Consider the following 52847-nt stretch of genomic DNA (forward strand, 5'->3'; position numbering starts at 1 on the left):
TTTTACGTGGAATGAGGTTGTAGTTTTTTCAGCCTGTTAGGTCACTAATGCTATTATTAAAGCTAATTCTGCTGTCTTAGGGTTAATTTATTCATAAAAATCAATATAAATGACAGCAACAGTAAGTAAACTAAGGGAATGAATGATTATGTTCTGTGAAGACACAGACCATGGAGCAGCTTAGATTTTAGATGTTTAAAACATCTTTCATATTGCGTCAATGGTAGGATTTCAAATCCGTCTGAAATTATAGCTAAGCTTAAGACATAAAGAGGTATTAAGTTTAAAAAGCCAACCCTTTTTTTGAATAAACCTGATTGCACGAAAATACTTTTTGTTTCTCTAACGTTAAAAATTCAGCACTAACAATTACAAAAAGATTGCAGGAAAAGCAGGACTGAAATTGCCGATTATTACTGAAATTGCTTTTCTAATTATTTAAGAGAAAGGCCTAATTTAAATAGAATTCAGTTTTTCTATTAAAAACTTAGAAACCTCGTTAAAATAGCGTTTTCTACCATAACCCATCACCCATTGAATGCCTTGAGTGGCATTTGTAATAAAAACTTCTTCTGCCTCTTTTAATATTTCTGGATTAATCTGCGCTTCAATTAACTCCATATCATTCATTTTGGCGAGCTGCATAATCGCTGTACGCATCACCCCACTCACGCATCCTTCGGTTAATGCAGGTGTATAAATCTGATTTTTGTAAACTACAAATACATTTGCACTGATACTTTCGCATAAAAAACCATGCTGATTTAAAATCATGGCTTCATCTAAACGGTTTTGGCTTTTAAAAATACCAGCCATTACATAAAGCAAGGCGTTAGCTGTTTTAAAATTAGCTAATTTGTTTACAGATTTAGTCATTTCATCGAAAACATCGATAATTAAACCCTTGGTATTTAATTCGTATTGATTAGTTTTTAAAGGAATTCCTTCTAAAACATAACCTGCTTTATTAATTTCCGGAGTATAAACGCCAGCTCCTTCACGATATACAGAAAGACGTAAACGGGCATTGCCATTCCATTTGTTGCGTTTGGCAAGTTCTGCAACTTTTTGGCGCAGAAAGTAATCATCCATTAAAGCATAACCTTCCATTTTTAAGGCTTTCATACCAGCTAATAGTCTATCGGCGTGTAAATCGGCAAACTGAAGTTTGCCATTCATTAAACGCATGCTTTCGAAAAGACCATCGCCAAATTTAAAACCGCGATTAGATGCCGTTAAAACCGGAGCATCAACAGCATGAAATTCATCATTAAATAAAAGGTATTGTTGAGACATATTTTAAGATGCAACGATATAATTTTCCCACTTAGTAAGTGCAGCTTTAAAATCTGGCGGCAATGGGGATTCGAAATGCATAAATTCTTTTGTTGTTGGATGTATAAAACCTAAACTTTGAGCGTGTAAAGCCTGACGTGGTAACAATTCAAAACAGTTATCTACAAACTGCTTGTACTTGTTAAACGTAGTTCCTTTTAAAATCTTATCGCCTCCATACATTGCATCATTAAATAATGGATGACCAATATGTTGCATGTGTGCTCTAATTTGATGTGTACGACCTGTTTCCAACTCGCAACTAATTAGCGTTACATAGCCTAAGCGTTTTAAAACTTTATAATGCGTTACAGACCATTTTCCTTTTTCTTCATCGTCATAAATATCCATTACACGACGGTCTTTTGCGCTCCGGCCAATATAACCAGTAACCGTGCCATCATTCTCAATATCGCCCCAAGCCAACGCAATATATTTTCTAGTAATGCTGTGATCGAAAAATTGCCTGGCCAAATGTGTTATCGATTTTTCGTTTTTACTAATCAATAGCAAACCCGAAGTATCTTTATCAATTCTATGCACCAGGCCCGGGCGACCATCGTTACCTGGTAACTGCGGGAGTTTCTCGAAATGAAAAGCCAAAGCATTTACCAAGGTACCTGTATAATTATTAAAACCTGGGTGTACAACCATTCCAGCTGCCTTATTTATAACAAGCAAATCGCTATCTTCATAAATAATATCTAAAGGTAAATCCTCTGGATAAACTTCTGTATCGCGTGGCGGATGAGGTAAAACAATCGAAATTTCGTCGAATGGTTTAACTTTGTAACTTGCTTTTATTTGCTTTTGATTAACTAAAACATTGCCAGCATCTATAGCATTTTGAATACGGTTACGGGAAGCATTTTCTACACGCACCATTAAAAATTTATCAATACGTAGCAAAGATTGCCCTTTATCGACAATAATTTTTAAATGTTCGTATAATTCCTGCTCTTCATTTTCCTGTAACTCGACCGCATTTTCCATTTTGCAAAAATAAACTTTTATGTTCAAGATTATTGATATGATTTTAGTTAAAAAAAACAGCCTACCTTTAGGTTTTAAATGACACGTCCCTAATTGATTAATTATGAAGAAAAATTACGCCTCTAAACTTGTTATGAGTTTATTTTTGATTGCATCTGCACAGATGGCAAGCGCACAACAAAACGTTGGTGATTTATTTAAATCTGGCCCAGCCGACGCAACGAAACTCATCAATGCTTATTTCGACCCGCTTTACAAAGGTTTAGGCGTTGGTTTGTCTGATGGCTGGACTAATACGGCTAAATCAAAAGGCTTTCTAAAATTTGAAGTTAGGGTTTCGGCATCTGCAGCACTTGTACCACAATCTGCCAGAAGTTATGATGTAAATACTTTAGGTTTAAATAATATCAGGCCAGCAGTTGGTGCATCATCTATTGGCCCTACCGCTTTCGGTAATGACCAAGAAGGCGGCAGAATGCAAATTTACTCGAGCAATGGTTTGCCTACAACTTCATTTTTTAATTTGCCTCAGGGTGTAGGTTTTCATTTAGTTCCCTCTGCACAAATTCAGGCAACCGTTGGCTTACCAAAAAATATAGATATTTCTTTGAGAGCAATGCCAAAAATTAAGTTAGGAGATGATTTAGGAAGTTTATCGATGATAGGTTTTGGCGCAAAAATAGAACTCCTACCACTATTTATGGGCAAATCAGATAAGTTTGTTCCTGTTGATATTGCTTTGGCCGGAGGATTTACTCAATATAAATATTCGCTGCCTCTGAATATTAATAACACTGCAAACTCTAATCAAGTTATTGATGCGAAATTTAATGGTATAAACATAGATGCAATTATCTCTAAAAAAATATTATTCTTTACCCCTTTTGCAAGCGTTGGTTATCAAACTTCTACAACGAATTTAAAAGCATTAGGTACCTATTCTTTTGATACAGGAAACGGAACCTCAATTTCTTACACAGACCCTGTTTCTGTAAAAAAGAAGGATATTGATGGTTTGAAAGCAAGTCTTGGTTTTCAATTAAAGTTTGGATTCTTCAAACTTTATGGTTCATACACTGCTGCAAAATATGATTTGTTTAACGTAGGAATTGGCTTGGGTATTGGGCAATAAAGTTAAAGCTGGGATTATTTCAAGAAACTGTTTTAAAATGATTTATAGATTTAATAAATGTTCGTGGGGACACGCACCTTGGCTATTGCCATGGAACGTGTCTCCACGTTCTATAAAGTAATTGGAGTTGAAATTTAAACAGTTTTTCTAAACAAAACCGTATATCTTCTTGCACAAAGCCCCTATTGTAAAATCTACATTACAATAGGGGCTATATATACTTTGATTGACAATAAAGACGGTTTTCTGTATTGCAATATTTTTAACGATTTCAATATTACAAAAACTACTTTATCTTTGTATAATTAAACACTAATAAATTAAGCCTCAAATGAAAAAAACGCACAATCTCCTCTTAAAGATAACTTTCATTAGCTTCTTAAAAAACTAAGACCCTAAAATCTCTGAATTATCAAGCATAGTTATTTTTTATACCAGCTTTTTCAATATGAAAACAGTTTGTATGATACAAAATTAATTTAATGTTAATTTTTCAAAAACAATACAACCAGTAGCGATATTGGAACACTATTTGCGCAATCACAATACCTAATCATTTACTCATGAAAAACTTTACACAAAATGTTAAAATTGTTTTAAACTTCTTCCCATATTTGGTACGGAAGATATACTTTAAGTAGTAATTACTAAAAAAACGTAAAAACACCTGCAAAAATGCAGGTGTTTTTTATTTTTACACGTGTTTGAAAATATATACAGTCCTGTACAGAAATTAGTAATTAAACCGTTTAATAATTTATTTGTGAAACGTGACGATTTAATAGATCCTTACATTTCGGGGAACAAATGGCGTAAATTAAAATATATCCTAGAAGAAGCCCAAAGCCAAAAAAAAACACACTTAGTTACTTTTGGTGGTGCATACTCTAATCACTTAGTGGCAACCGCCGCAGCTGCATCTCGTTCAGGACTAAAATCTACAGCCTTTGTTCGTGGCGAACAAGTTAATAACGAAATGCTTTTACTTTGTAAGCTTTTTGGAATGAACCTTTTATTTACCGATCGGGAAAGTTACAAAGATAAACCTGCTTTATTTAACCAGTACTTTCGAGAAAATAACGACACTTACTTTATTGATGAAGGCGGCGCATCCAATGAAGCTGTTATTGGCTGTGCAGAGATTATAGATGATTTGAAGGATACATATGACCATATATTTTGCGCAGCAGGAACAGGTACAACTGCTGCCGGATTGTTCAAAGGCATTCAAAAACATGGGTTAAAAACCAAACTTCATGTAATTCCAGTCTTAAAAAACGGCTCATTTATTAAAGATGAAATATTAAAATATTCTCCGAATGCCGATAATTTGATTTTACATCTCAATTATCATTTCGGTGGCTACGCAAAAACAACCCCAGAACTATTCGAGTTTATTAAATCATTTACCTCCAAAACAGGATTGCTTTTAGATCCTGTCTACACAGCAAAAATGTTTTATGCAATAGTTGATTTGCAGCAGAAAAATATATTAAATATAGACGATAAAATCTTAGCCTTACATACGGGCGGGCTACTTGGTATATTTGGCATGAAAGACAAATTTTAAATTACAGCAACTATAAAAACCATTTTTTAATTAGTGTCTTCAAACCCAAAAATGAGATCTATTAAGGCATTGCTACAAAGATTCTTCTTTAAAAGTTTTCCACATTAGTTAAGTCTAAAATGCAATTCTGTCTAAAATCATACTTTAAACTGTTTAAACCTATTTTTTGCCATTCGAGCGAAAAAAGTGCTTAAATTTTGATTTTAGGCACATTTTACTAAATTTGAAATATACCAATAACCAAATTTATGTACCAATTAACAGTACCTGCTAATCTAGTTAACGAGTCTTTAAACAAGCACATTTTAGCCGATGGCTTCGACCTTACTTACGATATGGAGAAGAGTAATGGCGCTTATATTTACGATTCGAAATACAATAGAACACTGCTCGATTTTTTCACTTGTTTTGCATCAGTTCCGCTTGGTTATAACCATCCAAAAATGGTTAATGATGAATCGTTTAAAAAGAATTTGTTACTGGCAGCAATGGCTAATCCTTCAAACTCTGATGTTTATACGCAACAGTACGCTCAATTTGTAGAAACGTTTTCTAAAGTTGGAATTCCTGATTATTTGCCTCATGCTTTCTTTATTGCAGGTGGCGCCTTAGCTGTAGAAAATGCAATTAAGGTTGCAATGGATTGGAAAGTTCAGAAAAACTTTACAAAGGGATATAAGGAAGAAAAAGGTTTTAAAGTTTTACATTTCGAAAAAGCATTTCATGGCCGTACAGGTTATACTCTAAGCTTAACCAATACCTTACCCGATAAAACTAAATGGTTTGCAAAATTCGATTGGCCAAGAGTTAGTATTCCTGAAGTTAAATTTCCATTATCTGGTGCAAATTTAGATAGAGCTATAAATACCGAAGAAATATCTATTGCACAGGTAAAAAAGGCTTTTGCAGAAAATAAAGATGATATCTGTGCCATAATTATCGAACCAATACAATCTGAAGGTGGCGATAACCACTTGAGAGAAGAATTTTTAATCCAATTAAAAGCAATTGCTGATGAAAACGATGCGTTTTTAATTTACGATGAAGTACAAACTGGTGTTGGCTTAACAGGTAAGTTTTGGTGTCATCAGCACTTTAGCGAAAAAGCCCAACCAGATATTGTAGCTTTTGGCAAAAAAATGCAAGTTTGTGGCATATTGGTTGGCAATAAGGTTAACGAAATAGAAACCAATGTATTTAAAGTGCCTAGCAGAATAAATTCTACCTGGGGTGGTAATTTGGTTGATATGGTGCGTTCCACACAAATTCTTCAAATTGTAGAAGAAGATAAACTTTGCGATAATGCAACTCAAATTGGCAATTATTTGAAAGAAAATTTAGAAAAATTCGCTCAAAAATTTGATAAAATCACTAATGTTCGTGGCCGTGGGTTATTGTGTTCTTTCGACTTTCCAAATAAGGAAATGCGAAATGCATTTATTGCCAAAGGATTGGAAAATAACGTTATGTTTTTAGGTTGCGGCAACCAAACCATTCGCTTCCGCCCAGCCCTTTGCATAGAGCAAAAACATATTGACGAAGGATTGACGGTAATGGAAAAAATATTGCCTTTATTGTAGGCATGAATAAAAAAACAGTTTCCTACGTACTTACATTCGGGATTTTAATATTAGTTGGTTTTATCATTAAAGGCACTTTTAATCAGCCAGGCATAGAAGATATGAAAGCTGGCTTTAAAGAAATTGCGAAATATAGAAACGAGAATAACACTGGTCCTGTTCAACGGGTTTATATAATTACGGTTAAAGATTCTGTTTGGAAAGAAATGGAAGACTATGGCAATTTTATGCCACATACAAAATATGGAAACACAAAAGTTTACTTCTTTATGGAAAGTGCAAATGTGCCAAAGCAATTGCAACCTGGAGCAGTAAACTTTGATGTATCTTTCAACAAGTCTTGTTTAGCCTTATACGAAAAAAGTGCGATGAGCCAGGTAGCGTTTAATAAGCACCCATTTAATTAAGATAAGTTAAATAATTCACAAGATTAATATTTGAAAATGAGCGGTTCTGTATTATATCGCATTTTTAGTCCTGCTCATACATTACAAGTCCCGATGAAACCTGTGCTAAAGGAAAGCATACCCAAGCAACAACATTACCAATGCTAAAATCGGGAACTTTCCATTTTTATCAGGTTTATTTACAAAGGCATTTCGCCTGAAGCAAACCGTTATTTATAAACCTGATTGCAGCGACAGCCTCCGATTTTTCATCGGAGCTACAGCAAAAAGCAGGACTTAATTTGCCACAAGCAACTGACGTTCTTTTCCAAGAAACATTGGCATTTAATTTTAAAACTTACGAAGTTTCCAAATGCTGTTTCTCTCCAAAATCGTAAGTTTTTCTAATTAAACAAAAGCAGAAAAGCCAGTTATAGCCCGACCAACAATTAATGTATTAATTTCTTTAGTTCCTTCGTACGAGTAAATTGCCTCTGCATCGGCAACGAAACGAGCTACATTATACTCTAGCAAAATTCCATTCCCACCCATAACTTCGCGGGCTTTACTAACCACATCTCTGGTTCTTAAAGAACAAAATACTTTCGCTAACGAAGCGTGTTCATCTTTCAAAAGCCCTTGATCTTGAAGTTGAGATAACCGAAAACATAAAGTTTGCATGGCCGTTAGGTTAGAAAGCATTTCGACCAAATGATTTTGAATAAGCTGGAATGAAGCAATAGGTTTTCCAAATTGTTTTCTGGTTCGGGTATAATCCAAAGCGTTTTCGTAGGCACCACGGGCACACCCAACCGCTTGCCAGGCAACGCCAGCTCTTGTCATTTGCAAAACTTTGGCAGTATCTTTAAAAGAGTTTGCATTTTGTAAACGGTCTACTTCTTCTACTTCGCAATTGGTTAAAGTAATTATTCCATTTTGAACAATGCGAAGCGCCATTTTATCTTTCATTTTTTCGACAGCAAAACCCGGATTATCCTTTTTAACAATGAAGCCTTTAACCTCATTATCGGCTTCATCTCTGGCCCAAATAATTAATATATCGGCAAAAGTTGCGTTACCAATCCATTTCTTTTGTCCATTTAAAACCCACTTATCGCCAACTCTCTTGCAAGTTGTGGTTAAGCCACCAGCGGCAGCAGAGCCAACTTCGGGCTCGGTTAAACCAAAGGCACCAATAACTTTAAATTTTTGCATTTGTGGGAGCCATTGTTGCTTCTGTTCTTCTGAACCACAAAGGTAAATTGAGCCCATTGCCAAACCGCTTTGAACGCCAAAAAATGTTGAAATTGAGGTGTCGATCCTAGCCATTTCCATAGCTAATATACCTTCCATTAAGTTAGATTTCCCTGGGCAACCGTAACCTTTGTAAGTTAATCCGCAAATGTTAAGCTCGGCAAGTTTTGGAATAATTTCGAAAGGAAATTCAGCTCTGTTCCAATATTCGTTAACAATTGGTTTTACTTCAGCTTCTAAAAAAGCCCGCACTTTTAATTGTAAAGCTCGGTCTTCGTCTTTTAAAGCTTCATCGCCTAAATGATAAAAATCACCTTCAATTGGTGGTAATTCTTTTTTCCTTTTAGAGCCGCCCATCATTTTCATCATACCTTGAATCTGCTTTTCATCAAGACTGGAAATGGTTTCTACCATTTTAGGAAGATCTACTTTTTTTGATAAAGCTTCTAACTTATCAAAATCTACATGCTTAAAAAGATTATATGCGTTTTTTATTGAAGAAAATATGTTCGCCATTATTATTCGTTTTTGGAATAACAAACGAGTGGCCATTTTGTTGGTGTCAGAAAAATATCAGTCTTACCTAAAGTTACTTAATTCAATAAAAATTCTTTCTCCCGGAAAAAATTTAAACGGTATTAACTAAATTGAAATAAGTATAAATACGTACCTTCGCTCAACAAAATTTAAATTAATGCTCAGAAAATTATTTTGTAAACACAATTACATTCAGTCAAACAAACCTAAAATCAAAGTCGGACAAGGAAAGCATGGAGCTTTGACATTAACCATCTATACATGTGATAAATGCAAAAAGAAAACTAAGAAGGCAACATAATTACTTCAAATCGAACAAATTATCTACGCCTAGCAATTTTCTGGAAGTAAAACCTTCTCCGAAAGTTGCGCCGATGCTTTTACCAAACTCTCTTGAGCGACCAATTACACTTTCGAAAAATTCTGGTGACGAAATATAGGTATCCAAACCATCAACATCTGGATTGTAAAATTGCGTTTTAAATGCTTTTATCGATGCAATTTTTGCGTCCATAAAATCAGTTGTGTCAACAATAATATCTGGTCTTAAGTATCTATCCTGAATGTATTGCAACAACAATCTTGGGCGATGGGCTTGTTGGTTTTTTCCGTTCACCTCTGTTTCTATTTTAGGTAAACCTGATAAAAAAACCGAGTCATAAACTAAATCTCCAGCCCTTCCGTGGTCCGGATGGCGGTCTTCTAATGCATTACTTAAAATAATTTCTGGTTGATATTTCCGGATAACTTTAATAACTTCCAAACGATGAAATTCATCGTTCTGAAAAAAACCATCTCTAAATCTTAAATTTTCACGAGCATGTAAACCTAATATTTTTGCCGAATCTGCGGCCTCTTCATCACGTGTTTCTGCTGTTCCTCTTGTACCTAATTCGCCTCTTGTTAAATCTACTATTCCAACTTTTTTTCCTAGTGCAATATGCTTTAAAATAGTTCCTGAACAGCAAAGTTCGGCATCATCAGGATGAACGGCTATAACTAATATATCTAATTTCATTAATTTTATTTGTTGTTATTATCCAGCAATCGCTGAATCTTCTTCTTAACTTTTGAACTCAATGGTTTTGTAAATGGGTAGAAATAATCTTCCAGCTCACCTTTTCTATTTATCAGATATTTATGAAAATTCCATCTTGGCGATGAACTTAATTTTGTGTTCAATTTCTTGTCGCTTAAAAACTGATACAAGGGATGAGCATGTGCTCCACGCACCATAATTTTATCGAAAACAGGAAATTTTACACCATGATTTATTTCGCAAAAACTAGCAATTTCATTACCATTTAAAGGCTCTTGTTTCCCAAAATCATTTGTTGGAAAACCCAGAATCTCAAAATCCGGATTATTAATTTCGTCTTTTAATTGTTGCAATTCAGTAAGCTGAGGGGTGAAACCACACTCAGATGCTGTATTTACAATTAAAACAACCTTGTTTCTGTAGGCTGAAAGCGGTTGATCTTCACCTGTAATCTTCTTCACTTTGAATGAATAGATATTCGGAATATTTTCCTTCATTTATGATGATTATTGATAGAATCCTGAAGAGCGTATAATGGCTTCAATATCTCTGTCTTCGTCTACGCTGTATGTGCTTTTTAAATTATGTCCAACTACCCGGGCAATAATTTGGTAAGAAAAGGCAGCGAAACCTCCTTTTGTTTGCTTTACAATATCGTAAGTTGTACGGCCAACTTCACGATCTATTAATTTTGTTAATATCTGTCCTTGCGTTATGGTTAACTCTTTAATCTCCCGGTTAAACATCTCCTTAATTTCTTTATCACATTGCTTGACTAAAGCCTTTTGTTCTTTCTTTTCGGGTGCCGTTACTAAATCACGTTCTAATTGTTCGTATCTGCGTTTAGCAAAAAGTGCATAAGGCATAACCTTTAATACGTTGTAGCGCAAGCGATTAAAAGCAGCTCTTTCTTGTGGTGTTCTAAAAATACGGGCAGCAATAATAGGCACATCATTAAGCTGTATCCATGGAATCATGATACCGTTGTCGTTAGTAGAACCAACCCTAATGGTATCGGTTTTGCCTGTTTTCGGAAAAACAGGAGCAGTATATTCCTGAGCTTTTAGCGAAACACTAAAAATCATGACAATAAATAGAATGATTAGCTCTTTAAATTTCATAAATTTATACCTCAACAAAGTTAGGTGTTATTTCATATATTAGAAGTTTTATAAAACTAATATAAGTTTTATTGAATAATAAGACGCAATTTTTTACGCAAAAAGTACAAATGAAAACAGAGTTAGTGATTGATTTAGAGGCAGAGAAACAAGAAATATTAAAACGATATAGGGCTTTGCTCCGGGCAAGTAAATCTACTTTGCAAAAGGGAGATAAAAAAGAAATTAGAAAAGCTTTCGATATGGCACTCGAAAGCCATAAAGACATGCGCCGTAAATCTGGCGAACCATATATTTATCACCCAATTGCTGTAGCTCAAATCGCTGCAGAGGAAATTGGTTTAGGTACAACTTCTATTGTATGTGCTTTATTGCATGATGTAGTTGAAGATACGGACATTACACTAGAAGATATTGAACGTGAATTTGGCAAAAAGACCGCAAAAATTATTGATGGTTTAACCAAAATATCGGGCGTTTTCGATACAAATAGTTCTTTACAGGCCGAGAATTTCCGTAAAATGCTGCTAACGCTGGCAGATGATGTTCGCGTAATTTTGATTAAGCTGGCAGATAGATTGCACAATATGCGAACGATGGATTTTATGCCTCGCCATAAGCAGCTTAAAATCGCATCCGAAACAATTTATTTATACGCACCACTTGCGCACCGCCTTGGTTTATATGCTATAAAATCGGAGTTGGAAGATCTTTCCATGAAATATCTTGAACCTGAAACTTATAAATTTATCGCCAAAAAATTAAATGAGAAGAAGGCAGAGCGAAACCTATTTATTAAAAAATTCGTAGAACCGATTGATGAAATTGTACATGAGCAAGGTTTAGTTGCCGATGTTTATGGTCGCCCAAAATCTATTCATTCTATCTGGAATAAAATGAAAAAGAAAAACATTCCTTTCGAAGAGGTTTACGATCTTTTTGCCATCAGAATTATTTTAGATAGTGCTTATGAAAATGAAAAAGCAGATTGCTGGAAAGCTTATTCGATTGTTACAGATTTATATCGCCCAAATCCTGATCGTTTACGCGATTGGGTTTCATCTCCAAAAGGAAACGGATATGAGAGTTTGCACACAACAGTAATGGGTCCACGCGGCCAATGGGTTGAGGTACAAATTCGTACCCAACGAATGAACGAAATTGCCGAAAAAGGTTTTGCCGCACATTGGAAATATAAAGAATCTAGTAATGATAATGGCTTGGATCAGTGGATTCAAAAAGTTAGGGAAATGCTGAACAACCCGGAAGCCAACGCTTTAGATTTTCTGGATGATTTTAAAATGAACCTTTTCTCTGATGAAATTTTCATTTTCACGCCAAAAGGTGCCTTAATACAATTACCACTGGGCGCAACTGCATTAGATTTTGCTTTCGAAATCCACACCGATGTTGGTGCAACTTGTATTGGCGCAAAAGTAAACCATAAACTGGTTCCGATTTCTTACAAACTGCAAAACGGCGATCAGGTTGAAATTATAACATCGAGCAAGCAAACACCAAAAGAAGATTGGTTAAACGTTGTAGTTACAGCAAAAGCCAAATCAAAAATAAAATCATCATTAAAAGAAGAAAAAAGAAAGATTGCCGAAGCTGGAAAGGAAATTTTAGAGCGAAAATTAAAATCACTTAAAATTACTTATAACACCGATAATCTTCAAAAAATAAGCTACTTCTTCAAACTTCCATCAACACAAGAGCTTTTTGTAAATGTTGCCTTAGGCAAAATAGAACTTAAAGATATTAAGGAATATTTGTCGAGTGAAAAAGAGGTAGAAACCCGCGGCCCTGAACGACCTGAAAACCTAACGGTTGATATGGTTAAAACAAAAATGAAGGGTTCGGAGAATGATATTTTGTTAATTGGCGAAGACCTGCAAAAGATAGATTACACTTTAGCCGCATGTTGTAACCCAATACCTGGCGATGATGTTTTCGGTTTTGTTACCGTTAGCGAAGGCATAAAAATTCACAGAACGAACTGCCCGAATGCAGCACAATTAATGTCGAATTATGGCTATAGAATTGTTAAAGCAAAATGGAACAAACAACAAGAACTAACCTTTTTAACAGGCTTACGCATTGTCGGCATTGATGATGTCGGCTTAATAAATAACATTACAAGGGTTATCTCTACCGATTTTAAAGTTAATATGCGTTCGATAACGGTTGATACAAATGAAGGGATTTTTGATGGCTCAATAATGATTTTCGTAAACGACACCGAGCATCTCGAAAATTTGATTAAAAATTTAATGGAAGTCAAAGGTGTTACAGGCGTTACCAGATTCGATGCCTAAATGGTTTATGGGATTAGAATTTGCTTTGCATAATGGTTTAATCTGCCAAATATTTAATGTAGGGATTTATGTTCGCGCTCAGACTAGTAACTGATAACTCGGAACACGCAACCTTTAACACGCATTATTACAACATTTCAACAATAGAAAGTTATAACAATCCAACAATTTAACTACCTTTGAACGGAGTTTAAAAACTATGTCAGAACAAAAAACAAATGAGCTTGTTCGCAAGATTTTTGAAGCTTATTTAGAGAACAAAAATCTTCGCAAAACACCTGAGCGTTTCGCAATATTGGAAGAAATATATTCAAGAAACGACCATTTTGATGTAGAAACCCTCTACATTCACATGAAAAACCAAAAGTATCGTGTAAGTCGTGCTACAGTTTATAACACTTTAGAACTTTTAGTTTCCTGCGATTTGGTTACCAAACATCAGTTTGGTAAAAACATGGCTCAATTCGAAAAATCTTATGGTTATCGTCAACACGATCACGTTATCTGTATCGAATGCAGTAAAGTTGTAGAATTTTGCGACCCAAGAATTCATCAAATTCAAACTATGGTTGGCGATTTGCTGAAATTCGATGTAAAACACCATTCACTTAATCTTTATGGTTTCTGCTCAGATTGCAGCATGGCCAGAAAAGTTAATGAAACGGCAATAGCCAAAGCAGAACAAAATTAAAACAATTCACTAAAATAAAACCAGCTTAAATTTTTAATAATGACGCAAGTAGATGTACTTCTCGGCCTGCAATGGGGCGACGAAGGAAAGGGAAAAATCGTTGATGTACTAAGTCCAAAATATGATCTTATTGCCCGTTTTCAGGGTGGCCCAAATGCCGGACATACTTTAGAATTCGATGGTAAAAAATTCGTTTTAAATACCATCCCATCAGGAATTTTCAACGAAAAAACCATGAACCTAATCGGAAATGGTGTAGTTATCGATCCTATCATTTTAAAAAGAGAGCTAGATAATCTAAAAAAAGCTGGTCACGATCCAGTTGCCCAAGGCAAGTTGGTTATTGCCCGTAAAGCACACTTAATTTTACCAACGCACCAGTTGTTAGATGCTGCTAACGAAGCACGCATGGGTAAAAACAAGATTGGTTCTACTTTAAAAGGTATTGGCCCAACTTACATGGATAAAACCGGTCGTAATGGCTTACGCGTTGGCGATACCACACTTCCTGATTTTAAAGAGCGTTATCAAAAATTAGTTGAAAAACACACCGAAATTCTTTCTCATTACGAAGGATTTGAGTATGAGTTAGCGGAAAAAGAAGCTTCATTCTTCGAGGCTATCGAATTCTTAAAATCAATCCCGCACGTAGATAGTGAGCATTTTGTAAACGGTTATTTAAAAGAAGGCAAAGCTGTTTTAGCAGAAGGCGCACAAGGAACTTTATTAGATGTTGATTTTGGTTCATATCCTTTTGTAACGTCGAGCAATACTACAACTGCCGGTGCTTGTACCGGTTTAGGTATTGCGCCTAACAAAATTGGTGCTGTTTATGGCATTTTCAAAGCTTACTGTACAAGAGTTGGCGGTGGCCCATTTCCAACTGAGTTAGATAACGAAATTGGCGAAAATCTTCGTGCTTTAGGTCACGAATTTGGTGCAACTACAGGCCGTGCCCGTCGTTGTGGATGGATTGACTTACCAGCATTAAAGTATGCCATCATGTTAAACGGCGTTACCGAATTAATTATGATGAAAGCGGATGTTTTGGATACATTCGATACAATTTACGCTTGTACGCACTACGAATATAATGGCGAAACGATAGATTATATGCCATACGACATTATCTCTATCGAACCAAAACCAGTACTAAAAGCTATTGATGGTTGGGCAACTGATGTCACTAAAATTACTTCTGTTGATGAAATTCCGGCGAAATTGAATGATTATATCGCATTCTTAGAAAAAGAATTACTAGTTCCAATCAAATTCCTTTCAGTAGGACCAGATAGAGCACAAACTTTAGAGTTATAATTGTCATATTGAGATAGACAAGAAAAAGCAATCCATTAATTTGGGTTGCTTTTTTATTTTTGGAGCAATGCCTCTACAATTATTAAACTTCAGTCCCGCCAATACTTCAAGGCCCAAAAAAGATGCTGCAATATTAAAGATTGTGCAGCCGGATGCTTTCCACTTATGTCGGGTTTAGTTACCTTTGCCGCAGCTTGAAAAACCAAACGAACATTTCTGCATTTAAAAACAAAGCATTAAACTGGGCAAACCAATTCGATGTGTGTTGCTTTTTAGATTCAAATCAATATAAAGACAATTATTCTGAATACGATTTTATATTAGCCGTTGGTGCAAAAGAAGAATTAAATTCATCAAAAGGAAATGCATTTGCCGAGTTAAAATCATTCTACGAAAAACATAAACAGTGGCTTTTTGGCTTTCTAAGCTACGATTTAAAAAATGAAATTGAAGTCCTAAAATCTGAAAATCCAGATTACCTAAATTTTCCCGAGCTTTACTTTTTTATTCCACAATACCTTATCGCCAGTAAAAATGGAACAATAGAAATTCTGTTAGGTGATAAATATATTTTAGATGAGATTGCTAAATTTGCTTCCTCAATACCAGATAACAAAGCCACTAACATTTCTGCGAAACTTTCAAGAGCAGAATATTTAAGCAAGGTAAATTCATTAAAAGAGCACATAATTCGTGGTGATATTTACGAGGTAAATTTTTGTCAGGAATTTTTCGCAGAAAATGCATCAATTAATCCTGTTCAAACTTTCGAATTACTAAATGAGGTTTCCCCTACTCCATTTGCAGGGTATTTCAAAATTTATAAAAAATATATCTTATCTGCCACACCAGAAAGATTTTTATGCAAACGCGGACAAAGATTAATTTCTCAACCAATAAAAGGAACTGCAAGAAGAAGTGATGACGCTGTAGAGGATGAACAAATCAAAATGCGTTTAAAAAACGATACTAAAGAGCAAGCCGAAAACGTAATGATTGTCGATTTAGTTCGCCATGATTTGACAAAATCTGCTGTAAAAGGAAGCGTAAAAGTTGATGAGCTTTTTGGAATTTACACTTTCCCCCAGGTTCATCAAATGATATCAACCATTAGCTGCAATTTAAATCCTGATATTCATTTTATTGATGCCGTAAAAAACACTTTCCCAATGGGCTCCATGACTGGTGCACCAAAAGTTAAGGCTATGCAGTTAATCGAAAAATACGAAGTTACTAAACGAGGTGTTTACTCAGGCTCGTTTGGTTGCATAAACCCAAATGGCGATTTCGACTTTAATGTAATCATTAGAAGCATTCTCTACAATGATGAATCGAAATACCTATCCTTTCAGGTTGGTGGAGCTATAACGTACCAAAGCAATGCAAAACTTGAATACGAAGAATGTTTGCTTAAAGCAAGCGCAATTATGAAAGTCTTATCAACAAACTAGTTTAATTGCTCAATAGCTTCTTTACAATCATCGAAAAAGATATTTTACCACAAGTTCATCTCAACATTAAGATTTCTTTATTGTTCGCAACAACGACCGCTTATGTAAATCGCCTAACATTTACCAACAAAAAAAGGTGCAAAGTTTAAGCAATATGCAAAAACCTTACACCTTTAACCTAATGCCTTAAAGCTTATTTTTTATAATATTGCTGTGCTTCTGGTAAATATTTTTGTATCTGAGCAATACGAGTCGCATCACTTGGGTGTGTACTTAAAAATTCTGCTGGTTTTTGTGCGCCAGCTGATGCAGCCGACATTCTATTCCAGAAACTTGTAGCGCTTTGAGGGTTAAAACCTGCCATCGCCATAAAAATCAAACCTAATCTATCGGCTTCTAATTCCTGATTACGACTGAATTTTAACATAGCAACTGGTGTTCCAACACCATAAAGTGTATTAAAAATCGACTGTGTTTTAGGGTTTTTAGATAATGCGACCCCTGCTGCTGCTCCAACTCCTTGCGCAACCATTTCTTGTGACATACGTTCTGCTGAGTGGCCTGCGATAGCGTGAGCAATCTCATGCCCCATTACAGTTGCTAAACCAGCATCATCTTGTGTAACTGGCAAAATACCTGTATAAACAACAATTTTACCACCTGGCATACACCATGCATTTTTTTCATTGTTTTGTACAACATTAACTTCCCACTGATAATCTGCAATTAAATTACCATAATTATTGCTGTTCATATACGATTTTACGGCAGTAATCAATCTACTTCCAATTGTTTTTACTTTTAAAGCCTGCGCATTAGAAGCTGGCAATACCGTTGTTTTATTTTCGGTTAAGAATGTACTATATGCTTGGAAAGCCATTGGTAAAACCTGATCGTTACTCACCAAATCAAAGCGACTACGACCAGTTAAAGGCACTGTAGAGCAAGAATTGAATAATAAAACACCTGCAATGCTAGCTGCTAAGAATAATTTTTTCATAAAATTTTGTCGTTAATGATATTAATTACATATAGGTAATCTCCTTACAAACAGGAATTACGCAAATAAGTTTTAAAGAATGTGTTTGTTAATTAATTAGTTTTTTTCTTAAACAGATACACTTTCGATTCTTTGCCTTTCAGCAATCTTTCGAGGTTTTTTTGGTGCGTTACTAAAATTAAAATACAAACCACCATACCGTAAAGCACTTCAGATTTTATTGATACCTGAAAAAGAAATACGATACTTAGCGGAAAGGTAAATCCAGCACATATCGAACTCAGGGAAACATATTTAGTTAAAAGTAAAATAACCACAAAAACCAGAACACAAAGCATAGATGCCTCGAAGTGAACTGCCAAAATCATTCCAAAAAGTGTAGCTACACCTTTACCGCCCCTAAAACCTGCAAAAATCGGAAACAAATGCCCCAAAACAGCCGTTACACCCAATGCGAGTTGATAATTTACAAATTGAGCAGAATTTTGCGGTCCAGTAACAGACATTCCGATTAAATAAGCCAGATTTGTTGCAGTATAGCCCTTTGCAATATCAATAACCATTACAGCTATACCAGCTTTTTTACCTAAAACACGAAAAGTATTAGTAGCTCCAGCGTTACCACTTCCGTATTCTCTTACATCAATACCATAAAAAGCCTGCCCAAGCCATACCGCCGTTGGAATAGAACCAAAGAGATAAGCAAAAAATAAGGCTGTGAGAGAATAAACCGTAACCATAGCCTACAATGATACAAAAAATAAGCTTTCAATTATATATGAAATCACAGATTAATATGCTTTTAAACTCATATCAAGGCTTTTCACAGAGTGTGTAAGCGCTCCCATAGAAATATAATCTACACCACAAGCAGCATAATCTGCAACATTTTCTTCAACTATGCCACCCGATGCTTCAGTAATAAAACGACCATTAATTAATTGAACTGCAGCTCTTAAATCGGCATAATTAAAATTATCTAGCATAATTCTATCTGCCCCACCTGCAGCAATAACTTGTTCCAATTCCCCAATATTCCTCACTTCAATTTCAATCTGTAGCGATTTATTTTTTTTAGCAAGATACTTACGTGCGGCATTAAGGGCATTGCTAATACCACCAGCGTAATCAACATGATTATCTTTTATTAAAATCATATCATATAAGCCAATTCTATGGTTTACACCTCCGCCAATTCTAACTGCCCATTTTTCTAAATAACGCAATCCAGGTGTTGTTTTGCGTGTATCTAACAACTTGGTTTTTGTACCTTTCAATAAAGAAACAATTCGATTAGTTTTAGTTGCAATTCCACTCATACGTTGCATACAGTTTAAAACCAACCGTTCTGCTATTAAAATTGAATGCGTACTACCAGATACAGTTAGAGCAATATCTCCTACAGAAACTTCTGCACCATCATTAATTAAAACCTCTACCTGTAATGATGAGTCGACTTCAGCAAATATTTCGAGCGCCATCTCAATACCTGCTAATATTCCATTTTCTTTAACGATGAGTTTAGCCTTACCTTGGGTTTCTTCGGGAATGGTTGATAATGAGGTATGATCTCCATCGCCAACATCTTCGGCAAGAGCATTTTTTATAAATTGAGATACAAGTTGTTTATCCAAAATTCTGCAATTAAAGCCCAAAAATAAGAATTATTTATCACAAGGCAACTTCAAAAGATATTCGGAAGTAGAAATAAGATGTTAAAATTAAGATTAATCTTTTGCAGGTTCTATTCTTAACTCTGTAATTAAAAAGGCGGTATTAAATTTTTTCATAGTAACAGAAACTCGGTAAGTTTCTCTCGAAGTACCTAAAACTATTACACCAAATCTGTAATTCTGGCTATTATTAATTCTATGAAAAATACTTGTTTTTAGGGGCTGGTGCTTACTAAAAAAATCCTTTAAAATCTGCTCTCCCTGTGCTTTTGAGTATACATCTTCTTCATCAATAATAATCAGTTCTATGGTGGGTGCAAAATTTTTGGCTATTTCTTTATAATTTCCGGCTTTAAAATACGACGATAAATCATCAATAATATCTGCCTGAGTGGCAATGGAACGATATATTGGTGTTATTGCAACTAAGAATAAAAATAAGCTCCGGATCATTTCTGTATTTTATAATGATCCCTATAGCTAAAATTATGCCATTAGCTTATCAAAAAAAGGATTTCTTAATTTGTATAAGCTTCAATAAACCTATATTTGCTTTATGAAGAGTTATTAAAACATGGTGTTGAAGAAAATGTTTTAAAATTGCTAATTAATTTTAAAAATTAATTAATGATTGAGCACATTATGATTTTCTAAAAAACAAATTGTGTGAATTTCATTATCTAAATAAAATAAAGAACGAATGAAAAATAAAAAACTTGCACTTATTATTCTTGATGGTTGGGGCTACGGAAAACACGATAATTCTGATGCCGCTTACGCCGCCAATACTCCATTTTTTGATTCATTAATAGAAAAATATCCTAACTCTAAATTAGAGGCTTCTGGAGAGGCGGTTGGTTTACCTGCCGGACAAATGGGTAATTCGGAAGTTGGACACATGAATTTAGGTGCTGGCCGTGTAGTTTATCAAGAATTAGGCAGAATAAATAAATCTATTACCGATAGAGAATTACATCATAATCCGATTTTGTTAAGTGCGTTTGATTACGCGAAGAAAAACAACAAAGCAGTTCATTTTATTGGCTTGGTTTCGAATGGTGGTGTCCATGCGCATATAGAGCATTTAAAGGCGCTATGTGATGCAGCAAACGAAGCTCAAGTTGAAAAAACTTATGTTCATGCATTTTTAGATGGACGCGATACCGATCCAAATTCAGGATTAGGATTTATTTCAGATTTACAAAACCATATCCAAAACTCTAGCGTTAAACTGGCATCAATGGTTGGTCGTTATTATGCGATGGATAGAGATAACCGTTGGGAGCGTGTTAAACAGGCTTACGATGTAATGGTAAATGGTATTGGCGAGAAAACTCAGGATGCGCTGGCAGCTATTAAAAAATCTTATGATGAAGGTGTTACTGATGAGTTTCTTAAACCAGTTGTTTTAACACAAGATAATGGCGAGGCAATAGCAACTATTCAAAATGATGATGTTGTAATTTGTTTCAATTTCCGTACAGATAGAGGGCGTGAGATTACAAATGCATTAACTCAAAAGGATTTCCCTGAACAACAAATGCACAAGTTGCCATTGTATTATGTAACCATGACAACTTATGATGAAAGCTTCGAAAAGGTAAATGTAATTTTCACCAAAGATGATTTATCGCATACAATTGGTGAGGTTTTGGCAGAAAACGGTAAAAATCAAATCCGTATCGCTGAAACTGAAAAATATCCTCACGTAACTTTCTTCTTTTCTGGAGGAAGGGAAACAGAATTTCAAAATGAAAAACGCATTTTAATTCCTTCTCCTAAAGTTGCTACTTATGATTTGCAACCCGAAATGAGTGCTGCCGGAATAACCGAAGCCATTACAGCAGAAATGGAAACAGGATGGGCAGACTTTATTTGTTTAAACTTTGCAAATCCTGATATGGTTGGTCACACTGGTGTTTTCCAGGCAGTTATTAAGGCTGTAGAAACGGCCGATAAATGTGCTGAAATTGTAGTAAATAAAGGTTTAGAAAATGGTTATTCGTTCATTTTGCTTGCCGACCACGGTAATTCAGAATTTATGGTTAACAAGGATGGCTCCCCAAATACAGCACACACCACTAATCTTGTTCCTTGTATTTTAATTGATGATGATTATAAAAGCATCGCTGATGGAAAACTTGGAGACATTGCACCTACAGTTTTAAAAATTCTGGGTGTAAATATCCCTGAAGAAATGACAGGAAACGTTTTAGTATAATGAATAAAAAATTAATCTTATTTGTATTTGCTTTTGGGTTATTAGCCTGTAATCAGCGTGAAGAATCTAAAGCAAATACAGATTTGCTATACTTTGATGTAAAAGGATATTTCGCAAACGAAATAATTCGTTTAAATAAACTTAACCCACAGGTAATTAAGCAAGTTATTGTAAACGGCACTTCAGAAACAAAAACAGTTAAAATTGCCGATTGGACAAAGGAATTTGATGTTTTTATAAATGCCGATATCAACAAAGCATCCTGGAAGGGAAGTTTTAAAGCAGAAAGTAATTCTGAATCTGAACACTACACTTCATCCAGTAAAAAAATCCCCGTTAAAAATATGTTGGTTAGTAAAGTAGACGATAAGGTTAAAAAAATTGAAATTATTATCGCAAATAAAAACATTTTATATACCTCTGGTGATACCTTAACATATTATCCCGATAGCTTATATCACATTAACAAACACCAAAAGATTAAGCTTTTAAGTGCTAAAAGCTATCAAATTATAGGTAGGTTTTAAACAGAAAAGGCTTGAAATTAATTTCAAGCCTTTTTCTTTACAATCGGTTTAGTTCATTTTAAACTCGCGATCTGCGCTTTATCATAAGTAATCCAATCCATTATATCTTTTCTTAATGGCTGTAAAGTTAAAACTTTTTGAAAATCGGCAATTGAATTGTTAAACAACAATACACAAGCTTGTTTTTCTACTGCTTTTTTTGCTTTAAATGATCTGAAAATTGCGTAATCTTTATAAGCTAAACCACGGTTTTGAAGCATTTGAGTATCCTCTTCCCCACTCAGCTCGCTTGCTTTTGTAAAATCCTTAATGGCTGCTGTGTAAAAATTCTCACGCATTGCACTTAAAGATTGTTTTGGGTCATTAGCAACATTTAATCTGGCTTTTCCACGGTAATAATAAGCAGAAACCTCTGTTGGTTTTAAAACAATTAAATTACTGTATGTTGTAATAGAGTTTTCATAATCGCCGTTTTGGTAGTAAGAATATCCAAGCATTTGCAAAACTTTAACGTTATTTGGTTCTTTGGCATTGGCTTTTTCTAACTGGATAACGGCTGTTTTATAATCTCCTTTAACCATAGCATCCAAAACCTTTTTATCATTGTTTTGAGCAAAGCTGCTACTTGTAGAGAAAATGATTAAACCTAAAACGGTTTGCTTAATATAGTTCATGTACTGGTAATAAGTTAACAAATCTAAAATTTCATCGCAAATAAATGCATAAAATATTCACGCAATATATTCAATTCTTCCAAAATAAAAGGGTTTAATTTTTTACATTTCACTAAATCAATTAAACAATAGCTTTAACGCTCAAAATTCTGATATATGATATTTGGCCAATAATTTATATTCTCTGCCTTTTTATCATTAACATTATACCAATTTTATCATAACATTAAATTAAAACAACTTTGGCACAAGAGTTGAATTTAATAGATATACATTAAAAACATACAAGTCATCAACGATTAAACTGCCAGTTTGTCGTTTCAAATAAGCATAATGAGTAAAGAAGATATATTTGATTTTAATAATGCGATGCCAATTATAAACGAAGATACCGAATTTTTCCCCTTAATGTCTCAACAAGATGAAGAGGATATGAATAACGAGGAAACCCCTGAAGTTTTAGCCATATTGCCATTGCGCAATACAGTTTTATTTCCGGGTGTAGTTATTCCGATTACCGTTGGAAGAGATAAATCCATTAAGTTAATTAAGGAAGCTTATAAAGGAAATAAGATTATTGGTGTTGTTTCTCAAAAAGATGTTTCTATCGAAGATCCAACTTTTGAGCAATTAAATACTGTCGGCACAGTTGCAAACATTATTAAGCTATTGCAAATGCCGGATGGGAATACAACTGTTATCATTCAAGGTAAACAGCGCTTCAGTTTGTTAGCAGAAGTACAAAATGAACCATATATAAAGGCTTCGGTTAAGAAATTTGAAGAGCAAAAACATAAAACAGATAAGGAATTTAAAGCACTTATTGCTTCTATTCGTGAAATGTCTGCACAAATTATTCAGCTTTCTCCTAACATTCCAAGCGAAGCCAGCATTGCGCTTAAAAACATTGAAAGCAATTCCTTTTTGATAAACTTCATATCATCGAATATGAATGCCGAAATGTCTGATAAGCAAAAAATCCTGGAAATGGATAGTTTATCAGAAAGAGCACAGAAAGTTATGGATCTTTTAATGGTGGAGTTACAGATGCTGGAATTGAGAAATCAAATCCAATCTAAGGTTCGTACCGATTTAGATAAACAACAACGAGATTATTTTTTAAATCAGCAGTTAAAAACGATACAAGAAGAACTTGGCGGTAGTTCGGCTGATATAGAATTTGATGCGCTTCAGGAAAGAGCCAAAAAGAAAAAATGGTCGGCAGAGGTTTTTGCACACTTTGATAAAGAGCTTGATAAATTGGGTCGCATGAATCCTGCAGCGCCAGATTATTCTGTACAGTTGAATTATTTAGAGTTGCTTTTAGATTTACCGTGGAGTGAATTTACGAAAGATAATTTCGACTTAAAAAGAGCGCAAAGAATTTTAGATAAAGATCACTTCGGACTTGAAAAAGTTAAACAACGGATTATCGAATATTTAGCGGTGCTAAAGTTGAAAAGAAATATGAAAGCGCCTATTTTATGTTTAGTTGGCCCTCCCGGGGTTGGAAAAACATCGTTGGGTAAATCTATTGCAAAAGCTTTAGGCCGTAAATATGTGCGTATGGCTTTAGGCGGTATCCGCGATGAAGCTGAAATCCGTGGTCACCGTAAAACCTATATTGGTGCAATGCCAGGCCGTATTATTTCATCAATTAAAAAGGCCGGTGCAGATAATCCAGTTTTTGTTTTAGATGAGATTGATAAAGTTGGCACCGATCACCGGGGCGATCCTTCATCAGCTTTGCTTGAGGTTTTAGATCCGGAGCAAAACAATGCTTTCTATGATCATTATGTTGAAATGGATTATGATTTATCAAACATTTTATTCATCGCCACAGCAAATTCATTAAGTACCATACAGCCAGCTTTATTAGATCGTATGGAAATTATTGAAGTGAATGGTTATACAATTGAAGAGAAAATAGAGATTGCCAAGAAATTCTTGTTGCCTAAGCAAAAAGAAAATCATGGTTTAAAATTAAAAGACATTGTTCTTAAACCTGCCTTAATCGAAAAGGTAATTGAAGATTATACCCGCGAAAGTGGTGTGCGTGGTTTAGAGAAAAAAGTTGGTTCGTTAGTTCGTGGTGTTGCAACAAAAATTGCAATGGAAGAAGAATACAATGTTACTTTAACTAATGAGGATGTTGAAAGAATTCTTGGTGCACCAATTTATGATAAGGATTTATATGAAGGTAATGAAGTTGCAGGCGTTGTTACAGGTTTAGCCTGGACAAGCGTAGGTGGCGATATTCTCTTCATCGAATCGAGTTTAAGCCCAGGTAAAGGAAAACTAACTTTAACGGGTAATCTTGGCGATGTAATGAAGGAATCTGCAGTTATTGCCCTCGCCTATTTACGTGCTCATGCAAATGAATTCGGTATCGATTATACACTGTTTGATAACTGGGATGTTCATGTACACGTACCTGCTGGTGCAACCCCTAAAGATGGCCCATCGGCTGGTATAACAATGCTTACCGCTTTAACTTCGGCATTTACACAAAGAAAAGTTAAACAGCATTTAGCCATGACCGGAGAAATTACGTTACGTGGAAAAGTCTTACCAGTTGGCGGAATTAAAGAAAAAATACTGGCTGCGAAAAGAGCAAACATTAAAGAAATTATTCTTTGTAAAAGCAATCGAAAAGATATTTTAGAAATTAAAGAAAGCTATATTAAAGACTTAAAATTTCACTATGTTTCTGAAATGAGTGAAGTAATCGACTTGGCTTTGTTAAAAAATAAGGTTAAAAAACCTTTGGATTTAAGTATAAAACCAACAACGATTGTTAACTAATTAGTAATATTCAAATTTAATTTAATCCTTGGATTAATTATATCATTTACAATAGATACTTTTATAGTCCCGATAAACATCGGGACTTTTTTATGAAATCGATTTTAACTTTTCTTTTGCTTTGTTTTATAGTTGATGCTGCAAAAGCACAAAACTTTAAAAACGAATTCGGTTTCAAAACCGAAAATGATGCATATCTGGCAACTCTAAATGATAGATACTATACGAATGGTTTGTTTATCTATTATCGCAGCGCAATAAATCCAGACCAATTTGCCGAAAATATCGAAAAGAAAACTTTTGAAATTTCTGCTGGACAGAAAATATACACTCCATATTGGGGAATGGTGGAAAAAAAAGAAGATCAAGACAGACCTTTTGCAGGTTATTTATATGCTGGTGCAGCCTACTCTGTTTTCTACAAAAAGGAAAGTGTGCTTAAAACAAGTATTGAAATCGGAACGGTTGGCCCTAATTCTTTAGCTGAAGATGCACAGAAATTTCTACATAAAACAGTTGGTTTTTACACACCTGCCGGCTGGGAATATCAAATAAAAAATGAAGTTGCTGTTAACCTATCAGGAAATTACAGTAAGCTTATCCATCGCTCTAGTGATAATGCAGTAGATTTTAGTGGGCAAGGCTATGCAAATTTAGGTACAACATTTAACGGTTTTGGTGCTTCTGTTTTATTTAGAGCCGGGAAATTGAACCAGTTATTTAATAGTGCCTACCATAATGCAGTTATTGGAGATGCAAAAACGAAAAGTTTAAACAATTCCGAATTCTTCTTTTATGCCAAACCTCAGTTAAATATTGTTGCTTATGATGCAACTATACAAGGAAGTCTCTTTAAAAATGATAGTCCGCTAACTTTTGGCGTTAAACCGATAGTTTTTGAGCAACAATTTGGAGTTAATTACAGCTCAAAAAGATTTACAGCAGATTTTAATGTAATTTTTAAAACAAAAGAAGTTAAAAGTGTTGCCAAAGCGCAGAATTACGGAGGCTTGAGTTTGTATTACAGATTTGGGAAGTAATTAGGAATATTTTATATGGGATGAGTTGAATCATCCCATATAAAAATATAAGTTAATTCGTCAGTTTCATTGCCTTAACTGCAAAATATTGTTCTAAATAAGCTTTAACCTCAGCTTTTTTAACCTTGTCATCGATAAAGTTATAAATTGGAACAAGGCCCTCATTTAAAACACCCATAAACCTTGCCTTATCTTCTGTGGTAGTGGAAACCCAATTGGAAATATTTAAAAATGTTCTATCATTAATTTTTTGTGTTTCCAGTTTTCGAATGTCTCCACCTATTGAGCTATAATAAACTTTTGCAGAAGAATTTTTATGTAAATTAATTAATTTTACATCATCTAAACTCCCACTAAACAGACCAAATGCTCTTTTTAGGGCATAATTAAAACCCTCATTACTAATTTCCTCTTTGTTTTCACCTAAGGCTTCTGCCTGATAAATAACATCAAATTTTGCACCTACATTTAAGCCAATTAAAATGTGAGTACCATATTTTTTAATCAGGTTCTCGGCATTCAATAAATTCACATCTTGTTTAAATTGGTTTGATAAGAAATTATTGACCGATTGATCATAATAAAACCTTAGTGTTTTTCTAATCATGTAAAAAGAATAGTATCCGTAAATATATTTTTTATCAGTTACAGCTGCACCAGGAAATGCTTCGATTAGTGTATTTGCAAATAGTCTTAAACCTTTTGTTTCTTTATGGGAATTTGAGAATTTCTCTGATAAATCTACTGCATTTTTAGCGACAATAGTTGTCCAAGAAGACTTAGTACCCAAATTTAAACTAACAGTATGCAATGGATCAGCATCAAAGCCTGGCATATCAACCACATTTGCCCTGATAGAACTTTCACTATTAAAGTTTTCTGTAGCATCATAACCGTAACCTAAATAATTATATAAAGTAGATGATGGATAAATGGCTTCAGTTTCTTTTGTAGCCCCTGTTACTGCCAATGGTATATCTGGCGATAAAGGTTTAATAGGTTCAATAATTTCATCGGAATTCTTCTTGCAGGAAGCAAGAAGAACCAATACGGCCAGCGTTAATAGAGTTTTTTTCATGTTTTTCATTTTTGTGTGTATCCAAACTTAATCAATCAACTCGAAAATTAGTTACATCGGAATAAAGCTTTCGATAAACAACTCGCAACGTACTGAAATACAAAAAAAATAAGAAACTACTCTAAAAATCGGGCGTGAATCTGTTTTTTTTCTTTTCAGAAACAGCCGCCTTACTTTTAAGTCGCTTCTCTATTACTCTTTTCGGTATTTTGGTAGGTTTTCTCTTTTTCTGTACAACAAGAGATTTCTTAATAAGCTCGATTAACTTAATAACCGTTTTTTCCTTATTTAGAAGCTGACTTCTATCTTCCTGAGAAACGATATGGAGTAACCCTTCAGAATCTAATCGGTTTTCTAATCTTAATTTTAAAAGTTCCTTTTCATCATCATTTAAAAAATCGGCTTCACTTACATTAAAAATCAGCTCAACCTTGCTCGAAACTTTATTTACATTTTGACCACCCTTCCCTCCGCTTCTTGAGGTTTTAAAGGTTACACTTTTTAAAATTTGTTCTCTATCTGGTAACATTAGTGCAAAATTTCGTCTTATTTAAAACGCCAAATATATCTCGAAAAACGATAACAAAAAATGTTAAATTTGCCATCTATCAATTTATAGATTTTGTTTATTCATTCAGAAATTTTAACTTCATAAAATCAATCTAAATAAGCTTTGAGCTAAAAACGTCCCATGACAATAAATACTTTCGGTAAAAAACTTCTACGTTTTTTAAAAACAATTCTATTCCTAGCTATTTGCATCATCTTTTTATTCTTCTTACTCTGGACATTCTGCTACTCTTTACATATTTTTTATGTGTTAGCATTAACTTTAGTTTTAGCAATAGTTGCATTTTTCCTTCAAAAAAACAGAAGGTTTATTACTATATTATTATGCTCTGGTTTTCTAATTTTTCTCTTATCAACTCCATATAATCTTAAACAGTATAATCGGCATGCAGAAGCTTTTCAAGCTCAAATAAATAAAGGCTACCATTTAAGATTCAAAGAAAAGGCTGCAATATATGGCACTTTGCTAATTATAACTGTTGGCGACATTATTCCTTTTCCCGAAGCCAGCATTCAAAATTTTTATCTTTTATTCCCTAAAGAAAGTAAAACGAGAATTTTTTATGATGGTGATTACCTAAGTGCTCCAGATATTCAGGCCGTAATCAATAAAAAAGGTAAACATCAGGTTGAGTGGAATAAATGGGGAGAACGCTTTAACGGTAATTTTAGATTTGCAGCAGCTTTTGACCCTTGTACATTAGAAATTGTTGATGATGGTAATCAAAAAAAGGCAACACTTATAACATATTTCCATTACCGTAAAAATTACACCACTTTTAATGCAAATCATGTTCTTGGGGGCCTATTTGCCTTTAGAATTGATGAGGGATTATTTTGGTATTTACAGCACGAGGGTTGGCTACATCCTTATAACTCGGTTTGGATTGCAAAATTCGACAAATAAATTCAGTTAGGTTTTTTACCTTTGCTGCACAATGAAGAAAAATTTAGTAATAGCTATTGATGGCTATTCATCTTGTGGAAAAAGTACGCTTGCAAAAGCATTAGCTAAAAGATTAAGTTTCATTTATATAGATAGCGGAGCAATGTATCGTGCCGTAACTTTATATTTTTTAAGAAACCATATCGATATTAATAATGATGCCAAAGTAACTGACGCTTTAAAACACATTGAACTAAATTTTCATGCACGAGATTATGAATCTCACATTACCTTAAATGGCGAAGAAGTTTCTGACGAGATTAGATTAATGCCTGTTTCTGAGAACGTAAGCGAAGTTTCTGCACATAAAATTGTTCGCCATGAAATGGTAAAACAACAACAACGCATGGGTAAATCTAAAAACATTGTAATGGATGGCCGCGATATTGGCACAACGGTTTTCCCTGATGCACCAGTAAAGTTTTTTATGACGGCTGACCCAAAAATCAGAGCGGAGAGAAGGTTTAAAGAACTAGAAAGTAAAGGGAATAATGAAACTACTTTAGAAGAAGTATTCGAAAACCTTGCACACCGTGATTATGCTGACACAACCCGAAAAGAAAGTCCTTTAGTTAGAGCAGAAGACGCAATAATTCTAGATAATACAAATTTAACACAAGAAGAACAACTTGCATTCGCTTTAGAAAGAGTACAACCTTTTCTGAATAATTAATTATAGGGTTAAATTTATTTCATATTTTTAGCATCTAACCCTAATTATATGAAACATAAAATCTTCTCGATACTAGCGGTATTATTTTTATTTATTTCTTTGCAGGCTAATGCTCAAAAAGGTTGGATAAATCTTTTTAACGGAAAAGATTTAAAAGACTGGAAAGTTAAAATTTCCAAACACGACCTTAATGATAATTATGCAAATACTTTTCGCGTAGAGAATGGATTAATGAAAGTTAGTTATGATGGCTATCAGAATTTCGATCAGCAATATGGGCATATCTTCTATAAAAAACCATTTTCTGCTTACCTGTTAAAAGTTACCTATCGCTTTGTTGGCGAGCAAGCAAAAGGTGGCGAAGGCTGGGCATTAAGAAACAGCGGCACAATGTTGCATTGCCAGGCTCCAGAAACAATGCTTAAAGATCAGGATTTCCCAATCTCCATTGAAGGGCAAATTTTAGGTGGCGACGGCGAACATGAGAGGCACACAAGTAATGTATGCACGCCTGGAACTAACATTTTTTTCGATGGAAAACTATTTACTCAACACTGTTTAGATTCTAAATCCAAAACCTATGCCGGCGACCAATGGGTTACAGCAGAATTTTTAGTTTTAGGCGATTCTGTAATCAAACATATTATAGAAGGTGAAGTTGTTTTGGAATATACTAAACCACAAATTGGAGGTGGTAATGTTTCAAATTATGATCCGAAAATTAAAGTTGATGGAAAACCATTAAAATCTGGTTACATCTCATTACAAAGCGAAAGCCATCCCATTGAATTTAAATCTGTAAAACTTTTTGATCTAGAAGCTTACATGAAGGATAAAACCAAGCTAGATAAAGTATTGTTAAAAATACTAAAAGAATAAATATTGCCTCATGTAGAACAGCCACTAAAAACCACATGTTGTTCTTCATAACAATAATCTTTAAATGAAAAATATATTCTTCTTTTTATTCCTCTTTGCGGGTTTAAATAACTACGCTCAGAAAAAATATACCGTTGATGAGATTCCAGATCCAAAAAAACTTGGACAAGATTTCTATGTTAGCGATCCGGATGGTATTCTTAATAATGTAGATTCGCTAAATAGGCTGATTACTCGAATTGAAAAGCAAACTAAAACAGAAATCGCCGTAGTAATTGTACACGATTTTGATTCTAATTTAGATGAATTTGAATTTGGGATGCAATTGTTTAGAAAATGGGGAATTGGCAAAAAAGAGGTTAACAATGGATTGCTTTTGTTTGCATCGATAGATAGAAGGAATTACCGTTTTATTACTGGTTACGGTTTAGAAGGCTTATTGCCAGATGTAAAGTTGAAACACATTGCAGAAAGAAATCTTCTACCTGCATTTCGAGCACAAAATTACGATGAAGGCATTGCAAATTCATTAAATGCAATTTCCGATTTTTTAAATAACCCCAATAATGAAAGCGAGATCCAATCGCTAATTGCAGACACCAATAAAAGCAAGACCGAATGGAAAGACCCAGCAGTTTATTCAGTTACGATTATTGTAATTTTTGTATTTGCATTTATTTTCATCAGAAAAAAGCTACCTACTTATAAAAGTAAAAAAAACAAAACAACCATAAATAATTATGATAAAACCATGGCTGGGGGCTGTGGTGGGTTATTTTTCTTTCTTTTCATCTCTTTCTTTGTTTGGGCTTTTGTATTTGATTTTAAAAGTATAAACATCGGTTTTAAAAATGTGCCAATAATACTTTATATAGTATTATCTATATTTCTTTTCTTTAGGTATTTAGGCGCTTTATCCACATTAAGAAAAGCACATGTCGATGATGAAAACTTCTTCAATGCAGCAAAAGATTTAAATAAAAAAGTTTGGCCTCTCGCTGTACTCTCTCCTCTGGTTTTATTTGGGATATTGAGAAATTCTAAAGTCAGAAGTAATTTAACACCAAGATTTACACCATTATTAGATAGTAATAAAAATAGCATGATTCGTGTTGATAGAGATATTAATATCGAAGGAAAACCATTTTTAAATCGAGGTCAGCGTAAAGAAGAAGTACTTTTTGTATATGACTATGATATTTGGGAAAGTAAAAATCATAAAGAACATCAAATAAAAGCTTGGCCAGCAGAAAATTTCAATGATTATAGTGAATGTCCTAAATGCAAATTTAAAACTTTATCAAAGCCAAAAGTAGAAACAATTAGAAGAGCTACTTACAGCAATAAAGGCGAGGGAAAAGAAATTCAAGAATGTGCTAATTGTAACCATGAAATCTTTATAAAAGCAGTAGTGTTGGCTATGTTGGTAGAAAGTTCTTCATCAAGTAGCAGCAGTAGCTCTTCTTCTAGTGGTTCATCATCATCAAGCAGCGGAAGTTGGGGTGGCGGAAGCAGCGGCGGTGGCGGTTCTGGTGGAAGCTGGTAGTTACTTTTGTAATTAAAAATCCTTCTATTCTTTTTAAGGCTTATTAAAAGTATTTCCTAATTTTGATGTTCTTTAGCACGATGTTTGCTTCTAGCGACATTGTAAAATATTTAACCTGCTTGCAGAATCTTAATAATTATGAATAAATTTTTCTTTCTAATAATCGCTCTTTTTATATTCTCAAACCGTGTAAACGCTCAAGATTTATACCGCGTTACCGCAGATAAGCTAAGAGTTAGAGCGGATAAAGACACTAAAAGCAGGGTAATTGGTAACATTACTCAAAATGAAAAGCTTACTGTATTAGATGCCAGTGATGCTAAATTTTATAAAATTAAACTTAAAAACGGAGAAGGCTGGGTAAGTAAAGATTTTTTAGAAAAAATTGCAGCTCCAGCTAAACCGACCACACAACAATCGAATACTACACAACCTTCAGCTGGCAGCACTACTACAACATCAACAAGTAATGATATTTATCGAGTAACTGCTGATAATTTAAGGGTTAGAGAAAAAGCAGATCCAAAAAGTAAAATTGTAGGCTATTTGCCAGAAAATGAAAATGTTGCAGTTTTAGACTCTACAAATACCAGTTTTTTTAAAATTAAAGTTACCAATGGCGAAGGTTGGGTAAGTAAAGAATTTCTTGTTAGAATTTCTCCCCCATCAAAACCAATTGTAGCAAAAAGTACTGTTTCAGCATCAATCCCACAAACAGTTGGAAACTATTCTAACATTATATTTTTTGCAGTTGTTGCATTAATATTAATTACCATCTTATATTTCTCTTTAAAATATGCCAGTGGAAACAAGTTTCTAATTGCATTTGCAACAATTGTAATTCTGATAATTGGCTACTTCTGCTTTATCACTTTTGTTAAAGAGAAAACAGTTTCGGGCACATTTGCAAGCAACGAAGATATACAATATAAAACCTTCAACTTTAAATCGAAAGATTCTGTAACCGTTACCGATGCTTATAAAGATTCCATTTTCACTTCCAAATATGTTATTGATGGGGAAATGATTAAATTATACGACCAGCAAAATACCATTATGCTCCTTATTAGAGATGACAAAACCTTAATCGGCGAAGGTTTTACAAGGGGGACATTTTCTAAAAAATAGGTAAATATCTATTTTAATCACCAAACGTTCCTACGGAACGAAATCGAAAAAAACATTTTTTTTCTACCCATGAATCGTCCCAATGGGACGATAAACATGTAACAGTTTTTATATACCAAATTCGTCCCATCGGGACGATTCATGGGTAGCCAACATAATACGGCATCAAATTTTATTTCGTTCCAGCGGAACGTTTGGTGGATTCAAAGCTGAAAGCCGAAAATCATAAACCCGATAGTAGCGGCAGCCCGAGCTTTTTCGCGAGGCTAAAGCGAATAACGGGACTGTAGTTTCAGAAGAATTATTGAACGCTCATTTTCAAATCACATTTAAAATGTGAAAGAAACACTCCACCCTATAGGCACCCCCTTTGAAAGAGGGGAATTACAAAACGCTATTTTCTGTACCAAACTTGACACTTGATACTAAATACTTGATACTAATTTCTAATAACCTTAAAATCAGCAACATTTATTAAAAAAATCTTTCTCATTATTAAAAAAAGTTTTACCTTTGCAGTCCCTAAATAGGGAAAAAAGGAGATAATTAATTAATGGCTAAAAAACAAGTAGCAGAAAAAGAATTAGCAGCTAAAACAGCTGAACTTCAGGGAGAAGGCGGACGCCTAACTGAAAAAGAAACTATTGAATCTGAAGCAGATTCAGTTTCGATCGAATCGATCAAATCATCATTAGCAACACCAACCGAAGATTTCGATTGGGATGCAGATGAAAAAGTTTTCGGTAATTACAATGATGCAGACCGTAAAAAGTTTGAAGATATGTATGCTGGAACCTTCAATCAGATCACTAAAGGTGAAATCATTAGCGGTATCGTTGTTTCAATTAACAACAAAGATGTAGTATTAAACGTTGGTTTTAAATCAGACGGTTTAGTTTCTACTTCAGAATTCCGTGATACACCAGATTTAAAAATCGGCGATTCAGTTGACGTATTCGTTGAAGCACCAGAAGATGCTAACGGTCAATTGATCCTTTCTCGCAAAAGAGCTAAAACCCAAAGATCATGGGAAGCAATTAACGAGGCTCTTGAAAATGATAGAATCATCAACGGTTTCGTTAAGAGCCGTACTAAAGGTGGTTTAATTGTTGATATCATGGGCGTTGAAGCTTTCTTACCAGGATCTCAAATTGATATTAAACCTATCCGCGATTACGATGTATACGTGGGTAAAACAATGGAATTTAAAGTTGTTAAAATTAACCATGAGTTTAAAAACGTAGTAGTTTCTCATAAAGTGTTAATTGAAGACGATTTAGAAAGCCAAAAAGTAGAGATCGTTTCTAAATTAGAAAAAGGTCAGGTATTAGAAGGTACTGTTAAAAACATTACAGATTTCGGTGTGTTCATCGATTTAGGTGGTGTTGATGGTTTACTTCACATTACTGATATTTCTTGGGGCCGCATAGAGCATCCAAAAGAAGTATTATCATTAGATGAAAAAATCAACGTTGTTGTTTTAGATTTCGATGATGAGAAAAAACGTATCGCTTTAGGCTTAAAACAATTAACTCCACACCCTTGGGAAAACTTAAGTGCCGACATTCAGGTTGGTTCTAAAGTAAAAGGAAAAATCGTAACTGTTGCAGATTACGGTGCTTTCTTAGAAATTATCCCAGGTGTTGAAGGATTAATACACGTTTCTGAAATGAGCTGGTCACAAAACTTAAGAAATCCACAAGAATTCTTAAAAGTTGGTGATGAGATCGAAGCTGAAGTTTTAACTTTAGATAGAGACGAACGCAAAATGAGCTTAGGTATTAAACAATTATCTAACGATCCATGGCAAGAAGTTGCTGCTAAATTCCCAGTTGGAAGCAAGCACCAGGCAACTGTTAAAAACATGACTAACTTCGGTGTTTTTGTTGAAATCGAAGAAGGTATTGATGGTTTAATTCATATCTCTGATTTATCTTGGTCTAAAAAAGTAAACCACCCTAACGAATTCACTAAAGTTGGTGATGTATTAGACGTTGTTGTTTTAGAACTTGATGTTGATAACCGCAAATTAAGCTTAGGTCACAAACAATTAGAAGAAAACCCTTGGGATACTTTTGAAACTATCTTCACTTTAGATTCAGTTCACCAAGGTACTGTTGTTAAAGTAACTGATAAAGGTGCTGTTATTGCTTTACCATATGGTGTAGAAGGTTTCGTACCAACTAAACACATGGTTAAAGAAGATGGTACTTCGGTTAAAGCTGAAGAAACTAACGACTTCAAAATTATCGAGTTTAACAAAGAGGCTAAACGCATCGTTGTTTCTCATGCTCGTATTTGGGAAGAAGTTAAAGCTGAAGCGGTAGCAGAAGAAAGAGCGACTAAGAAAAAAGAAGCTAAAGCATCTATCACTGCAGTGAAAAAAGTTAAAGATTCTGTAGAGAAATCTACTTTAGGAGACTTAGACGTATTGGCTCAATTGAAATCGCAATTAGAAGGCGAAGAAAGCAAAGCTAAAAAAGGCTAGTTCTTTTTAACTGATAAATTTAAAAGCTCCCGATGAAAATCGGGAGCTTTTTTTGTGTTGAATTAATTATTTAAACCTTGCTGTTATGAATTTAAAATAGAAATATGGAAACATTAAAGGATTATCATTTTTAAGATGTTTTTTAATAGCATTATGAAGATTCTGCCCTAAATTTATGGTAGTTGTTTTATTCAATCCATCTGAATGGAATACTCCGAGTGTCTTGTCAATTTTAACTAACTTAAATCTTTGATATGCTTTAAGTAAAAACCATATATCCATTGAATAATGATCATCAATTGGAAAATCGCCAATAAGTAACTGAACATTACGTTTATAAAAATAGCTCACCGGATTGTTTGGGAATAGATTTAACCAATATTGCAGTACTTTCTTATAACTGATAGATGGTATTCTTAAGGAACTTTTATTTCCGCTTTTAAAAATCAAATTTCCAACAACAATATCTGCATTCTCGTTATTTTTAAATGCTAATTCTATAGTATTAAATGCTTCAGGCAAAAACTCATCATCTGCATTTAGATAAACAATTACATCACCAGAACTCATTCTAAATGCTTTGTTCATTGCATCTGATTGTCCATCATCTTTTTCTGATAGAAACTTGATATGCGTGTATTCTTTAACAATAGATAGCGTATCATCAGTTGAAGCACTATCTACAATTATATGCTCAAAGTCTTTATAATTCTGAATTAACACACTTTTAATGGCTCTTTTAAGATATTTACCAGAATTAAAAGATGGTGTAAGAACACTTATTTTCATATTAACAGGAACAGATTTTATTAAAATACACCAAATACGCAGCCAAAATTAATGTATATATTGCCAACTTTAATGGGAGAAGTTTTTTATTATTTTTGAAAAAGGAAAACCGAGTTATTATGAATAAGATTATCTTTTTGTTTTTATCAATTGCCTTTAGCTTAAATCTACAGGCACAGGAAGTAAATATTATACCCCAACCTGCGTATTTAAAAATAGAAACAACCAAGAAACCATTTTTGTTAGATGCTAAAACGCAAATTGTAGTAATTGATTCTTCACTGAACAATTCAGCAATTTTTTTAAATAATTATCTTCAAAATTATTTCAATCTAAAACTTAATATCACTACGATTACTCCGCAGAAAAACTATATCAATCTTAGTTTAGATGCAAGCGTTAACGAGTTCGATAATGCTTACGTTTTATCATCTATTGAAAATGGATTATCTATTGTTGGTACTTCACAATCAGGAGTATTTTATGGAATTCAATCACTTATTCAATTATTACCCACTGCTAATGCAAATCCAATAAGTATACCATTTGTTAACATTGTCGATCATCCCCGATTTGATTATCGCGGAATGCACCTTGATGTGAGCCGGCATTTTTTTGAGGTAGATTTTATAAAACAATATATAGATTACTTAGCCCTTCATAAAATGAACTATTTTCATTGGCATTTAACCGATGACCATGGCTGGAGAATTGAGATAAAAAAATACCCAAAGCTTACAGAAATTGGCGCCTGGCGTAATGGAAGCATTGTTGGCTTATGGCCAGGCAAAGGCAATGAGGGAATGAAATATCAGGTTTCGACAACTAATGTTAATATTACGCCAAAAGATGCCGTTATTAAAACGGATGGCATTCGCCATGGCGGTTATTATACACAAGAACAAATTAAAGATGTGCTTGATTATGCGGCCAAACGATACATCACTATCATACCAGAAATTGAAATGCCCGCTCACAGTATGGCTTTACTTGCCGCTTATCCTGAGTTGGGGACAGAACCCAACAAAAAATATGAAGTAGCGCAAACTTGGGGAATGATGAATAAGTATAATAATGTATTACAAGCTTCTGATACAACTTTTAAATTTTTAGAAAATGTTTTAACCGAAGTTATGGATTTATTCCCGTCGAAATACATTCACATTGGTGGCGACGAAGCATCAAAAATTTGGTGGAAACAATCGGCAGTTTCGCAGCAAATCATGAAAGATAATGGCTTGAAAAACGAAAGCGAATTACAAAGTTATTTCATCCGCAGAATGGAAAAATTTGTAAACAGCAAGGGCAAAACTATTATTGGTTGGAACGAAATTTTACAGGGAGGTTTAGCACCAAATGCAGTAGTAATGAGCTGGCAAGGTGAAAAAGGTGGTATTGAAGCAGCTAAGCAAAACCACAAAGCCATTATGACACCCGAAAGCAAAATGTACTTTAATCATGGTCAATTTATTAAAGAAGATAGTTTAACAGCGAGCAAACCATCATTACTTGTAGATGTTTACAATTATGAACCAATTCCGGCAGAGTTAACTGCAGAACAAGCGAAATACATTTGGGGCGGACAAGGTTGTTTGTGGAGCGAGTACATTACTAATCCAGCTAAAGTTCAATATCAACTATTCCCACGATTAGATGCTTTGAGTGAAATTTTATGGAGCCCAAAGGAAAAACGTAACTATCCAGATTTTATAAATAGATTAAAAACACAGTTTAAACGATACGATTTGATGGGCATTACCTACTCCAAACGGTACTTGGAAAATTAATTGTAAAATTTGCTTTTTAATTCTGGTGTTGGCACCCAACAACTTTCCTGCTTTCCCCACCATTTATAGCGGTTTTTAGCAATAATATCGTAACCCCAATCGCGAAGAAATTTTGGTACAATTATAAAACTATATAGCAATGGCCAAAGTCCGTTTAGTTTTTTAGCTACTCGTAATGCTGAAGAAGATTTGGTATAAAGCTTCCCGTTTTCCAATAACAATGTCGAGTTTAAGTTTTGAAGATTTACATTAAATTTCGGCAAAACTTCTTGCGCATATTCACCTTGCAAAGCGCTGAATTTGAAGTAATTTTCTTTATCGTGTTCAATTACGAACTGAACCGAGGCATTACAAAGATTACAAACCCCATCGAAAAAAATTACTGGTTGAGCTTTCATTATGAGTGTAAATTTAAGCTTTTAACATTAATAAACTAAACCTGACAGCAGCGGAAATACTTTTTTAATTTCTTACGAAAAAGATTGTTATGTCTTTCCTTAACGCAATGATGAAAATGGAGTGCATAAAAGGAGTTAAAAAAGATTGCAGCGAATGGCAGGACTACCGAAACCGATGAACACAGAAACCTGCTTTACTAATTTTAAAATTGAAGAATTAATTTCATCTGTTAACATTTGAAAATATAACAATTTAACAATCAAACAATTCAATAATTACCTTTACAACTTTTCACTTTCTACTTTTTACTTTCTACTTTTTACTTATATTTGCCCAATCCTTCTTCAATGCAAAAGAAAACACTTCTTGACGGACAAAAAATTCAGATTACAATTAAGAGGCTCTGCCATCAATTAATTGAAAACCACGACGATTTCGCGAATACCGTTTTAATTGGCATTCAGCCGAGAGGACCGTTTTTAGCCGACAGAATTCAAACTGAGCTTCAGGGCATTTTAAAAAGCAAGAAAATTTTAAAGGGAAACCTCGACATTACTTTCTTTAGAGATGATTTTCGTCGCAAAGATGGCTTGGTAACAGCAAGCAGCAATTCGATAGATTTTATAATCGAAGGCAAAAAAGTCATCTTAATCGATGATGTACTTTGGACTGGCCGAACAATTAGAGCTGCGCTTGATGCTTTGCTTGCTTACGGACGCCCAGAGAAAGTTGAACTGCTGGTTTTAATTGATCGTAGATTTAGCAGACATTTACCAATAGAACCAGATTACATTGGTTTACAGGTAGATAGTTTAAACTCGCAACATGTTAAAGTTACCTGGGCAAGTGAAGGAGCAGAAGACAAGGTTTTATTATTATCAGATAAGCAATAAATAAAAAATGGCAGCAGACAAACTATCAACCCGACATCTTTTAGGCATTAAAGATATTAACCGGAATGATATCGAATTGATTTTCGAAACTGCAGATAATTTTAAGGAAGTGATTAACAGGCCGATTAAAAAGGTTCCTTCACTTCGTGATATTACCATTGCCAATATTTTCTTCGAAAATTCTACCCGAACTAAACTTTCTTTCGAACTTGCAGAGAAAAGACTTTCTGCTGATGTTGTAAATTTTGCAGCTTCATCTTCATCGGTAAGTAAAGGTGAAACGTTAATTGATACGGTAAACAACATTTTATCGATGAAAGTTGATATGGTTGTAATGCGCCATCCATACGCCGGAGCTGGTCAGTTTTTAAGCCGACACGTTAAAGCCCAAATTGTAAATGCAGGCGATGGTGCACATGAACACCCAACACAAGCTTTACTCGATGCTTTCTCAATTCGCCAGAAACTTGGCGATGTTGCTGGCAAAAAAGTGGTTATTGTTGGCGATATTCTACACTCGAGAGTTGCCATTTCCAACATACTTTGTTTACAACGCTTGGGTGCAGAGGTAATGGTTTGCGGTCCAACAACATTGATTCCAAAGCACATCCATCAACTAGGTGTAAAGGTTGAACATAATTTAATTAAGGCTTTAAATTGGTGCGATGTTGCGAATATGCTCAGAATACAATTAGAACGCCAAGATATTAAATATTTCCCCTCGCTAAGAGAATACGCCATGATGTATGGCCTAAACAAACAAATTTTAGATAATCTGGATAAAGAAATCATCGTTATGCACCCAGGCCCGATTAATCGTGGCGTGGAGATTACCAGTGATGTTGCAGATAGCAAGCAATCTATTATTTTAGAACAGGTTGAAAATGGAGTGGCCGTTAGAATGGCTGTACTTTATTTATTAGCTAGTCAAGGATAAGCTTAAAGTTAAAACTGTTAATAATTACTTTAAATCAACTTATACCAATTCGAAAATCCCTTCGTTAAACTTGTGTTATCAACAGATGTTAATTACTTCTGTTGATAAGCATAGATACTATTTATAATTTAGTACCAACCATATTTGAAACCGATGGAATCATTGTAATCTACGCGAATCAGTAAAAGCACGATTATAATAGCTTCATCAACAATGAAAAAGATATATACTAATGAAAAATAATTACTTACTAATTCCGCTATTTTTAGCAGGAAGTTTTAGCACCTATGCGCAGGTTAGCGCTGTGCAAAACCTCAATAAAAACTATCAAACGGGCTTAGAATTATTAGACAAAGAGAAATATACTGCCGCCTCGCAGCAATTTAAACTTGTTGAACAACAGCGTTTTAAACCAGCTTCTCAATCAGAAAGCAATGCCGAATTAACTTTATTAAAAGAAAATGCAAAATTCTACGCAACAGTTTGTGCTTTAGAACTAACCAATAGCGATGCGGAGAGTTTATTTCAATCATTTATTCGTGACTATCCTTTAAATCCTAATACAAAACTTGCATACTTTTATGTAGGTAAAACATATTTCAACCAAAAAAACTACGAAAAAGCTTTAGAATGGTTCGAAAAAACTGATCCTTCTACCCTTTCGGCAAAACAAAGAAATGAGTACCAGTTTAAACAAGGCTATTCATATTTTCAGTTAAAAGACTATGATAAGGCCGAACCTCTTTTCGAAAAAGTTAAAAAAGAAGAAGGTGAGTTTCAGGAAAGCGCTACTTATTACTTTGCTTACATTAATTACTTAAACAAAGAATATAAAACAGCGTTAGCAAACTTCGAGAAATTGAAAGGCTCGCCAACTTATGAGGCGAGTTATCCTTATTACATTACCTCGATGTATTATCTGGATGAGCGTTATGATGATGTAATCAGTTATGCTATTCCTGCAATGGCAAAAACCAAACAACAATTCGAACCTGAAATGTTAAGCTTGGTTGCAGCTTCTTATTTCGCAAAATCAGAGTTTAAAAATGCTGAAAAATACTTTGCAGAGTTTTATGCTAAAGATAAAAGTGAAACAAAAAACAATTTATTTATTTACCAATACGGCTATTCACTCTTTCAAAATAAAAAATACAAAGAGTCTGTTGCTGTTTTAGAAAAACTAAATACCGATGATGTTTACCTTCAAAATGGTATGCATACTTTGGGTAAGGCTTTTATTCAACTTGGAAATAAAGAGAAGGCACAAAGTGCATTTTTTCGTGCTTCGCGTTTAGATTTTGATAAAATTATTCAGGAAGAATCTTGGTTAAACTATGCTAAATTAAGTTATGAGCTAAATTTCCATCAGCAAGCTTTAGAAGCTACACAAGGTTTCTTAAAGCAATTCCCAAAATCAAAAAAAATTAATGAGGCCAAAATTTTATTAGGCGAGGTTTTACTAACCACTAAAAATTACCAGGCAGCGGTTGATATTCTTGAACCAATTCCTGATAAAAATTTAGAAGCTAAAGAAGCTTATCAAAAAGTTACTTATTTCCGTGGGTTAGAATTTTATAATGAGCGAGCTTTCCCTAACGCATTATCTATGTTTTTGCGTTCAGATAAATTCCCAGAAGATAATGAGATTTACGCATTGAACACTTATTGGAAAGCAGAATCGATGTACGAGCTTCGTAAATATGGCGAGGCCGTTTCTACATTCGAAAAATTCTTAAAAATGCCAGATGCTGATAAAACAGGTGTTTACAACTTTGCAAATTATGCTTTGGCTTATTCTGCTTTCGAAGATGAAAAATACAGCAAAGCAGCAACTTATTTCGAACGCTTTTTAGCTGGAAACGATAAAGACCAAAAAACAATTGATGATGCAACCATTCGTTTAGCCGATTCATATTTTGTGAATAAAAATTATGGCGATGCGATGAATAATTACAATAAAATTATCAATCGTAAAACTAGTGCTGAGGATTATGCCATTTTCCAAAAAGGGATGATTCAAGGTTTGGAAAACCAATACGATACAAAAATTGCAACAATGCAAAGCTTGTTGCAGAAATTCCCTAACTCCAATTATGCAGATGATGCAGGCTTTGAAACCGCTTATACATACTTTAATAAAGGCGATTTAGAAAAATCTAAAACAGATTTAGTTGGCTTGGTGGCGAAATATCCTCGTAGTAGTTACGTTCCAAAAGCTTTGGTTACAATTGGTTTGGTTCAGTATAACCAAGACCAGGACGATGCCGCTTTAGAATCGTTCAAAAAAGTAATTCGCGATTACCCAAGTGCCGATGAAGCTAAACAGGCAATGGAATCTATCAAAAACATTTATGTTGACAAAGGCGATGCTAACGGTTTTATTTCTTACGCTGGCACCACGCCACTGGGCAATTATTCCAATGCAGAGCAAGATAATATCGTATTTGCAGCTGCAAACACTTTATACTTAAAAGGTGATGCAAATGGCGCCTTACAAGCAATAAATGCATATTTCGATAAATTCCCTAAGGCTATTCACGATAAGGAAGGTAAGTTTATCAGAGCAGAATCTCTAGTAAAACTTGGTCGTCCTGAAGATGCAATTGCAGATTATGAATACATTTTAAATGATTGGACAAGTGATTATACAGAACGTTCATTATTAAGTATTTCTAAAGTATTTCTTGACCAGAAAAAATATAACGAAGCAATTGTTTATCTGAAACGCCTGGAAACGACCACCGATTACAAAGCACATTACGGCTATGCGATTAACAATTTGCTAAAAGCTTACACGGCGCTTAACTCTGCTGACGATATGATTAAATATGCTCAGCTGACTAAAGAATCTGAAAAAGCATCAGAAGAAGAAAAAAATAGTTCTGGTTTATATGCCGGTAAAGCTTATTTATTAAAAGGTGATACCACCACAGCTGTAAAAGAATTTAAAAATGTGGTTGCAACAACTAAAACAATTGCGGCTGCAGAAGCAAAATATAACCTTGCATTCTTAGAATATACTAAAGGAGATTATAAAACCTCATCAAAAACGTGCTTCGATTTAGTTAACAATATGGCATCTTACGATTATTGGGTAGCAAAAGCTTTTATCCTTTTATCGGATAACTATGTCGCCTTGAAAGATAATTTACAAGCGAAAAGTACGCTTTTAAGTATCATCGATAATTATGATAACAAAACGGATGACATCATCCCGACAGCAAAACAAAAATTAGAAAAATTAAACCCGAAGAAGTAAAATCATGAAGTCGATTAAATATATATATAGCTCATTGTTTTTTCTTGCTGCAGGTTTAGTAACTGTTCAGGCACAAGAGAAAAAACAGGAAGAGAAAGCAACAGTAAGCGAAGAAATTGAAGTTGTTCGTCCTTACAAACCAATATTAGCCGAGGCAGTAAAGTTAAGAAGAAGTCCTAATTTGGATGATGTTAAAACTTACAAGGCCAAGCTTAATTATAGTGTTACCGATAGAAAACTGGAGATTAACAGCGATATCCAGAAATTACAGGCACAGGCATTGGTTGACGAAAAGCAAAGCGAATTAATAAACAATTATGTTAAAGGTGGTTTTGGTTCTTTATCAACTTTACTTGGCGAAGTTTATATAAACATGGGCCGCGACCCGGCGTTACAAGTTGGGGGATATTTTAAACATTTCAGTCAGGAAGGCAAACTAAATAAACAAAATAGTAGTTCGCAGCAGTTAAGTGTTTTCGGTCGTAGTATTATGGATCAAAATACGGTAAGTGGCAGAATTAACTTTGAACGTAATGGAATACACTTTTATGGTATCGATGATGCCCGCCCTACTTTAAATCCTAATCCACAGAAACAAGCTTTAACATTATTAGAAGCAGAAGGTGAATTAGTGAAGAATTTTAAAGAAGATGAAAATGATTTCAGCTACGCTTTAAAAGCAAACGGTTACCTTTGGAATGATAGTTTTAGTGCTAAAGAAAGTTACTTAACCTTAAATGGATATTTAAATAAAAGAATCAGCTCTTTGAATTTAGGCTTAGCGGCATCAACTGAATTTGGAACTACAAAAGATTTAACAACCAGCGTTGGCAACAACTTATTGCGCTTAAATCCTTATATCCGCTTGCAAGTTAAAGGTGCAAAAGTTACAGCAGGAATTAACTTTGTTCAGGAATTTGGTGCTTATAGCAGTTCTAGAATATTTCCGGCAGTTACAGCAGATTTCACTTTAATACCTGATTATTTACAGGTTTTTGGAGAATTAAAAGGTGATGTTACCCGTAATTCGATGAAAGGTTTTACTGACGAAAATCCATGGCTAAACAGCAGTATTGTGGTTAAAAACACAGTTGAAAAACTGAGTATCAGCGCTGGTGTTAAAGGAACCGGCGGACCAGGTTTTGGCTATAAGGCTCGTTTCTACATAAAACAAGTTGAAGATATGCCTTTGTTCGTTAACAACTTTACCGATTTTAACAAGTTCGATGTGATTTACGATTTTGGAACAGCAAAAATTACTGGTTTAGAAGGTGAAATTTCCGTTCAGGTAAGCGATGCTTTAAAATGGACTGGTAAATTAAATATTGATGATTATAAACCTGCCCAGGAAACTTATAGTTGGTTTAAACCTGGTTTAAAAGTAAGTTCGAACTTTGTTTACACTTACAACAAAAAACTAAGCTTTAATGCAGCTGTTGTTATTCAAGACGATATAAAAGCAAAGCTGAATACTTCAGCTCCGGTAGCTCCTTCTCAATATTTAATTCCGAACCCAACAATAGAATCTATTGTTACTCTTAAAGGATTTGTAGATTTAGGTTTAGGTGCAGATTACCGCATTAATAATAAATTCTCTGTTTTTGCTAAGGCGAACAACATCTTAAACAAGAACTATAACAGATATTTATTTTACCAAGTAAATGGCTTCAATATATTTGGCGGACTAACGTATTCGTTTTAAGCACATTAATTTATTATTGTGTTGTATTTAGAATAAAACGCTAATTTTACCGGAATGGACATCTTATTATACCTTTCAGAACTCCTAAAGCAACAAACCTCAGTTGGTATTGCCGACTTGGGCACTTTTTATAAAAAGAAATTTGCTGGCAGATACGATAAGGAAAAACAATCGTTTTTACCACCGGGCTATACTTTGCAATTTACAGCAAGCTTAAAGGAAGAAAACTTGCTTCCTGATTTTATTGCTGCAAAAAGAAATATATCTAAAGAAAGTGCTGAATATTATATTTCTCAATTTGTTGAGGAAACAAATAAGAAACTAGAAATAGAACACGAGGCAGAATTAGAAAACATAGGGCGTTTATTTTACACAGAACACGAAGGTTTAAGTTTCGAGCCATCCAAAGATGTTAACTATGGTTCTGAATTTTACGGATTACCAGATGTTAAAGAAACTGAACAAGCTAATGAAACAGCTCCTGTAGAACAAATTCAGGAAGCAAAATCCGAACTATCGATAGCAGAAGAAAAAACTGTTGATAATGTTCATCATCAGGTTTCCCCAATTATCGAAAACGTAGACTTGGATGAAGTTAATGACGATTTAAAACATACATTATCAAATTCTGAGTATAAACATAATGATATAGTTGATGTTGAACATGAAGAATTAAATGTTCCAGAATCTATTTTAGCGCAGCATGAAGAAAACCCAAATCGTTTTGGTCATCAGCCTGAATCAGAGGAACCAAAAACATACGTTAATTTAAATGAAGACGTTTCAACAGAAAAGCCTGTTTCTGAAGCACCTGAATTTATTAAACAACAACATGCAGAGCATCCAAATCGTTTTGGCCACGATCCTTCTGCTCATGAAATTATTGAAGATGAAGAAGAGAAATCTAACTGGCCTAAAGTTTGGATTGGAGTTGCAATTCTTTTAGTTATAGCAGCTATTGTTTATTTTGCTAAACCCGAGTTATTTAATCGACAAGAAAAGGTTGCTGAAAAGCAGAATACACCTGTTATAGATTCTGTTAAAACTGTAAATATTGACAGTGCTAAGCTTAAACAAGATTCGATTGCAAAGACAGATAGTATTTTAAAAGCAAATCAGGTTCAGAATAAAATTGATAGCCAAAAAGCAAAACCCGTTACAACTGTTAAACCAGCAACAACTAATTTGGCACCGCAAAAAACCGGAGTTACAACTTATGAGGTGATTGGCGCATCGTTTAAAACCACTAAAAAAGCCGAGCAATTTGTAGCACAAATGAAAGGTTATGGTTTAAAAGCTAGAATTGTACCAATCGAAGGACCATACAAAAAAGTAAGCATTGCGTCTTTTAAAACTGAAAAAGAAGCGATTGACGCAAGACCAGTATTAAGTAAGAAAGTTAGAATAAAAGAATTAGATATTAAACAGATAAACACACCATAATGATTGCATTATTAATTCAAGACACCACACAAGCATTACAGGATACAGCAAACGCAGTAAGTCCAGCATTATCTCAACCCGCAGCAGAATTACACTTCATCGATTTGTTATTTAAAGGTGGCTGGGTAATGCTTCCACTGGCTTTCTTAGCTTTTTTAGCTTTGGTTATCTTTGTTGAACGTTATTTAACCATTAAAAAAGCAACAAAAGATGAATCTAACTTAATGGGTCAGATTAGGTCTTACATTCAATCGGGTAATTTGGAAGGTGCATCGGCAATGTTAAGAAATAACAACTCTCCCCTTTCTCGTATGTTGCAAAAAGGATTAAAACGTATTGGTCGCCCTATAAAAGATATCGAAGGTGCAATTGAAAACGTTGGAAAATTGGAAGTTTCGAAATTGGAAAAAAACATAAGCATTTTAGGAATCGTGGCAGGTATTGCACCAATGCTTGGCTTCGTAGGTACAATTGTTGGGGTTATTACAATTTTCCATCAGGTATCCATTAAAGGCGCTATCGAAATCGGTACCATTTCTGGTGGTTTGTATACTAAAATGATTACTTCTGCAACCGGATTAATTATCGGTATTATCGCTTACGTTTTATACCACATTTTAAATATAATGGTCGAAAAAATCATTCTTAAAATGGAAACAGATGCAATTGACTTTATTGATTTATTAGAAGAACCAGGTAAATAATGAATTTAAGAAAAAGAACAAAAGGCTCTGTAGAAGTACATACATCGGCATTAAACGATATTATGTTTTTCTTGATGCTGTTTTTTCTATTGGCATCTGCGGTTGTAAATCCACAGGTAGTTAAGTTATTATTGCCTCAATCATCAAGCGGACAACAATCTACGGCCAAAAAAGCAGTAACAGTTAGTATAGACGAAAATTTAAATTATTTCGTTGATAAAAAACCAGCAACAGCAGAAAGTTTACAGCCCGCAATTGAGGCTTATCAAAAGCTTGCTCCAGATATGACTATCATTTTATATGTAGCTAAAAATGTACCTGCAGAAAATATTATGGTTGCTTACGATGTTGCGAACAAATTGAAATTAAAACTTGTTTTAGCTGTAGAGCCTAAAAAGTAATGAATTACAAAGAAGAAAATAATTATCCAAAAGCAGTAGCGATATCCTCAGGGATAATGGCACTATTGCTTGCAATTAGCTTTCTAATTGTGATTAATTCTTTCGAACCACCTGAAGAGTTGGGCATGGGCGGCATGGTTGTAAATTATGGAACTGCTGAAACCGGAATGGGTGATGATTATACAAGTATAGAAGAGCCTTCTGCAGACCCAAATGCAAATAATAAAGCGCCAGATAAAGTTGTTCCTGAAGAAAAAGTAACCGAAAACACAACCGTTGAAACTGGAGATAAGGAAATTCAAACGCAAAATACCGAAGAAGCAATTAGTGTAAATACCAAACCAACTAAAGCAGTTGTAAAAACACCAACTACAGCTACTGAACAAAAACCAACAACACCAGTTATCAATCAAAATGCTTTGTACAAAGGCAAAAAGAGTACTGGTCAAGGTGGCGGTGATGGAACTGGGAATACACCTGGTAATCAAGGTTCTAAAAATGGTGACCCTTTGGCAAATAATTATGGCGAAGGTGGTTCTGGATTTGGAAATAAACCAATCGAATTAAGACGTTTCTCTAATCTGGTTACGCCGAAAGATGATGGTCAGAAAACTGGTAAAATTGCAATCAGAATTTATTTTAATAAATCTGGCGATATTACAAGAGCGAATCAAGAATTAAAGGGTTCTACAATTACAGACACAGAACTGGTAAATAAATGTATTCAGGCGGTATTAAATTCTACTTTGAATAAATCTGATATTGGTACAGACAATCAAACTGGAGTTGTGGTATTTAACTTTAAGGTGAAGTAAATTCAATAACCTTTTATACTTTTGTGGTCATAGATTATTATGAACTACCAGCAAACGCTTGATTTTTTATACAGTAAACTCCCAATGTTTACCCGTATTGGCGCATCAGCTTTTAAGAAGGATTTAACAAATACAATTATCCTTTGTGAAGCTTTGGATAATCCTCAAAACAAATTTAAGAGCATACATGTTGCCGGTACAAATGGCAAGGGTTCAACCTCACACATGCTGGCTTCTGTTTTACAGGCACAAGGTTTTAAAACGGGCTTATATACCTCTCCTCACCTTAAAGATTTTCGTGAGCGAATTCGTATTAATGGCAAAATGATTAGCAAAACAGAAGTTAAATCTTTTGTTCAAGCTAATAAAAAGTTAATATATAAAATAGAACCTTCGTTTTTTGAAGTTACTGTTGCAATGGCTTTCGAGCATTTTGCAAAACATGAGGTAGATATTGCCGTTATCGAAGTTGGTTTGGGAGGGCGTTTAGATTCAACCAACATTATTACACCAGAAATTTCTGTAATCACCAACATCAGTTTGGACCACACCAACATGCTTGGTAATACGCTCGAAGAAATTGCAGGTGAAAAAGCAGGTATCATTAAAAACGGTATCCCTGTAGTTATAGGGGAAACACAAGCAGCATCTCAACCCGTTTTTATTACTAAAGCGACTTCGGTAAAAGCCCCAATATTTTTTGCTGATGATACATTAAAAGTTCAGGATGTCGTTGTAAAAAATAGTAAGCTTGGTTTATCTATTTATGAAAATGATGAGGTTAAATATCCAAATATTAAAAGCGATTTAACGGGTTTATATCAACCTAAAAACATTGTAACCGTATTAAAGGCACTAGAGATTTTAAGCCAGAAAACAGAAACTAAGATTGTAAAACAGGCCGTTTACGATGGCTTGAAACAGGTTAAAAAATTAACCCAATTACAAGGTCGCTGGCAAACTTTAAGTAAAAACCCTTTAGTAATTTGCGATACCGGACATAACGAAGCTGGTATAATAGAAGTAGTTAAGAATATAGAATCGACACCTCATAAAAATCTTCATATTGTTTTTGGAATGGTAAAAGATAAGGATATTACCAAGGTTTTATCTCTTGTTCCGAAACAAGCTACTTATTACTTTTGCAAACCAGATATTGAACGAGGTCTTGATGCTAACGACTTAAAAGAGCAAGCAAATGCCTTCAATTTAAAGGGAGATTCTTTTAATTCTGTGCAGGAAGCAAAGCAGGCAGCCATTAAAAAAGCAGGCAAAGAAGATTTAGTTTTTATAGGCGGAAGTACTTTTGTTGTGGCTGAAGCGATATAAAAACTTTACAGAAAGTTCAAACAAACTTCATCTAAAAATTCTACTTTTAGCTTTTAAACGAAAATAGAATGAAGAAAATTTCTTGCTTAATTGTTTCCCTATCCATCCTCTCTTTAACCACCGTTTCTGCACAGACTAAAAAAGCAACTACAGCTGCTAAAGCTTTTCCTGCAGAAGTTGCACGCCCTAAGTTAGTTGTAGGTTTAGTTGTAGACCAAATGCGTTGGGATTATTTATATCGCTACTACAACCGCTATTCAAACGGCGGATTCAAGAGATTAATTAATGAAGGTTTTTCTGTTGAAAACACATTTATTCCTTACACACCTACTTACACCGCAGTTGGCCACACAACAATTTATACTGGCTCGGTGCCCGCTATACATGGCATTATTGGTAACGATTGGTACAATGTAGAAAGCAAAAAGAATGTTTATTGTACTGAAGATTCTACGGTTGTTACTGTAGGTAGTACACCATCTTCCGAAGGAAATATGTCTCCAAAAAACCTTTTGGCTACTACAATAACTGATGAATTAAGATTGGCAACTAATTTTAGAGGTAAAGTTATCGGCATCTCTTTAAAAGATAGAGGCTCTATTTTACCAGCGGGCCATGCTGCAAATGCCGCTTATTGGTACCAGGGAAGTACAGGTAACTGGATTACAAGTTCTTACTACATGAAAGAAGTACCAACCTGGATTGCAGATTACAATAAACTTAAACTGGCTAATAAATTCTATGCTAAAAATTGGGAGACTTTATATCCGATTAATACTTATGTAAACAGCACAAGTGATGAGAAAGCTTATGAAGGAAAAACCAGCACTTTCCCTCACCTGCTTACTCAAAATATTAATAAAAACTTTGATGCAATTAGAAGCACACCTTACGGAAATACAATTACACTTGATTTAGCTAAACTTGCCATTCTTTCTGAAGATTTAGGTCAGGATAATATTACCGATTTCTTAGCTGTAAGTTGTTCTGCAACTGATTATGTTGGCCACGGTTACGGACCAAACTCTATTGAAGCTGAAGATACTTATTTGCGTTTAGATAAGGATTTTGAAGAGTTTTTCAACTATTTAGATAAAAAAGTAGGTAAAGGGAATTATACAGTTTTCTTAAGTGCCGATCATGGTGTTGCACACGTTCCTGGTTTTATGAAAGAAAATAAATTGCCTGGCGGTACAGTTAGCGATAGAGATATCGTTTTCAAGCTTAATGCATTTTTAAATGATAAATTCAAAGTAAACAATGTTGTGCTAAAATCGATGAATAATCAAATCATTTTTGATCATGATAAAACGGATAATGGTACAGTAAGCTTCGATGTAATTAAAGCTGCATCAATTGAATTTCTAAAAAGAATGGATGGTTTTGCCAATGTTGTAGATATTTCAAAAATATCGATGGCAACACTTCCTGAGATTCAGAAAAAGATGATTACAAATGGTTACAATGCAAGAAGAAGCGGCGATTTATATTATATTTTAGATCCAAATTGGTTTAATGGTGCTAGTACAGGAACAACACACGGAAATTGGAATCCTTATGATGCACATATTCCTTTAGTATTTATGGGCTGGGGAATTAAACATGGTGCAACAAATAAAACGCATTATATGACAGATATTTCTGCAACCCTTGCAGCACTTTTACACATTCAAATGCCAAACGGTTGTGTTGGTGAGCCAATTACTGAAATAACAGATAAATAAACCACTATGCATTGAAAGTGCATAGGTTTGGGTAAAGAAAAACTGAAATTCTTTCTTCAAACGGTCGTCATTGCCAGGAACGAAGCAATCTTACAGCTATAAGCTTTTTTTAGCACATTAGGATGGCTTCGTGCCTCGGAATGGTCTTGCATTTCTTAAATGGTTAATTTTTATCATAAAATGTCATTTATATTGATTTAATGCAACAATTGTCGTTGCAGTTAGTATAATTCTACTTGATGTTGGTATAATTCTACTTGCAGTTCATATAATTCTACTTGAGGTTCGTATAATTCTACTTGAGGTTCATATAATTCTACTTGAGGTTGGTATAATTCTACTTGCAGTTCATATAATTCTACTTGAGGATACTAGTCATGCTCAACTTGATTGGGCATCTTAATACTTTAGCAGGCATATATAATGTTTCCTTTCTAGCGGCTTCACGATTCCCGTTTTCACGAGAATGACGTAAGGAGTCGTCATGCTGCTATTGGCGTTACGTCATGCTCAACTTGATTGGGCATCCTAATGCTTTCGCAGGCATATATTGTTTTCTTTCTATCGCTTTAGGATTCCCGTTTTCATCTATCGTGTGGACACATCTTTTTGTTTAATTTGCATGATATATGCAACGGGGATTTACAGATCTATGTGATGATCGATTACTTTTTAGAGGGAATAAGATTTTAA

44 protein-coding genes are annotated in these 52847 nt (G+C 34.4%); 29 read left to right on the forward strand and 15 right to left on the reverse strand.

Going from position 1 to position 52847, the window contains the following annotated elements; all coding sequences use genetic code 11:
• Nucleotides 1-456: 456 nt before the first annotated feature.
• Both ACFOUY_RS01390 and ACFOUY_RS01395 read right to left on the reverse strand, forming a co-directional pair.
• Nucleotides 457-1296, reverse strand: a complete 840-nt coding sequence (locus ACFOUY_RS01390) for an aminotransferase class IV (protein WP_378958650.1) — start codon at nt 1294-1296, stop codon at nt 457-459.
• 3 nt (nt 1297-1299) lie between these two features.
• Nucleotides 1300-2328 (reverse strand): RluA family pseudouridine synthase, encoded by a 1029-nt coding sequence (locus ACFOUY_RS01395; RefSeq protein WP_378958651.1) that lies wholly within the window; start codon nt 2326-2328, stop codon nt 1300-1302.
• Nucleotides 2329-2431: 103 nt separating this feature from the next.
• On the opposite strand from ACFOUY_RS01395, the gene ACFOUY_RS01400 reads away from it, so the two are divergent.
• The 4 genes from ACFOUY_RS01400 to ACFOUY_RS01415 all read left to right on the forward strand — a co-directional run bounded on the left by ACFOUY_RS01400 (nt 2432) and on the right by ACFOUY_RS01415 (nt 7017).
• Nucleotides 2432-3460 (forward strand): DUF6588 family protein, encoded by a 1029-nt coding sequence (locus tag ACFOUY_RS01400; protein WP_378958652.1) that lies wholly within the window; start codon nt 2432-2434, stop codon nt 3458-3460.
• Between the two features lie 763 nt (nt 3461-4223).
• Complete coding sequence (locus ACFOUY_RS01405; RefSeq protein ID WP_456238591.1) at nt 4224-5030, forward strand: 1-aminocyclopropane-1-carboxylate deaminase/D-cysteine desulfhydrase; 807 nt, start codon at nt 4224-4226, stop codon at nt 5028-5030.
• Nucleotides 5031-5278: 248 nt separating this feature from the next.
• A complete protein-coding gene (gene lat, locus ACFOUY_RS01410) occupies nt 5279-6610 on the forward strand; it encodes an L-lysine 6-transaminase (protein WP_378958654.1) in 1332 nt (443 codons plus the stop codon).
• 2 nt (nt 6611-6612) lie between these two features.
• A complete protein-coding gene (locus tag ACFOUY_RS01415) occupies nt 6613-7017 on the forward strand; it encodes a hypothetical protein (protein ID WP_378958655.1) in 405 nt (134 codons plus the stop codon).
• A 387-nt stretch (nt 7018-7404) separates the two neighbouring features.
• On the opposite strand, the gene ACFOUY_RS01420 is transcribed toward ACFOUY_RS01415, so the two are convergent.
• From ACFOUY_RS01420 to ACFOUY_RS01435, 4 genes are all read right to left on the reverse strand, one after another.
• Complete coding sequence (locus ACFOUY_RS01420; protein ID WP_378958656.1) at nt 7405-8766, reverse strand: acyl-CoA dehydrogenase family protein; 1362 nt, start codon at nt 8764-8766, stop codon at nt 7405-7407.
• Between the two features lie 322 nt (nt 8767-9088).
• Nucleotides 9089-9805 carry a bacillithiol biosynthesis deacetylase BshB1 gene (bshB1, locus tag ACFOUY_RS01425; protein ID WP_378958657.1) on the reverse strand — a complete coding sequence of 239 codons (717 nt, stop codon included), beginning with the start codon at nt 9803-9805 and terminating at the stop codon, nt 9089-9091.
• A gap of 5 nt (nt 9806-9810) precedes the next feature.
• On the reverse strand, nt 9811-10323 hold the full coding sequence (locus ACFOUY_RS01430; protein ID WP_378958658.1) for a glutathione peroxidase: 513 nt from the start codon (nt 10321-10323) through the stop codon (nt 9811-9813).
• Nucleotides 10324-10332: 9 nt separating this feature from the next.
• Complete coding sequence (locus ACFOUY_RS01435) at nt 10333-10947, reverse strand: DUF4294 domain-containing protein (protein WP_378958659.1); 615 nt, start codon at nt 10945-10947, stop codon at nt 10333-10335.
• 110 nt (nt 10948-11057) lie between these two features.
• On the opposite strand from ACFOUY_RS01435, the gene ACFOUY_RS01440 reads away from it, so the two are divergent.
• The 4 genes from ACFOUY_RS01440 (at nt 11058) to ACFOUY_RS01455 (ending at nt 16724) form a co-directional block, all read left to right on the forward strand.
• Nucleotides 11058-13265 (forward strand): RelA/SpoT family protein, encoded by a 2208-nt coding sequence (locus tag ACFOUY_RS01440; protein ID WP_378958660.1) that lies wholly within the window; start codon nt 11058-11060, stop codon nt 13263-13265.
• A 199-nt stretch (nt 13266-13464) separates the two neighbouring features.
• Nucleotides 13465-13956 (forward strand): Fur family transcriptional regulator, encoded by a 492-nt coding sequence (locus ACFOUY_RS01445; RefSeq protein WP_378958661.1) that lies wholly within the window; start codon nt 13465-13467, stop codon nt 13954-13956.
• A gap of 39 nt (nt 13957-13995) precedes the next feature.
• Entirely contained in the window at nt 13996-15273 is a 1278-nt protein-coding gene (locus ACFOUY_RS01450) for an adenylosuccinate synthase (protein WP_378958662.1), read from the forward strand.
• Between the two features lie 194 nt (nt 15274-15467).
• Nucleotides 15468-16724, forward strand: a complete 1257-nt coding sequence (locus ACFOUY_RS01455) for an anthranilate synthase component I family protein (protein ID WP_378958663.1) — start codon at nt 15468-15470, stop codon at nt 16722-16724.
• A 193-nt stretch (nt 16725-16917) separates the two neighbouring features.
• Here ACFOUY_RS01455 and ACFOUY_RS01460 read toward each other — a convergent pair whose 3' ends face one another.
• The 4 genes from ACFOUY_RS01460 to ACFOUY_RS01475 form a co-directional block, all read right to left on the reverse strand.
• Nucleotides 16918-17724 (reverse strand): M48 family metallopeptidase, encoded by an 807-nt coding sequence (locus ACFOUY_RS01460; RefSeq protein WP_378958664.1) that lies wholly within the window; start codon nt 17722-17724, stop codon nt 16918-16920.
• A gap of 92 nt (nt 17725-17816) precedes the next feature.
• Nucleotides 17817-18464 (reverse strand): glycerol-3-phosphate 1-O-acyltransferase PlsY, encoded by a 648-nt coding sequence (gene plsY, locus ACFOUY_RS01465; RefSeq protein WP_378958665.1) that lies wholly within the window; start codon nt 18462-18464, stop codon nt 17817-17819.
• Nucleotides 18465-18515: 51 nt separating this feature from the next.
• Entirely contained in the window at nt 18516-19358 is an 843-nt protein-coding gene (gene nadC, locus ACFOUY_RS01470) for a carboxylating nicotinate-nucleotide diphosphorylase (protein WP_378958666.1), read from the reverse strand.
• Between the two features lie 93 nt (nt 19359-19451).
• On the reverse strand, nt 19452-19850 hold the full coding sequence (locus ACFOUY_RS01475; protein ID WP_378958667.1) for a DUF4783 domain-containing protein: 399 nt from the start codon (nt 19848-19850) through the stop codon (nt 19452-19454).
• Between the two features lie 247 nt (nt 19851-20097).
• Between ACFOUY_RS01475 and gpmI the strand changes: the two genes are divergently transcribed.
• Nucleotides 20098-21618 carry a 2,3-bisphosphoglycerate-independent phosphoglycerate mutase gene (gene gpmI, locus ACFOUY_RS01480; protein ID WP_378958668.1) on the forward strand — a complete coding sequence of 507 codons (1521 nt, stop codon included), beginning with the start codon at nt 20098-20100 and terminating at the stop codon, nt 21616-21618.
• Entirely contained in the window at nt 21618-22145 is a 528-nt protein-coding gene (locus tag ACFOUY_RS01485) for a serpin family protein (protein WP_378958669.1), read from the forward strand. The genes gpmI and ACFOUY_RS01485 overlap by 1 nt, the downstream gene beginning before the upstream one ends.
• Nucleotides 22146-22198: 53 nt before the next feature.
• On the opposite strand, the gene ACFOUY_RS01490 is transcribed toward ACFOUY_RS01485, so the two are convergent.
• Nucleotides 22199-22819 carry a tetratricopeptide repeat protein gene (locus tag ACFOUY_RS01490; RefSeq protein ID WP_378958670.1) on the reverse strand — a complete coding sequence of 207 codons (621 nt, stop codon included), beginning with the start codon at nt 22817-22819 and terminating at the stop codon, nt 22199-22201.
• A gap of 333 nt (nt 22820-23152) precedes the next feature.
• On the opposite strand from ACFOUY_RS01490, the gene lon reads away from it, so the two are divergent.
• Both lon and ACFOUY_RS01500 read left to right on the forward strand, forming a co-directional pair.
• The gene (gene lon / locus ACFOUY_RS01495) at nt 23153-25624 is read left to right on the forward strand and encodes an endopeptidase La (RefSeq protein WP_378958671.1); all 2472 of its coding nucleotides are present in this window, start codon (nt 23153-23155) and stop codon (nt 25622-25624) included.
• Nucleotides 25625-25716: 92 nt separating this feature from the next.
• Nucleotides 25717-26664 carry a lipid A deacylase LpxR family protein gene (locus ACFOUY_RS01500; protein WP_378958672.1) on the forward strand — a complete coding sequence of 316 codons (948 nt, stop codon included), beginning with the start codon at nt 25717-25719 and terminating at the stop codon, nt 26662-26664.
• A 52-nt stretch (nt 26665-26716) separates the two neighbouring features.
• On the opposite strand, the gene ACFOUY_RS01505 is transcribed toward ACFOUY_RS01500, so the two are convergent.
• Both ACFOUY_RS01505 and arfB read right to left on the reverse strand, forming a co-directional pair.
• Nucleotides 26717-27742: an MAC/perforin domain-containing protein gene (locus ACFOUY_RS01505; RefSeq protein ID WP_378958673.1), complete on the reverse strand. Its 1026-nt coding sequence runs from the start codon at nt 27740-27742 to the stop codon at nt 26717-26719.
• Nucleotides 27743-27863: 121 nt separating this feature from the next.
• Nucleotides 27864-28271, reverse strand: a complete 408-nt coding sequence (gene arfB / locus ACFOUY_RS01510; protein WP_378958674.1) for an alternative ribosome rescue aminoacyl-tRNA hydrolase ArfB — start codon at nt 28269-28271, stop codon at nt 27864-27866.
• A 162-nt stretch (nt 28272-28433) separates the two neighbouring features.
• Here arfB and ACFOUY_RS01515 point away from each other — a divergent pair, with 162 nt between their 5' ends.
• The 6 genes from ACFOUY_RS01515 (at nt 28434) to rpsA (ending at nt 35972) form a co-directional block, all read left to right on the forward strand.
• Complete coding sequence (locus ACFOUY_RS01515) at nt 28434-29219, forward strand: hypothetical protein (protein ID WP_378958675.1); 786 nt, start codon at nt 28434-28436, stop codon at nt 29217-29219.
• Between the two features lie 31 nt (nt 29220-29250).
• Nucleotides 29251-29931, forward strand: coding sequence for a (d)CMP kinase (cmk, locus tag ACFOUY_RS01520; RefSeq protein WP_378958676.1), 681 nt, complete (start codon nt 29251-29253; stop codon nt 29929-29931).
• A gap of 48 nt (nt 29932-29979) precedes the next feature.
• Complete coding sequence (locus tag ACFOUY_RS01525) at nt 29980-30810, forward strand: 3-keto-disaccharide hydrolase (protein WP_378958677.1); 831 nt, start codon at nt 29980-29982, stop codon at nt 30808-30810.
• A gap of 64 nt (nt 30811-30874) precedes the next feature.
• On the forward strand, nt 30875-32356 hold the full coding sequence (locus ACFOUY_RS01530; protein ID WP_378958678.1) for a TPM domain-containing protein: 1482 nt from the start codon (nt 30875-30877) through the stop codon (nt 32354-32356).
• A 138-nt stretch (nt 32357-32494) separates the two neighbouring features.
• A complete protein-coding gene (locus ACFOUY_RS01535) occupies nt 32495-33484 on the forward strand; it encodes an SH3 domain-containing protein (protein ID WP_378958679.1) in 990 nt (329 codons plus the stop codon).
• A gap of 553 nt (nt 33485-34037) precedes the next feature.
• Nucleotides 34038-35972 carry a 30S ribosomal protein S1 gene (gene rpsA / locus ACFOUY_RS01540; RefSeq protein ID WP_378958681.1) on the forward strand — a complete coding sequence of 645 codons (1935 nt, stop codon included), beginning with the start codon at nt 34038-34040 and terminating at the stop codon, nt 35970-35972.
• Between the two features lie 66 nt (nt 35973-36038).
• Here rpsA and ACFOUY_RS01545 read toward each other — a convergent pair whose 3' ends face one another.
• Nucleotides 36039-36761 (reverse strand): glycosyltransferase family 2 protein, encoded by a 723-nt coding sequence (locus tag ACFOUY_RS01545; RefSeq protein ID WP_378958682.1) that lies wholly within the window; start codon nt 36759-36761, stop codon nt 36039-36041.
• Between the two features lie 119 nt (nt 36762-36880).
• Here ACFOUY_RS01545 and ACFOUY_RS01550 point away from each other — a divergent pair, with 119 nt between their 5' ends.
• Nucleotides 36881-38548 carry a beta-N-acetylhexosaminidase gene (locus ACFOUY_RS01550; RefSeq protein WP_378958683.1) on the forward strand — a complete coding sequence of 556 codons (1668 nt, stop codon included), beginning with the start codon at nt 36881-36883 and terminating at the stop codon, nt 38546-38548.
• Here ACFOUY_RS01550 and ACFOUY_RS01555 read toward each other — a convergent pair.
• A complete protein-coding gene (locus tag ACFOUY_RS01555) occupies nt 38545-38946 on the reverse strand; it encodes a thiol-disulfide oxidoreductase DCC family protein (RefSeq protein WP_378958684.1) in 402 nt (133 codons plus the stop codon). The two genes, ACFOUY_RS01550 and ACFOUY_RS01555, sit on opposite strands and share 4 nt — an antisense overlap.
• 348 nt (nt 38947-39294) lie before the next feature.
• On the opposite strand from ACFOUY_RS01555, the gene pyrR reads away from it, so the two are divergent.
• The 10 genes from pyrR to pafA all read left to right on the forward strand — a co-directional run bounded on the left by pyrR (nt 39295) and on the right by pafA (nt 52154).
• Nucleotides 39295-39840 carry a bifunctional pyr operon transcriptional regulator/uracil phosphoribosyltransferase PyrR gene (pyrR, locus tag ACFOUY_RS01560; protein WP_316764003.1) on the forward strand — a complete coding sequence of 182 codons (546 nt, stop codon included), beginning with the start codon at nt 39295-39297 and terminating at the stop codon, nt 39838-39840.
• A 7-nt stretch (nt 39841-39847) separates the two neighbouring features.
• The gene (locus ACFOUY_RS01565; protein WP_378958685.1) at nt 39848-40777 is read left to right on the forward strand and encodes an aspartate carbamoyltransferase catalytic subunit; all 930 of its coding nucleotides are present in this window, start codon (nt 39848-39850) and stop codon (nt 40775-40777) included.
• A 232-nt stretch (nt 40778-41009) separates the two neighbouring features.
• On the forward strand, nt 41010-44036 hold the full coding sequence (locus tag ACFOUY_RS01570; RefSeq protein ID WP_378958686.1) for a tetratricopeptide repeat protein: 3027 nt from the start codon (nt 41010-41012) through the stop codon (nt 44034-44036).
• 4 nt (nt 44037-44040) lie between these two features.
• Complete coding sequence (locus ACFOUY_RS01575; RefSeq protein ID WP_378958687.1) at nt 44041-45738, forward strand: hypothetical protein; 1698 nt, start codon at nt 44041-44043, stop codon at nt 45736-45738.
• Between the two features lie 54 nt (nt 45739-45792).
• Nucleotides 45793-47181: an HU domain-containing protein gene (locus tag ACFOUY_RS01580; RefSeq protein WP_378958688.1), complete on the forward strand. Its 1389-nt coding sequence runs from the start codon at nt 45793-45795 to the stop codon at nt 47179-47181.
• Nucleotides 47181-47885 (forward strand): MotA/TolQ/ExbB proton channel family protein, encoded by a 705-nt coding sequence (locus ACFOUY_RS01585; RefSeq protein WP_378958689.1) that lies wholly within the window; start codon nt 47181-47183, stop codon nt 47883-47885. Before ACFOUY_RS01580 ends, ACFOUY_RS01585 begins: the two co-directional genes overlap by 1 nt.
• The gene (locus ACFOUY_RS01590; RefSeq protein WP_378958690.1) at nt 47885-48286 is read left to right on the forward strand and encodes an ExbD/TolR family protein; all 402 of its coding nucleotides are present in this window, start codon (nt 47885-47887) and stop codon (nt 48284-48286) included. Before ACFOUY_RS01585 ends, ACFOUY_RS01590 begins: the two co-directional genes overlap by 1 nt.
• The gene (locus tag ACFOUY_RS01595) at nt 48286-49101 is read left to right on the forward strand and encodes an energy transducer TonB (RefSeq protein WP_378958691.1); all 816 of its coding nucleotides are present in this window, start codon (nt 48286-48288) and stop codon (nt 49099-49101) included. The genes ACFOUY_RS01590 and ACFOUY_RS01595 overlap by 1 nt, the downstream gene beginning before the upstream one ends.
• Nucleotides 49102-49140: 39 nt before the next feature.
• Nucleotides 49141-50430, forward strand: coding sequence for a bifunctional folylpolyglutamate synthase/dihydrofolate synthase (locus ACFOUY_RS01600; RefSeq protein WP_378958692.1), 1290 nt, complete (start codon nt 49141-49143; stop codon nt 50428-50430).
• A gap of 68 nt (nt 50431-50498) precedes the next feature.
• Nucleotides 50499-52154, forward strand: coding sequence for an alkaline phosphatase PafA (gene pafA, locus ACFOUY_RS01605; RefSeq protein WP_378958693.1), 1656 nt, complete (start codon nt 50499-50501; stop codon nt 52152-52154).
• Nucleotides 52155-52847 lie beyond the last annotated feature (693 nt).

This window comes from Pedobacter jamesrossensis (genome assembly GCF_042650905.1).
GTDB lineage: Bacteria > Bacteroidota > Bacteroidia > Sphingobacteriales > Sphingobacteriaceae > Pedobacter > Pedobacter jamesrossensis.

What these genes read in the sequence shown, in the direction of transcription:
- ACFOUY_RS01390 (WP_378958650.1), bottom strand. Translation starts at nt 1,296, where the DNA reads ATGTCTCAACAATACCTTTTATTTAATGATGAATTTCATGCTGTTGAT.
- ACFOUY_RS01395 (WP_378958651.1), bottom strand. Translation starts at nt 2,328, where the DNA reads ATGGAAAATGCGGTCGAGTTACAGGAAAATGAAGAGCAGGAATTATAC.
- ACFOUY_RS01400 (WP_378958652.1), top strand. Translation starts at nt 2,432, where the DNA reads ATGAAGAAAAATTACGCCTCTAAACTTGTTATGAGTTTATTTTTGATT.
- lat (WP_378958654.1), top strand. Translation starts at nt 5,279, where the DNA reads ATGTACCAATTAACAGTACCTGCTAATCTAGTTAACGAGTCTTTAAAC.
- ACFOUY_RS01415 (WP_378958655.1), top strand. Translation starts at nt 6,613, where the DNA reads ATGAATAAAAAAACAGTTTCCTACGTACTTACATTCGGGATTTTAATA.
- ACFOUY_RS01420 (WP_378958656.1), bottom strand. Translation starts at nt 8,766, where the DNA reads ATGGCGAACATATTTTCTTCAATAAAAAACGCATATAATCTTTTTAAG.
- bshB1 (WP_378958657.1), bottom strand. Translation starts at nt 9,805, where the DNA reads ATGAAATTAGATATATTAGTTATAGCCGTTCATCCTGATGATGCCGAA.
- ACFOUY_RS01430 (WP_378958658.1), bottom strand. Translation starts at nt 10,323, where the DNA reads ATGAAGGAAAATATTCCGAATATCTATTCATTCAAAGTGAAGAAGATT.
- ACFOUY_RS01435 (WP_378958659.1), bottom strand. Translation starts at nt 10,947, where the DNA reads ATGAAATTTAAAGAGCTAATCATTCTATTTATTGTCATGATTTTTAGT.
- ACFOUY_RS01440 (WP_378958660.1), top strand. Translation starts at nt 11,058, where the DNA reads ATGAAAACAGAGTTAGTGATTGATTTAGAGGCAGAGAAACAAGAAATA.
- ACFOUY_RS01445 (WP_378958661.1), top strand. Translation starts at nt 13,465, where the DNA reads ATGTCAGAACAAAAAACAAATGAGCTTGTTCGCAAGATTTTTGAAGCT.
- ACFOUY_RS01450 (WP_378958662.1), top strand. Translation starts at nt 13,996, where the DNA reads ATGACGCAAGTAGATGTACTTCTCGGCCTGCAATGGGGCGACGAAGGA.
- ACFOUY_RS01460 (WP_378958664.1), bottom strand. Translation starts at nt 17,724, where the DNA reads ATGAAAAAATTATTCTTAGCAGCTAGCATTGCAGGTGTTTTATTATTC.
- plsY (WP_378958665.1), bottom strand. Translation starts at nt 18,464, where the DNA reads ATGGTTACGGTTTATTCTCTCACAGCCTTATTTTTTGCTTATCTCTTT.
- ACFOUY_RS01475 (WP_378958667.1), bottom strand. Translation starts at nt 19,850, where the DNA reads ATGATCCGGAGCTTATTTTTATTCTTAGTTGCAATAACACCAATATAT.
- gpmI (WP_378958668.1), top strand. Translation starts at nt 20,098, where the DNA reads ATGAAAAATAAAAAACTTGCACTTATTATTCTTGATGGTTGGGGCTAC.
- ACFOUY_RS01485 (WP_378958669.1), top strand. Translation starts at nt 21,618, where the DNA reads ATGAATAAAAAATTAATCTTATTTGTATTTGCTTTTGGGTTATTAGCC.
- ACFOUY_RS01490 (WP_378958670.1), bottom strand. Translation starts at nt 22,819, where the DNA reads ATGAACTATATTAAGCAAACCGTTTTAGGTTTAATCATTTTCTCTACA.
- lon (WP_378958671.1), top strand. Translation starts at nt 23,153, where the DNA reads ATGAGTAAAGAAGATATATTTGATTTTAATAATGCGATGCCAATTATA.
- ACFOUY_RS01500 (WP_378958672.1), top strand. Translation starts at nt 25,717, where the DNA reads ATGAAATCGATTTTAACTTTTCTTTTGCTTTGTTTTATAGTTGATGCT.
- ACFOUY_RS01505 (WP_378958673.1), bottom strand. Translation starts at nt 27,742, where the DNA reads ATGAAAAAAACTCTATTAACGCTGGCCGTATTGGTTCTTCTTGCTTCC.
- arfB (WP_378958674.1), bottom strand. Translation starts at nt 28,271, where the DNA reads ATGTTACCAGATAGAGAACAAATTTTAAAAAGTGTAACCTTTAAAACC.
- ACFOUY_RS01515 (WP_378958675.1), top strand. Translation starts at nt 28,434, where the DNA reads ATGACAATAAATACTTTCGGTAAAAAACTTCTACGTTTTTTAAAAACA.
- cmk (WP_378958676.1), top strand. Translation starts at nt 29,251, where the DNA reads ATGAAGAAAAATTTAGTAATAGCTATTGATGGCTATTCATCTTGTGGA.
- ACFOUY_RS01525 (WP_378958677.1), top strand. Translation starts at nt 29,980, where the DNA reads ATGAAACATAAAATCTTCTCGATACTAGCGGTATTATTTTTATTTATT.
- ACFOUY_RS01530 (WP_378958678.1), top strand. Translation starts at nt 30,875, where the DNA reads ATGAAAAATATATTCTTCTTTTTATTCCTCTTTGCGGGTTTAAATAAC.
- ACFOUY_RS01535 (WP_378958679.1), top strand. Translation starts at nt 32,495, where the DNA reads ATGAATAAATTTTTCTTTCTAATAATCGCTCTTTTTATATTCTCAAAC.
- rpsA (WP_378958681.1), top strand. Translation starts at nt 34,038, where the DNA reads ATGGCTAAAAAACAAGTAGCAGAAAAAGAATTAGCAGCTAAAACAGCT.
- ACFOUY_RS01545 (WP_378958682.1), bottom strand. Translation starts at nt 36,761, where the DNA reads ATGAAAATAAGTGTTCTTACACCATCTTTTAATTCTGGTAAATATCTT.
- ACFOUY_RS01550 (WP_378958683.1), top strand. Translation starts at nt 36,881, where the DNA reads ATGAATAAGATTATCTTTTTGTTTTTATCAATTGCCTTTAGCTTAAAT.
- ACFOUY_RS01555 (WP_378958684.1), bottom strand. Translation starts at nt 38,946, where the DNA reads ATGAAAGCTCAACCAGTAATTTTTTTCGATGGGGTTTGTAATCTTTGT.
- pyrR (WP_316764003.1), top strand. Translation starts at nt 39,295, where the DNA reads ATGCAAAAGAAAACACTTCTTGACGGACAAAAAATTCAGATTACAATT.
- ACFOUY_RS01565 (WP_378958685.1), top strand. Translation starts at nt 39,848, where the DNA reads ATGGCAGCAGACAAACTATCAACCCGACATCTTTTAGGCATTAAAGAT.
- ACFOUY_RS01570 (WP_378958686.1), top strand. Translation starts at nt 41,010, where the DNA reads ATGAAAAATAATTACTTACTAATTCCGCTATTTTTAGCAGGAAGTTTT.
- ACFOUY_RS01575 (WP_378958687.1), top strand. Translation starts at nt 44,041, where the DNA reads ATGAAGTCGATTAAATATATATATAGCTCATTGTTTTTTCTTGCTGCA.
- ACFOUY_RS01580 (WP_378958688.1), top strand. Translation starts at nt 45,793, where the DNA reads ATGGACATCTTATTATACCTTTCAGAACTCCTAAAGCAACAAACCTCA.
- ACFOUY_RS01585 (WP_378958689.1), top strand. Translation starts at nt 47,181, where the DNA reads ATGATTGCATTATTAATTCAAGACACCACACAAGCATTACAGGATACA.
- ACFOUY_RS01590 (WP_378958690.1), top strand. Translation starts at nt 47,885, where the DNA reads ATGAATTTAAGAAAAAGAACAAAAGGCTCTGTAGAAGTACATACATCG.
- ACFOUY_RS01595 (WP_378958691.1), top strand. Translation starts at nt 48,286, where the DNA reads ATGAATTACAAAGAAGAAAATAATTATCCAAAAGCAGTAGCGATATCC.
- ACFOUY_RS01600 (WP_378958692.1), top strand. Translation starts at nt 49,141, where the DNA reads ATGAACTACCAGCAAACGCTTGATTTTTTATACAGTAAACTCCCAATG.
- pafA (WP_378958693.1), top strand. Translation starts at nt 50,499, where the DNA reads ATGAAGAAAATTTCTTGCTTAATTGTTTCCCTATCCATCCTCTCTTTA.